Source organism: Alphaproteobacteria bacterium GM7ARS4 (genome assembly GCA_014332745.1).
In the GTDB taxonomy this organism is placed as follows: domain Bacteria; phylum Pseudomonadota; class Alphaproteobacteria; order GM7ARS4; family GM7ARS4; genus GM7ARS4.
The window spans coordinates 25,205-82,875 of record JACONL010000003.1; the positions used below are offsets into that span (position 1 = coordinate 25,205).

51 protein-coding genes, 4 tRNA genes and 1 CRISPR repeat array (1 of these 56 cut by a window edge) are annotated in these 57,671 nt (G+C 52.9%); of the genes, 29 read left to right on the plus strand and 26 right to left on the minus strand.

Annotation, left to right across the window (positions count from 1 at the left end; genetic code table 11):
* From GDA54_03640 to GDA54_03655, 4 genes are all read left to right on the plus strand, one after another.
* On the plus strand, positions 1–608 hold a 608-nt coding region (locus GDA54_03640), incomplete at its 5' end, for a hypothetical protein (protein ID MBC6497398.1).
* Positions 577–816: a hypothetical protein gene (locus GDA54_03645; GenBank protein MBC6497399.1), complete on the plus strand. Its 240-nt coding sequence runs from the start codon at positions 577–579 to the stop codon at positions 814–816. The genes GDA54_03640 and GDA54_03645, both read left to right, overlap by 32 nt.
* A gap of 21 nt (positions 817–837) precedes the next feature.
* The gene (locus tag GDA54_03650) at positions 838–1,077 is read left to right on the plus strand and encodes a hypothetical protein (protein MBC6497400.1); all 240 of its coding nucleotides are present in this window, start codon (positions 838–840) and stop codon (positions 1,075–1,077) included.
* A 54-nt stretch (positions 1,078–1,131) separates the two neighbouring features.
* Positions 1,132–4,107 (plus strand): hypothetical protein, encoded by a 2,976-nt coding sequence (locus GDA54_03655; protein ID MBC6497401.1) that lies wholly within the window; start codon positions 1,132–1,134, stop codon positions 4,105–4,107.
* A gap of 18 nt (positions 4,108–4,125) precedes the next feature.
* Here the strand turns inward: GDA54_03655 and lptC are convergent, their stop codons facing one another.
* Together lptC and GDA54_03665 are read right to left on the minus strand one after the other, a co-directional pair.
* Positions 4,126–4,773, minus strand: coding sequence for an LPS export ABC transporter periplasmic protein LptC (gene lptC, locus GDA54_03660; protein MBC6497402.1), 648 nt, complete (start codon positions 4,771–4,773; stop codon positions 4,126–4,128).
* A gap of 217 nt (positions 4,774–4,990) precedes the next feature.
* Positions 4,991–6,376 carry a PA0069 family radical SAM protein gene (locus GDA54_03665; GenBank protein MBC6497403.1) on the minus strand — a complete coding sequence of 462 codons (1,386 nt, stop codon included), beginning with the start codon at positions 6,374–6,376 and terminating at the stop codon, positions 4,991–4,993.
* A 71-nt stretch (positions 6,377–6,447) separates the two neighbouring features.
* On the opposite strand from GDA54_03665, the gene GDA54_03670 reads away from it, so the two are divergent.
* A complete protein-coding gene (locus GDA54_03670) occupies positions 6,448–6,867 on the plus strand; it encodes a VOC family protein (protein ID MBC6497404.1) in 420 nt (139 codons plus the stop codon).
* Here GDA54_03670 and GDA54_03675 read toward each other — a convergent pair whose 3' ends face one another.
* The 3 genes from GDA54_03675 to GDA54_03685 form a co-directional block, all read right to left on the minus strand.
* Complete coding sequence (locus GDA54_03675) at positions 6,868–7,425, minus strand: demethoxyubiquinone hydroxylase family protein (GenBank protein MBC6497405.1); 558 nt, start codon at positions 7,423–7,425, stop codon at positions 6,868–6,870.
* Positions 7,426–7,526: 101 nt separating this feature from the next.
* Entirely contained in the window at positions 7,527–8,042 is a 516-nt protein-coding gene (locus GDA54_03680) for a disulfide bond formation protein B (protein MBC6497406.1), read from the minus strand.
* A 25-nt stretch (positions 8,043–8,067) separates the two neighbouring features.
* Positions 8,068–8,676: a DedA family protein gene (locus GDA54_03685; protein ID MBC6497407.1), complete on the minus strand. Its 609-nt coding sequence runs from the start codon at positions 8,674–8,676 to the stop codon at positions 8,068–8,070.
* An 81-nt stretch (positions 8,677–8,757) separates the two neighbouring features.
* Between GDA54_03685 and GDA54_03690 the strand changes: the two genes are divergently transcribed.
* Positions 8,758–11,316: a hypothetical protein gene (locus GDA54_03690; protein MBC6497408.1), complete on the plus strand. Its 2,559-nt coding sequence runs from the start codon at positions 8,758–8,760 to the stop codon at positions 11,314–11,316.
* A gap of 76 nt (positions 11,317–11,392) precedes the next feature.
* A CRISPR array of direct repeats spans positions 11,393–11,758; the repeat unit is 36 nt; unit sequence GCTGAAGACGCCCTGTCTATGACGGGCATGTCAGCT.
* Positions 11,759–11,819: 61 nt separating this feature from the next.
* Here GDA54_03690 and GDA54_03695 read toward each other — a convergent pair.
* Entirely contained in the window at positions 11,820–17,666 is a 5,847-nt protein-coding gene (locus GDA54_03695) for a hypothetical protein (protein MBC6497409.1), read from the minus strand.
* Between the two features lie 47 nt (positions 17,667–17,713).
* On the opposite strand from GDA54_03695, the gene GDA54_03700 reads away from it, so the two are divergent.
* Positions 17,714–17,791 (plus strand) — tRNA-Pro (locus GDA54_03700).
* A 6-nt stretch (positions 17,792–17,797) separates the two neighbouring features.
* Positions 17,798–17,884 (plus strand) — tRNA-Ser (locus GDA54_03705).
* Positions 17,885–18,015: 131 nt separating this feature from the next.
* Here GDA54_03705 and GDA54_03710 read toward each other — a convergent pair.
* Genes GDA54_03710 through GDA54_03725 form a run of 4 tightly spaced genes read right to left on the minus strand, consistent with a single transcriptional unit; the run spans position 18,016 to position 22,986 of the window.
* Entirely contained in the window at positions 18,016–20,172 is a 2,157-nt protein-coding gene (locus GDA54_03710; GenBank protein MBC6497410.1) for a DEAD/DEAH box helicase family protein, read from the minus strand.
* A gap of 1 nt (position 20,173) precedes the next feature.
* The gene (locus GDA54_03715; GenBank protein ID MBC6497411.1) at positions 20,174–20,707 is read right to left on the minus strand and encodes a hypothetical protein; all 534 of its coding nucleotides are present in this window, start codon (positions 20,705–20,707) and stop codon (positions 20,174–20,176) included.
* A gap of 14 nt (positions 20,708–20,721) precedes the next feature.
* Entirely contained in the window at positions 20,722–22,752 is a 2,031-nt protein-coding gene (locus GDA54_03720; protein MBC6497412.1) for an AAA family ATPase, read from the minus strand.
* A gap of 9 nt (positions 22,753–22,761) precedes the next feature.
* Complete coding sequence (locus GDA54_03725) at positions 22,762–22,986, minus strand: hypothetical protein (GenBank protein ID MBC6497413.1); 225 nt, start codon at positions 22,984–22,986, stop codon at positions 22,762–22,764.
* Positions 22,987–23,209: 223 nt separating this feature from the next.
* On the opposite strand from GDA54_03725, the gene GDA54_03730 reads away from it, so the two are divergent.
* A tRNA-Leu gene (locus tag GDA54_03730) sits at positions 23,210–23,296 on the plus strand.
* A 77-nt stretch (positions 23,297–23,373) separates the two neighbouring features.
* Positions 23,374–24,384 (plus strand): hypothetical protein, encoded by a 1,011-nt coding sequence (locus GDA54_03735; protein ID MBC6497414.1) that lies wholly within the window; start codon positions 23,374–23,376, stop codon positions 24,382–24,384.
* Here the strand turns inward: GDA54_03735 and gltS are convergent.
* Complete coding sequence (gltS, locus tag GDA54_03740) at positions 24,361–25,602, minus strand: sodium/glutamate symporter (GenBank protein ID MBC6497415.1); 1,242 nt, start codon at positions 25,600–25,602, stop codon at positions 24,361–24,363. The two genes, GDA54_03735 and gltS, sit on opposite strands and share 24 nt — an antisense overlap.
* Positions 25,603–25,686: 84 nt before the next feature.
* On the opposite strand from gltS, the gene GDA54_03745 reads away from it, so the two are divergent.
* The gene (locus GDA54_03745; GenBank protein MBC6497416.1) at positions 25,687–26,970 is read left to right on the plus strand and encodes a CoA transferase; all 1,284 of its coding nucleotides are present in this window, start codon (positions 25,687–25,689) and stop codon (positions 26,968–26,970) included.
* A 198-nt stretch (positions 26,971–27,168) separates the two neighbouring features.
* Here the strand turns inward: GDA54_03745 and GDA54_03750 are convergent, their stop codons facing one another.
* Genes GDA54_03750 through rpmH form a run of 7 tightly spaced genes read right to left on the minus strand, consistent with a single transcriptional unit; the run spans position 27,169 to position 32,326 of the window.
* A complete protein-coding gene (locus GDA54_03750; GenBank protein ID MBC6497417.1) occupies positions 27,169–28,053 on the minus strand; it encodes a 2,3,4,5-tetrahydropyridine-2,6-dicarboxylate N-succinyltransferase in 885 nt (294 codons plus the stop codon).
* A gap of 29 nt (positions 28,054–28,082) precedes the next feature.
* A complete protein-coding gene (gene argB, locus GDA54_03755; GenBank protein ID MBC6497418.1) occupies positions 28,083–28,997 on the minus strand; it encodes an acetylglutamate kinase in 915 nt (304 codons plus the stop codon).
* Positions 28,998–29,006: 9 nt separating this feature from the next.
* Entirely contained in the window at positions 29,007–29,744 is a 738-nt protein-coding gene (ysxC, locus tag GDA54_03760; GenBank protein MBC6497419.1) for a ribosome biogenesis GTP-binding protein YsxC, read from the minus strand.
* Entirely contained in the window at positions 29,741–31,453 is a 1,713-nt protein-coding gene (gene yidC / locus GDA54_03765) for a membrane protein insertase YidC (protein MBC6497420.1), read from the minus strand. Before yidC ends, ysxC begins: the two co-directional genes overlap by 4 nt.
* A 20-nt stretch (positions 31,454–31,473) precedes the next feature.
* Positions 31,474–31,737 carry a membrane protein insertion efficiency factor YidD gene (gene yidD, locus GDA54_03770; GenBank protein ID MBC6497421.1) on the minus strand — a complete coding sequence of 88 codons (264 nt, stop codon included), beginning with the start codon at positions 31,735–31,737 and terminating at the stop codon, positions 31,474–31,476.
* 4 nt (positions 31,738–31,741) lie between these two features.
* Positions 31,742–32,188 (minus strand): ribonuclease P protein component, encoded by a 447-nt coding sequence (rnpA, locus tag GDA54_03775; GenBank protein ID MBC6497422.1) that lies wholly within the window; start codon positions 32,186–32,188, stop codon positions 31,742–31,744.
* A 3-nt stretch (positions 32,189–32,191) separates the two neighbouring features.
* Positions 32,192–32,326 carry a 50S ribosomal protein L34 gene (gene rpmH / locus GDA54_03780; protein MBC6497423.1) on the minus strand — a complete coding sequence of 45 codons (135 nt, stop codon included), beginning with the start codon at positions 32,324–32,326 and terminating at the stop codon, positions 32,192–32,194.
* Between the two features lie 129 nt (positions 32,327–32,455).
* Between rpmH and GDA54_03785 the strand changes: the two genes are divergently transcribed.
* The 10 genes from GDA54_03785 to GDA54_03830 all read left to right on the plus strand — a co-directional run bounded on the left by GDA54_03785 (position 32,456) and on the right by GDA54_03830 (position 42,770).
* Entirely contained in the window at positions 32,456–33,892 is a 1,437-nt protein-coding gene (locus GDA54_03785) for a pentapeptide repeat-containing protein (GenBank protein ID MBC6497424.1), read from the plus strand.
* On the plus strand, positions 33,874–35,328 hold the full coding sequence (locus GDA54_03790) for a pentapeptide repeat-containing protein (GenBank protein MBC6497425.1): 1,455 nt from the start codon (positions 33,874–33,876) through the stop codon (positions 35,326–35,328). Before GDA54_03785 ends, GDA54_03790 begins: the two co-directional genes overlap by 19 nt.
* Before the next feature lie 48 nt (positions 35,329–35,376).
* Positions 35,377–35,754, plus strand: a complete 378-nt coding sequence (locus GDA54_03795) for a hypothetical protein (protein ID MBC6497426.1) — start codon at positions 35,377–35,379, stop codon at positions 35,752–35,754.
* Positions 35,751–36,683 (plus strand): hypothetical protein, encoded by a 933-nt coding sequence (locus tag GDA54_03800; GenBank protein MBC6497427.1) that lies wholly within the window; start codon positions 35,751–35,753, stop codon positions 36,681–36,683. The genes GDA54_03795 and GDA54_03800 overlap by 4 nt, the downstream gene beginning before the upstream one ends.
* A gap of 8 nt (positions 36,684–36,691) precedes the next feature.
* The gene (locus GDA54_03805) at positions 36,692–37,585 is read left to right on the plus strand and encodes an RNA polymerase factor sigma-32 (protein ID MBC6497428.1); all 894 of its coding nucleotides are present in this window, start codon (positions 36,692–36,694) and stop codon (positions 37,583–37,585) included.
* A 46-nt stretch (positions 37,586–37,631) separates the two neighbouring features.
* A complete protein-coding gene (locus tag GDA54_03810) occupies positions 37,632–38,018 on the plus strand; it encodes a ribosome-binding factor A (protein MBC6497429.1) in 387 nt (128 codons plus the stop codon).
* 23 nt (positions 38,019–38,041) lie between these two features.
* Complete coding sequence (truB, locus tag GDA54_03815) at positions 38,042–38,782, plus strand: tRNA pseudouridine(55) synthase TruB (protein MBC6497430.1); 741 nt, start codon at positions 38,042–38,044, stop codon at positions 38,780–38,782.
* A gap of 74 nt (positions 38,783–38,856) precedes the next feature.
* The gene (gene rpsO, locus GDA54_03820) at positions 38,857–39,120 is read left to right on the plus strand and encodes a 30S ribosomal protein S15 (GenBank protein ID MBC6497431.1); all 264 of its coding nucleotides are present in this window, start codon (positions 38,857–38,859) and stop codon (positions 39,118–39,120) included.
* Positions 39,121–39,184: 64 nt separating this feature from the next.
* Complete coding sequence (gene pnp / locus GDA54_03825; GenBank protein MBC6497432.1) at positions 39,185–41,290, plus strand: polyribonucleotide nucleotidyltransferase; 2,106 nt, start codon at positions 39,185–39,187, stop codon at positions 41,288–41,290.
* A gap of 79 nt (positions 41,291–41,369) precedes the next feature.
* Entirely contained in the window at positions 41,370–42,770 is a 1,401-nt protein-coding gene (locus tag GDA54_03830; protein MBC6497433.1) for a nitronate monooxygenase, read from the plus strand.
* A 43-nt stretch (positions 42,771–42,813) separates the two neighbouring features.
* Here the strand turns inward: GDA54_03830 and GDA54_03835 are convergent, their stop codons facing one another.
* Positions 42,814–43,185 carry a cytochrome c family protein gene (locus GDA54_03835; protein MBC6497434.1) on the minus strand — a complete coding sequence of 124 codons (372 nt, stop codon included), beginning with the start codon at positions 43,183–43,185 and terminating at the stop codon, positions 42,814–42,816.
* Positions 43,186–43,310: 125 nt separating this feature from the next.
* Here GDA54_03835 and GDA54_03840 point away from each other — a divergent pair, with 125 nt between their 5' ends.
* Genes GDA54_03840 through GDA54_03860 form a run of 5 tightly spaced genes read left to right on the plus strand, consistent with a single transcriptional unit; the run spans position 43,311 to position 49,213 of the window.
* Positions 43,311–44,561, plus strand: coding sequence for an FAD-dependent monooxygenase (locus GDA54_03840; GenBank protein ID MBC6497435.1), 1,251 nt, complete (start codon positions 43,311–43,313; stop codon positions 44,559–44,561).
* A complete protein-coding gene (locus GDA54_03845) occupies positions 44,555–46,924 on the plus strand; it encodes a DNA translocase FtsK 4TM domain-containing protein (GenBank protein ID MBC6497436.1) in 2,370 nt (789 codons plus the stop codon). Before GDA54_03840 ends, GDA54_03845 begins: the two co-directional genes overlap by 7 nt.
* A gap of 23 nt (positions 46,925–46,947) precedes the next feature.
* A complete protein-coding gene (locus tag GDA54_03850) occupies positions 46,948–47,652 on the plus strand; it encodes an outer membrane lipoprotein carrier protein LolA (protein MBC6497437.1) in 705 nt (234 codons plus the stop codon).
* A complete protein-coding gene (locus tag GDA54_03855; protein MBC6497438.1) occupies positions 47,649–48,395 on the plus strand; it encodes a fumarylacetoacetate hydrolase family protein in 747 nt (248 codons plus the stop codon). Before GDA54_03850 ends, GDA54_03855 begins: the two co-directional genes overlap by 4 nt.
* Positions 48,395–49,213 carry an endonuclease/exonuclease/phosphatase family protein gene (locus GDA54_03860; protein MBC6497439.1) on the plus strand — a complete coding sequence of 273 codons (819 nt, stop codon included), beginning with the start codon at positions 48,395–48,397 and terminating at the stop codon, positions 49,211–49,213. The genes GDA54_03855 and GDA54_03860 overlap by 1 nt, the downstream gene beginning before the upstream one ends.
* Here GDA54_03860 and tgt read toward each other — a convergent pair.
* Positions 49,210–50,319, minus strand: a complete 1,110-nt coding sequence (gene tgt, locus GDA54_03865) for a tRNA guanosine(34) transglycosylase Tgt (GenBank protein MBC6497440.1) — start codon at positions 50,317–50,319, stop codon at positions 49,210–49,212. The two genes, GDA54_03860 and tgt, sit on opposite strands and share 4 nt — an antisense overlap.
* Positions 50,313–51,443 (minus strand): tRNA preQ1(34) S-adenosylmethionine ribosyltransferase-isomerase QueA, encoded by a 1,131-nt coding sequence (gene queA / locus GDA54_03870; GenBank protein MBC6497441.1) that lies wholly within the window; start codon positions 51,441–51,443, stop codon positions 50,313–50,315. Before queA ends, tgt begins: the two co-directional genes overlap by 7 nt.
* Before the next feature lie 124 nt (positions 51,444–51,567).
* Between queA and GDA54_03875 the strand changes: the two genes are divergently transcribed.
* A complete protein-coding gene (locus GDA54_03875; protein ID MBC6497442.1) occupies positions 51,568–53,331 on the plus strand; it encodes an AsmA family protein in 1,764 nt (587 codons plus the stop codon).
* 53 nt (positions 53,332–53,384) lie between these two features.
* On the opposite strand, the gene gatB is transcribed toward GDA54_03875, so the two are convergent.
* The 3 genes from gatB to rlmB all read right to left on the minus strand — a co-directional run bounded on the left by gatB (position 53,385) and on the right by rlmB (position 55,967).
* Positions 53,385–54,848, minus strand: a complete 1,464-nt coding sequence (gene gatB / locus GDA54_03880; protein MBC6497443.1) for an Asp-tRNA(Asn)/Glu-tRNA(Gln) amidotransferase subunit GatB — start codon at positions 54,846–54,848, stop codon at positions 53,385–53,387.
* 162 nt (positions 54,849–55,010) lie between these two features.
* Positions 55,011–55,084 (minus strand) — tRNA-Pro (locus tag GDA54_03885).
* 73 nt (positions 55,085–55,157) lie between these two features.
* Positions 55,158–55,967, minus strand: coding sequence for a 23S rRNA (guanosine(2251)-2'-O)-methyltransferase RlmB (gene rlmB / locus GDA54_03890; protein MBC6497444.1), 810 nt, complete (start codon positions 55,965–55,967; stop codon positions 55,158–55,160).
* On the opposite strand from rlmB, the gene raiA reads away from it, so the two are divergent.
* Positions 55,940–56,362 (plus strand): ribosome-associated translation inhibitor RaiA, encoded by a 423-nt coding sequence (gene raiA, locus GDA54_03895; protein MBC6497445.1) that lies wholly within the window; start codon positions 55,940–55,942, stop codon positions 56,360–56,362. The genes rlmB and raiA overlap by 28 nt on opposite strands.
* Positions 56,363–56,364: 2 nt before the next feature.
* Positions 56,365–56,811 (plus strand): PTS sugar transporter subunit IIA, encoded by a 447-nt coding sequence (locus GDA54_03900; protein MBC6497446.1) that lies wholly within the window; start codon positions 56,365–56,367, stop codon positions 56,809–56,811.
* Here the strand turns inward: GDA54_03900 and GDA54_03905 are convergent.
* Positions 56,758–57,000, minus strand: coding sequence for a hypothetical protein (locus tag GDA54_03905; protein ID MBC6497447.1), 243 nt, complete (start codon positions 56,998–57,000; stop codon positions 56,758–56,760). The genes GDA54_03900 and GDA54_03905 overlap by 54 nt on opposite strands.
* A gap of 230 nt (positions 57,001–57,230) precedes the next feature.
* Positions 57,231–57,671, minus strand: partial view of an Hsp20 family protein gene (locus tag GDA54_03910; protein MBC6497448.1) — the 3' portion only. It continues 84 nt past the right edge of the window; 441 of the gene's 525 nt are visible here — the last part of the coding sequence; its start codon lies off the right edge, out of view; it ends in the stop codon at positions 57,231–57,233.

Here is a 57,671-nt window from a genome sequence, read left to right on the forward strand (position 1 = left end):
AGAGTCGAGGATTTCACAATATCGGCATTGAGGACAATGGCGATGGCACGTTTGTCGTCACGGGGCTTTTGGCGTCGACGAAGATGTTTCACCGCGCCTTGCTTGAGATAACGTCATCTCTCCCGCGCCTCAAGCATATTGATGACAATGTGGTGACCATCGATGACGTGATACGTGTCATTCACGAAAAGACCCATGCGCAAGGCCTGTCCGTTTCTGTGCGTCATGTGGATGACGATGAACAGCATGAGGGCACGATAGAAGTCAAAGGGCTTGTCAATGCTGAGGACTATGACACGTGGACATCCATTGCGTCGTTCATCAGCGAGCGTTATGCCCCGTGGCTCTTCCTTGATGACCATGTCGTCAATATACGTGGGTTTCACTTGGATGTGGTGAGTTCTATCAGCGGTCCTCATTCTTTCATCATCATTAGGGAACAAAAGAGCGGGAAAGGACACTATTATACGAAGGGTTCTCTGCTTCCCAATGGGTTTCGTCTACAAGAGATTATGACTGACCATTTGGTGCTGTCGTGGCAAGGCAGAGACTATACGTATGTCTTAGGAGATGACCATGACACAAGAACAACCAACTTACATCCTTGAGTTAGAAGAGAAGATCGCGAAAGATAGCGATGGGACGTTGGTGAAGACCATCAGGAACACTCTCGATGCGGAGAAGGATTGCGTGAGTCATGACATTCGCCAAGGGCGCGCCTCAGAGGACTTCAAGCGCCTCAACGTGTTACTTGGCGGTTTAGAGGCGGCGCGAGCCGTCATCGACTCCTATTGGGCATCACAGCATAGCACTTAAGGCAAAGAGGAGGATAAGAAGATGACAGAAGGAGCAGGCGGAGTCAGTATCCAGAATACTGTGAGCAGTTTTGACCCTGTGCTTCAGGCGTCAGAGACAGACTTGGCGAGAGCGCAAGAAGCGGCGCAATCGGGTCGGACAGGCGACATTATGAATCTGGAGGCGCAACTTCATCAGTGGACTCTGACGTTACAGGTGAAAGCCAACGTCTTGAAGGCGATCAAAGATGCGTTCCAGAATATCATCAGGAACTATAATTAACGGCACATGGTGAGCGTGGGGGTGCTGTGAAGGGATAGGGCGAGGCATGGAGGCATGGGAGGAGCACACTCTTTCGAGGGCGCGACGCCTTCCCATATGGTGGAGGACCATTCTTCGTCCCGCGCCCTTATCGCCTTTCGTCAAGAGATCGATAAGCGGGACAAGGCGCTACGTCTTGTCTCGATATGGGCTGTGGCAAGCCTCTTCATTGCTCTCTTATGGGCGGGTCTCTTTATATGGGATGGCGTGAGACGCCATGAGCGCATGCGTGCGCTCAGCGAGGCGGTGGCGGAGTCGCTTCCGCGTCATGAATCCACCTATCAGTCTCTTATACAACATGCGGTGCGCGCCTCGATGCTGGCCGAGCATATTGATGGTTTGACAACGTCATCCTATCGATTCGTTGAGCTCTTTTTGCGTGAGGACGAGCATGACAAGGCACATCACCTTCGCATACATCTTGCGCGAGTCGTCATGGAGGAATCTATGGCGCGGCTACGCCATGAACGAGAGCGTATGGTTATCTCAAGGCAGCGAGACAAGGTGCGAGAGGGCGTATCGTATGACATGCTCCTCAGGGTGTGGTCTCGACATTATCGGGAAAAGCAAGAATGGTTTCATCACCATCACGCCATTGAGACTTTACAGCAAGGCAGAACAGCGCTTTTTGCCGAGAAAAAGGCGCAACATTATGGTTTTCCTCTCTCTTTAGAGCATCACCGCCCCTTTTCGCGTATTCTTGTGCTAGAGGCACAGCGTCACAAGGACGTCATCGAGGACATGGTGCTTGCGGGGGTGCATGCGGGCTTCGATGGAGAGACATCCATAGCGCTCTATGAAAACCGCCTTCATCGCCTTGTAGCACAGGGCTGGTTTCGTCGCTCATCTCTCCAGCACGCCTTGGCAGCTGTCTCCTCAGCCGTAGAGCGTCTCAAGACATGGCCTAACGGGCCTGACGCCGCATCAACGCATGCGCCGCATGGTGAAGCGTTCGTGGCATTGCGCAAGGCGCTGAGCGCCTTGAAGGCGCAATTGGCACAAGAGGACAGCCATATACGGGACGTGCATCCCGTCCTCTTGTCCCATATTGCCGACTATGTCATCCAACAAAGCGCGCAAGGCGGTGTCACATGGCTTCAAGGACGGGACCCACAAGCATTCGAGAAACACCATGAAGGGGGGACATCGTCCCGCCCATGGGCGTTCACGCTCAGTCAGCAAGCCCGCGCCCTCTTTGACGCGCTCTCTCTCATAGAGGATGTGAAGGGGGGTGATGCGCAGGGATGGGATAGGTTCATGGCATCCTCACCCTCACGTGAGTCTATCCTTGCCTATGCTGTGGCACAAGATAAGGCGTGGGGAGAGACGATGGAGGCGCACAAGCCTCATGCGCCTCGATGGTTAGGTGATAGAGTCGACGCTGTGTTACGACATTATCGCGCTCACCATGCCAAACGCGCCATCGAGACAGCATGGCATGCCCATCAGCGCTATGATGGCATCATGCATGGGGAGGCAGAAACAGGGGACGAGGCATTACGTGTTGCGCATGCTCTACGCTATATACGTCTTCTTCTTGAGGAGGGAGACGCCCAGCATGTTCCCATTCGTCTATGGGCACAGCGTCAGTTAGACGCCCTTGCTTTAGCGATGGCGCATGGGGACTCGAGGGGAGATTCGGAGGGGGACTCGAGGGGGGATTCGGGGTATAAAGTGTTTGAGGCAGAGACGCCTCCCTTTTTCCTTCCGCCTTCATCACGCGCCGCCCTAAACCATCTATGGCGTGATGAACAACGCCGCGCCGTGCGTCATTGGCTCACCAGAGCAGCGCCCTTCCTTGTGCTGATACCAGAAGGCACAAGCCATATGATACGTCATCCCACCGCCACACAGCATAGCGATAAGGCGCATATTTTTTGGCATAAGTTGCAAGAATTGCATGGGCTCTTAGCCCACGACATCCATAGGGAGGATGAAGAGGGGAAGACAGCATGGATGGCGGCGCTTTCCCGTTGGTTTGGCGTTGAGCGAGGATATGGTGCTCTCTGTGGCATTGGTGATATCGAGGCGACATCGTCGGCTTTTTCCCATCCCTTCATGATGTTGAGGCGTCGCCAATGGTTTTCTCTTCTCACCATGCGTGAATTGACATCTGTCTGTCGGGCGTATGCGTCCGTGTATCATACAGTGGGTTTATTGGAACAGAGGTTCGCCCGTTACGTACAAGGACGCTATCCCTTTTCGTCTCTCGAGGCAAAAGACGTGTCCCTTTCTCAATATCATCGGTTTTTTCGTTTTTTCCAAGGGCGCGTGCAGACCATACAGGATGCCATCGACATCATCACGCCAGACGACGATGGCTTTTTACGCCATGTCCGTGACGTCCTCTCCTCTATGGAAGAGGTGCGCGCTCTTTTAGGCATGTTGACTCATAAGCCCTTGTTGGTGATGATGGATAGCGGTCGTGTGGAGGATTTTTCCCATATGGGGCGTATACGTGCCGTCACCTTTCACGATGGACAAGGGCAACGCGCGCAGCAAGAACAAGAGAGAGGACAGGTGCGTTTCCATTGGCAGGCGGGACAAGCCGTTGCTTTGACGCTCCATTGGCACGAGGAGTCGCCATGGATTCCGGTGCGGGGGGCGTCTCAGGGCCACAGGGTGTCTTTCCAAGAGGAAGGGGGCTGGGCGCTTTTGCGCTTTTACGAGCGCTATGCTATGGAGCAAGAGACGGCGATGACGTTTGACCATCATAGGACATTGTTACGTTTTCCTCTCACGCTGGGGCATAATCGCGCTGTTCCGCGTTATGATACCGAGCATGGCGATGCGCACCATCCGTTGTTTCCGCGCTTTGTTGATTTTATGGTGCAGCTAGAGACACACGCCATGCCTTTAGGGCGACTCCTCGCCGCATGTCGTCAGTTAGCAGAGGCCTTTAGCCACATGAAGGCGACATGGTATGACGAACGAGACGCCGATACAGACACCCATGATGTGTTTCTAGAGCGCCCCTCTCCTCTCCTGTGAGTCCTTATCACTCAGCCTTTAGAAGGTTTCTCGACGTGCCTCTTTCGTCACGTTTTTTGGGAACATCGTCATTAGCGTTTCTCCCTTGAAGAGCACCCGTTTTCCTTGGTGAGAGATGTCGACTCCTTGAGCCGTGATCGTGCCGAGAGAGGAACGTCCATAGACCATGTGATCGCTATAGATACGTTTTTGGTCTATACGGATAATCAATGTATCGGTCTGGAAGTGATAACGCGCTTGGCTGATAAGATGGATATCATCACGCAAGGTTAATGTTTTATCCTTATTATTGAAGATACCATGGTCGGCTTCGAGGGTTATTTTTTCGCCGCTGAGGGCGTCCGTGAGCGAGGTTGCCAATGCTGTCAGGTTGATATGTCCCGTTTTTTTATCGGCCATCGTCGCTGTTTTGGCATGGATTGTATAGAGGTCGCCTTTCTCGTTATACCCGGTATAGACGGGATTTTTTGCCATGATGTCGGGCATGTGATGGAGAGGCGTATGGGTAGCGTTGGTATGAAGGAGGGCGGGAATGTTATAGGCGTGGGGCCAAAGAAAAACAGCAGAAAGAGCGAGACAGAAGATGATACCCCATGTGATACGAAAACGATGGGAACGTTTGACGTAAGATTGCGTTGTGGACACTGCTATGGCGTCTTCTGTCATGTGTTGAGGGGAGGGAGAGGATGCCATAAGAGTCATGGAGAGTTACATAGAGGGAAAAAGCCGACGCCACTCATTATGTCACATGTTAGCTTTTTTTGCAACAGATTTTTACGCCTATGATGGTGTCTTATGGTATGGTGTGGGTGTTTGGTCTGTGGGAGAGGAGTCATGCGTATATGGGGAAGGGGACATATCGTCCTCAAGTCTGTGGTTGTCCTCATGTTTGTGGCAATTCTTTCTTTGACGGCGTTTTTGGTGGTGTCTCTTGTGCGTGGCGTATCGGAGACGGCGCGTCATGGGTCGTCTTTTGAGGAGCATGTCTCCTTTTCGTTGAAGCCTGGCGAGAGGATTGCGTCCCTTGCTGTTTCAGGCGACTATCTTGTGTTATTGATAGAGGGTCTGGAGGGTGGCAGTAGCCTTGTGCTGATGGAGCGAGACTCGATGTCTTTTGTGCGGCGTCTTGACATTCCTGTTGAGGGCGGGCCTGTTGAGGGTGGGCCTGTTGAGGATGGGTCTTTTGAGGATAGGTAAAGGGGAGCATGGCATTGTGCTGTTCGGGATGTATGGGTTTTGGCGGTTTGATGAAGAGGGTTGTGACGAGGGGTGGTGCTTTGTTATCGAGGCGATAGCGTTTTTTAGCGATGGCGAATCGTTTGGCGAGCATGGATGCGTATGGTCCTGTGCCGCGCATGCGCGTATGGAATCGTGAGTCGTTGATATGCCCTTCTCTCATGGAGGCGAGGATATGCATCACTTTTTTTGCTTTGAGGGGATAATGGGTTTCGAGCCATTCTTGCCAGAGCGCGCCGACGCCTTGAGGGAGGCGAAGCAAGACATAATAGGCTTGTTGTGCGCCGGCGTGTGCGGCTTGTTTGAGGATGGACTCCATCTCTTCGTCATTGAGGGCGGGGATAAGGGGGGCGAGCATAAGGGTCACGTGGATGTCGTGGCGCACCAGTTGGGCGATGGTTTGTAGGCGTTTTTCTGGCGTTGGTGCGCGTGGTTCTATGATGCGTGCGAGCTCTGTATCTGTGGTTGTGAGCGAGATAAAGACGCGCACCAATTGCTTTTGGGCGAGGGCTTGGAGGACGTCTCTATCTCTGAGGATAAGGTGAGATTTTGTCGTGATGGTGAGCGGTTGACGCCATGTGTGGCATGTTTCGAGGATATGGCGGGTCGTGAGGAGTCTTTTTTCGATGGGTTGATAGGGGTCTGTATTACTTCCCAGAGCGATGGGGGTGCATTGATATTGTTGGTGGCTGAGTTCCTTTTGCAAGAGGTAAGGGGCGTGCTGTTTGACGAAGAGGATACGTTCGAAGTCGCGTCCTGCTGACAGGCCAAGATATTCGTGGGAGGGGCGTGCGTAGCAGTAAATACAGCCATGTTCACACCCACGATAGGGGTTGAGGGAATAGTCAAAGGGAATGTCGGGCGAGCGTTGGCGGTTGAGGATTGTTTTTGCTTTTTCATAGAGGAGTTGTTGTCCTTCGTCCCTCTCGCTGTTCTGTTGTTGGGTAGGGATGCGTTCATGCTGGTCGTAGCGGCTGGTGGGGTTGCTCAAGGCGCCACGGGAGGGATATTTTTTCGGGAGGGAGGAAGACATGGTGACAAAGTGATGGGATTGTTCGTATAATGTTACGGGGTGGCCCATAGGATAGAGGAGTGTGAGAGAGGATGCGGTATCTTCATACGATGGTGCGTGTGCGTGACTTAGAGATAAGCCTTGATTTTTATTGCAACAAGCTCGGTTTGAGGGAGGTGAGGCGTCGCGACCATCCTCAGGGGCGTTTTACGTTGGTTTTTTTGGCAGCGCCATCCAGCCCAGACGCTCAGTTGGAGCTCACGCACAATTGGGATGATGAGCCTCTCTCGTCAGGTCGAAACTTTGGCCATGTGGCGTTTGAGGTTGATGATATTTATGCGACATGCCAAGCCCTCAAGGACAAGGGTGTTGTCATTAATCGTCCGCCTCGGGACGGCTATATGGCGTTTGTTCGTTCTCCCGACAACATTTCCATCGAGTTATTGCAGAAAGGCGAGGCTCTGCCACAGCGTGAGCCTTGGGCGTCTATGGGCAATGAAGGCGTATGGTAGCTAGAAACGAGAAGACAGCCAGATGGCGCATTTCGAGCCGATGGTGATGGCGCGATTGATGATGGGGTAGAAGGGGGCTTTTTCCGCTTGGCGTTGGAGCGCAATATCGCGATGGGCGATTTCTTCGGCGCGAAATTGGCGTATTTTTTCTTTGAGTGCTTTTTCATCGTCGCCGAGGGCGCGTTCTTGTTCGGCATAATGTTCGTCAATGACATTTTCTACGGCGACGGTGCAGGCGTAAGCTGTTTGGACGCCCATGAGGGCGGTGGCGGCGCCGAGGGCATACCCCATGACATGCCACAGAGGTTGAAAAATCGTCGGTTGGACGTTGCGTTCTTGCATGAGAGCATCGAAGGTAGCGAGATGTTCTTTTTCATGACTGAGCATATCGCGTAAGGTGTCAGCTTCGAGGGTATCGCCCAGAATATCCAATTGCGCCTGATAGATACGCACCGCCCCATATTCTCCCGCATGGTCGACGCGCAAGAGCGATGCAATATCCGTTTGGGATGGATGTGTCTTTGCCTGTGCGTGATGTGTGGGAAGGGACGTGGACATGCGACTGGACATAAGGTTGGAAGGGGGGTTGGACGGGTGACAACGTCATGAGGGAGGCGTGGCCTCTATTGTGCCATAGGTGATGGCATCACACAAGGGATTTATGCGTGGCGTTGCGGGCGCATCCCATTGAGGATGATAAGGATAGCGAGGACAAGGGATAGAATGGCGTTATAGCCGGCCATGGAGATGCCGAAGAGCGCCCATGTAATGTCATCGCACCGCACGATGTCTTGCTGATAGAGAAAGGCGCGCAAGGCCTCTAAATCATCGAAGGTGCTTTGAGGGTCGCCGGCGCATGTATCAGGTCCTTGCCACCAGCGATATTCGATTCCCGCATGGTAGAGAGCAACAGAAAAGCTGGCGAGGAGCAGAACGCTCACCCCAACCCGTAGGGGCTTTTTGGGGATGGCGAAGGCGAGGAGGGCGGCAGGGATGATGGCAAACCACACATAGCGTTGATACCAGCAGAGGGGACATGGGGCATAGCCGAGGACATGTTCGCTGAAAAACACATAGGCGAGGAGCATGCATGCAAAGAGGGCAAGAACGACCATGTCTTGGGGTGGTTCAAGTAAACGTGCGTGGAAGGGGTGGCGGGCTTTATGACGTGACATGGCGCATGGTCTGTGGTTTTTCTCTTCATAGAGTCATCATAAGGGCGATGATAAGGAATACAAGGGCGATGGCAAGGAAGAAGAGCGTATCGAGGTGGCGTTCGATGAAGGGGCGTAGGCGCGGTGAGGCGTACGCTGTGAGGAGGGCGACAAGGAAGAATCGAGCGCCACGGGACAGGAGCGAGGCAACGACAAAGCTAGGCAAGGGAAACAGCGCCGCCCCAGCGCTGAGGGTGATGATTTTATAGGGGAGGATGGTAAAGCCGCCGATGACAATGATGGCGATACCATAGGTGGCATAATACTCCTGAAAGGTGGCAAGCCCGTCATGGAGTCCATAGAACGTCATGAGGGGGAGAGCCAGTTCTGTATAAAAGAGGAGTCCTATGACATAGCCGAGGACGCCGCCGATGGTGGAGGTGAGGGTTGCTATCATGGCGTAGAGCATGGCTTTTTTCGGTTGGGCGAGGCACATAGGCACGAGCATCACATCGGGTGGGATGGGAAAAAAGATACTCTCAGTGGCAGAGACAACACCCAGCCAGTAAGGCGCATGGGGGGATGATGACAAGGCCATGACGCCCTCATAATGTCGATGCAAGGCCTTGTGTAGTCTGTGGAGGAGGGATACCATACCCCATCCTATAGTCTGTCTGTTCCCTGTTGTCTATGCTTGTGTTTGACAAGCAAGCGACCTCACCTTACCATAGGTGGCATGAACCATGATGTAGCGCACTCTCATATCAAGGATGACGTGACCTTGAGGCAAGCGGCGGCGTTCACCCTTGCCTCTAATTGGGCGCACCAGCAACATAAGGGCGTCTTAGCCTCAGTCCATGGGGAGTCCCTCTATCGTTATGCGTTGCCTGTCGACGAAGAGACCATCGCGGCGTATCGCAACCATTTTGCCCACCTTCATCGTCCCCACATGCCCCGCCTGTGGCAAGAGCCTGATGTCAAAGACCGCCTCCATACCCTTGTGAAGGAAGCAGCCCGCATGATGACCATGCGGGAGGGAAAGATATGGGATGATGACGAGAAACAGCATAACGCCATTCATACAATCCTGTTACGCATAGAGAATGACCCCGCCTATGGCTTCGACCTTGATAGGCCTCAGCAGGCATGGCTGTCTATCACCTTGATTCTTGCGCCCTTTTTGCAAAAAGGGCAGATGGCGTTTTTATGGGATAAGATGGTTGAGAAACGAGGAGACGCCGACGAGGCGCTGGACAAGGCGCGTTTTCACCTCTTAAAATTCCTGTCCATTGCCGACTCGGCTCTTGCCATCACGCCACAACAAGAGGAAGAGCGCCTTTTTTCAGCGCAAACGGAACATGGCTTGGCGTTGCTTGTGCGCCTCAAAGAGTCGCTCGACAAGATAACACAAGACGAGTCATCACAGGCCACCCATGCCTTTCCTCAAGGGGGGTATGTCATGCGTCAGCTCATTTTGTTTTTGGAGAGGACGAACGCCTTGCCTTCTGTGATGTTTGCCCGCACGCGCACACACCTAGAGGGAGAGCGTGATGGCAAGCCCCTTCTTCGCCAAGAGCGGATTTTTGTCCGTGAGCGAGACGCCCAGACCCATGATGGCATGCCTCTTCCGCCTCTGAAGATTCAGGCAAACACGATACGTGTGCAGATACAAGAGCCCAAGACAGACAAACAATGGCAAGGCATGCTGGGGATTCATACCCTCAGTGTTCTTGTCTGTGCCTTTCTTCTTGGCAAGGATGTGGATAGGTTGGTGCTGTCGTGGTATCGAGAGCATGGCGACAAGAATGATTGGCGACAAGGCAAAGAGGCAAAAAGCCCGACCCCTGAGCGCATAGGCAAACGTATTGATTGGCATAGAGAACGTATGGAAGGGGCGACAACATTATACCAAAAGATACGTATGCTGGCCGACCTCATGCACGAGTCCTACCGCGAAAAGCACGGGGTTGCCATGTCCACGTCCGATTATCGGGACTTGCTGTATCATATGCGCCATTACCGCCTTCACACGCTCAAGGCGATGGCGCGCCAAGACTATGGCATAGAGACAATGAACGTGCCGATGACAGGGAAACCATGGAGCTTTCTTCTTAAAAAACAGGACTTAGACGCCCAATATGACGACATTGTTGCGTATCGTTGTCGCTGGCTTTCTGATGTGAAGGAACGTTGTCACAGGATGGACGACAAAGAGCGCATGACCCTTGCGCGCGCATTGGGGGTGCGTGATGTTTCCCCTAAGGATGTGAATGCCAGAGGGAAAAATCGCGTTGCCCTTCTGCCAGCGGGCATGCCGGTGGATGCCGTGCGCGACGCCTTTCCCGAATTTCGTGCGGGACATCCCGATGATAAACATGCGAAGAAAAGGCACTTTATCGATGTCATGCGCGATAACAAGACATTGAAACAAGGGGGCGGGATTCCCACACAACCCTTTGGCTTCACATGGGATACAGACAAGGCGAATAAAGACAAGGCGGACAAGGATAAGACGTGCGCTGGCGGTTGGCGCGCTATGACGAAGAGGCGTTCCCAATGGGCCCATGCCAGCCTCTTGCACATGATGGCGCGCCATTTGTTGCAGGGCGACTATGCTGTGGAGACGCCACATGACAAGAAAGGGAAGGCGACATCCCATGAGAGCAACAAGAAAAAACAGGTTGCTTTGGGAGAGATGCCCTTTGCGAGCGTGAAACCCTCCGCTTTGGGGATGACGTTAGAGGTCGAGCAAGGTAAAAAAGTACTCTGTAGCCTCACGCAAGGATGGCGTTATTACGCCCGCCTTGATAAGAAGACGATCAAAAACCTTGTGACAGCATACACAAAGGCAGGGAAGGGACGGACATGGACACTCCCTCTTTTACGCGCTTCTGCGGGGGACAAGGAGGAATCGGTAGAGCAGGCGGTGACCGAGATGCGGCGGCAACGTTTCATAGCCGCCCAAGCCATTTTGCAGTGGGAGTATGACGTGCTGAAGGGAAAGGATATTGATAAGGATAAGCGCCTCGATTTCCCTGCCATCCTCACCTATGCGGGACTCCATGACGACAGCATACGTAAAAAGCTCACACACTATAGGGATTACGTGTTCCATGATAACGTTTTGGAACATCCTTTCCGCGACGCCCCTGACATTTTGCGAGAATGCTATAAGAAGATTGAGGCGGAGGAGAAAAAACGCCGCCAGCAAAAAAGGCGTCAACATATCCATCAACGTCCTGTCCAGCACTCAGGGAAGGGAAAGGGGAGCAAAAAACACAAAAAAACGAGATAAAGGATGTTGACAATGTCATTTTTTATTCCTACAATGGCGATGAAGCTGTTGCTCGTCACAGGGTTCGAAGCCATGCGCTGAAGACGCCCTGTCTATGACGGGCATGTCAGCTCACATCCCGTTGAATGACCGAAGTCTCAAAGGCTGAAGACGCCCTGTCTATGACGGGCATGTCAGCTAAAAGGCTTTGTATCCTTCGCACTTGCCTTGCTGAAGACGCCCTGTCTATGACGGGCATGTCAGCTTGATAGACTTGGGCATAAGCGGGGCATTGCGCTGAAGACGCCCTGTCTATGACGGGCATGTCAGCTGGAGAAATGCCCATAGCCGATAGCGACACAGCTGAAGACGCCCTGTCTATGACGGGCATGTCAGCTGGGTTTCGGCATCAAAAGGCTTCATAGCCGCTGAAGACGCCCTGTCTATGACGGGCATGTCAGCTTTAAAGGAAAAGCCCTTCCCCTCATGGCGAGGGAAAGGGCTGAGGCGCTATGGTGTGATGTTTAGAAGCGATAGTCTAGGGAGATGACGCCATGCCATTGGTCGTCTTGTGTGCGATGATGGGATGGCATCATGACATAGTCGACGCCGACCTTGAGGGATGTCTGCTGTTCTTTGCCCCATGCTCTGCCATAGCGTATCCCCAGCGTCAATTCCCTTCCCTGTGGGGTGATGTCATAGCGGTTGCTCTGTTGTGTCGTCTGTCTGAGGCTATTGCGCATGGGCACATAGGAAATCTCAGCCTGTCCCTTTTCCACCCGCATGTCTTGTCCTATGTGGACGAGGATGTTATCGTCCTCTGTGAGCACATCTTGTCCCCATATGCCTACAGCAAACGATGTCGTCACGGCCTCTAAGCGCGATAACACCATAGGATTATGCCGAGTCACACTATGTCCCCCATAGATGCTGACCCATAATTGCCATGTGCGTCCCATGAACTCCTCCATGAACGTTATGGGATGTCTTCCTTGTAGGCCCATAAAGAGTGTTTGGCTTGTCCCCAGTTGCCACACGCCTGAGCCATAGGACGACAGAAAACGTCCTTGTTCTGCCATATAGCCTCCTTGCCACCGCCACTGCCCCTGCTCTTGTTTCTGCCCCTGTCCCTGTGATGATGACGTCACATAGTCCACCATGGACAGCTGTGCCGCTCGTCTATTCCGTGCTGTCATAACGCCAATATGGCCGCCTTGTGCCAAAGGATAGACGAGGCCGACGCCTACGACGCCTATGCCATCCCCCATCATGTCTAAATAGGGATTGGTGAAGGCGTCAGTCTGTCCCCATGCGTCATGCGCGTCATGGCTCGTGCTGTCTGTCCATAGGGAATCTGTCCCCATGCCCCACCCATAGGAGAGAGGCATGGCATAAGAGGCCCTCACCCCTACCATCTTGCCAAAGGTGAGGTCGACCATCATGCGCGCGCTCATAGGCGTGTTCTTGTCATCAAGGGACAGACGTCCGTGCTGTGGGAAGGGCTGTGTCTTGAGAGGGATGTATCCCATGTCCCATCGATAGCCCACCATGTCGTGCGCCATCTGTCCGTTGATACGTTCATAGGCGATGTTGTCGGCATGGAGGGAGGCAACCATCGCCTCAAGGGCGCGCCCTTCATGAGCCATGACAGAGACCATAGAGCGCATATCGAGGGCTTCTTTATGGATATTAAAGGGGTTATGTTCTGTCCATGCCACATCTGTTGAGTCGAAAAATGACAATGTATCGTCAAGGGACGCCATGCCATCGCCAAAGGCGGTATGGAGATGCAAGCGGCCAAGGGCATCGAACAGCATGGTACCATCTTTGTCAGCGATTCGTTGATAATGGGAAGAACAGAGTCCGCCGCCTATAATGATACGAAGACCTTCGATGTTACAGAAGGCGCTTCCTAAGACTCTTTCACCGATAGCCTCAGAGAGCTTTTGCTGGCCATCGTCATTGTTCTCTTGTGGCGCTGGTGGGCCACGTCCGCTACTATCTCTATCTCGCGGCGGCGTTGGATTGAGCATAGCGCATGCGACATGGGTTGAGCGGTCATTGCCGATAATAGTGCCTGATGCCGGCATCTGCCCACTAAAGAGGGGCATACGTGTAAAGGGGCGTGATGCGCATGCTAAATCCAGCAATCCATGCCCATGCCGACGCATGGCGTAGTCGTTCCTGCGGTCGCCATCGAGATCAAAGCGTTTGTCGGCCGTGAGGAGAATGCGTTCCACCAATTCGCGAGACTCTATTTGCACGCTTTCGGCGTTAAAGGCATCTTGTAGAATGGCAATGCCTCCCGCCACCAACGCGGCGGCGGCATTGGCGGAGACAATGCTTTCACTGGAGAGACGATGTTCATAGCCTTGTGCGCCTTTCACGCGGTAGCGGTAGCGTCCGGGGGCGGCGATACAGAATCCCTTTGCCACCGTGCCACAAGACGTCTGTCCGTCCTCTACGGCCACGACAGTGAGTGAGAGTGGGCGTATGGCCTCAGAGAAGGCGGGAAGCCCTGCCATCAGCCCCACATCACTGGGCGCGCTTCCTCCTACCAATTGGTGAGGGTCTGATGCGGCGAAGACATAAATATCGTGTGTCGTGGCGCGCCGGGCGCCAGCATGCGCATCATCTGTCAATCCCGCCTCTAATGCCTCGAGGATGTTATGCCTCCCGTGTCCATAGAGGGCATGCACAGCGTCCAAGCCTTCGTCTTCATCGCGCATAAACAAAGCGTGGTAATGGGCAAGATTGTTTTGCCTCTCATGGCGTATTGTATTCTCTAGGAGGACAATGTTGCGGGTCAGGTCTGGGAGACGTCTTGCGGTATCGATGCCTCGCGCCCGATAGATAAGGTCTATGGCATTAAAGGCGTCATTCCCTATGCGCGGTGTGGACAAGAAACGCATCGATGCGCTCGGGGCGACGCCATGGATATTTGCTGCCAGCCTGTCATTGTCAGTGCTTCGGTGGGGGTCCATCAAGCCATTGACAAGGGCCAGCATGCCCATATGTTGAGGCGTTGCCGCCTTGAGTGTTTGTGGTGCCAGCAATGCTGTGCTATCCCCTCTGTCATTCTGTCCTTGTAGGCTTGTGTCCGTATTCGTGACGATTTGGTAGGACTCGATATTGCCTTGTCCTTGTCCGTAGACTCTTCCTATGACATGGTAGGAAGAGGCGTCATCACCATGGGTGAGAAAAATACGTCCTTGTGCCCGATATTCCCTTTGTCCTATGGTGGTGATATCCATCACCTCTCTTAGGATATTGAGGGATATATCGGACGTGTCACTGCCACTGAGACGTTGGTAAAAGGCATCGAGAAAGGCTTGTCGCCTACGTCCAGCCACAGAAGCCACGTCGCCGCCAAGGAGGTCTTGCCTTGCCAATTGGTCTAGGGGCATGGATGTGTCCTCTGTGCCGTCTGTATGGCGGAGGGCGAGGTTTATGGGGAGAGAGAAAAATCCTTGCGAGATAGCATCGGTGATGAATCCATCGTTATAAAAGACGACATGGTCCATGTGGTCGCCTGCGAACATGGTCTCTAGCAATTGAGACGCTGTTCTCTCTTGGTCGAGACGCACCATAAAGCGCGCTAATGTCTGGTAATCATCGGTATGGGCGCTACTGAATTCGGGGTGGGTCGGGTCAAAGAGATGGTTGCTGATAACGCTGATAGAGGCGCCTTTTCCTGTGTTGAATTGGAGCGCATCAATGGTCTCGCCAGTGACGCGGTCTGGATGGGCGCGCACATAGGCTTGGGCAACGCCAATTCTGGCGAAAGAGGGTGTATTTTGGTATTCCACGCGCAATTTTTCTTGTAGACTGCTTGTTGCTGTCGTCATGCCTGTGGCGCCTGTGAAAAATTCTGTCCTTGTGGTGTCTTCGCTTGAAGACAACGTTCCTTGTGCCGATGACGTGCGTGTGACGGGAAGACAACGGCGCTCTCCTCCCTCATCATCATAGGTCAGCCCTGCCTCAAGGCATTGCTGTCTCGTTATGCATTGTCCATGGGCGCGCTCACCGATGTTTTGGCCGCTACGATTGAGGGTTATCTCATCCCCCAGAGAGGTGCAGTCGCGCGCTGTGCCGCTTATGCCTCCTAACACACAGACGTCGCCAAAGGCTTTTCCCCTCGGTGCTGTCGATGCGATACCGTTATCTTGGAAACAGACGTCTCTATCGATGCATTGATATGTGGATGCCGTATTGAGGGCAATTTTTCCCGCTCCACAGGCGCTCGTGCTGTCGTTCTCGTCACTGACGATACAACGGGGCATATCACCTGTCTCATAGACTCGCGCCACACCATCAGAGGCGCAATGGCGCGCATCAGGCGTGAGACATCGGTTATTGGCGACAATCTCCCTATCACCACATGCGAGCACACAGGAAGAGCCTTGGCTGTCGAGCAATTGTCCTCCATCGTCATGACACGCCGCTGCGCGCTCATCGACAGTGTTTTCCTCATGCAAGACACATGCGCCAGCGACAACGGCGCGCCGTGACGTGGGAACGAGGCAATCAGCAATGGAGATACAATTGCCATGTGGGCGCGCGCCAATGGCTGAGCCTGTGGCGTTATAGACATACAAGCCCACCCCATCACGTCTGTCCCTCGTTCCCGCGCATGTTGTGGCAGAGGCAGACACGCACCCTCTGTTCTCGACGCCATGGCCCGCGTCGACACAACGCTCGATAGGCACACACACATTGTCATGTGTCCCTAAAATCCCACTACGGATATACCCAGCGGCACACGCCATGGCATCGGCAACACAGCGGGCATGGCCAATGCGCTCTTCAAACACTTGTCCGCCCCGATAGGCGCAGCTCGATGGTGACGCATCAGAACATCGCAAGAGCCTCCCATCATCGAGACTCAAGGGAGAAATCCCCTCACCAACGGCACAAGAAGCAACGCAACCATCGCCAGCTCTGTTCAAAAAATAATTGTCAGGGCATGCCGCAAGACGCGCTGCCGTCGATGTGTGTTGAGTCATATGGAGACAACGGGCATCCTCAATGATAAAACCCGCCATGGTCTCACATGACAGACGTGTTTGGCAGCGGGACGCGCTATGGTCTAAGAGGCGCTTTAGCATGCCACATTGCTGTTCCGTAGGCGCGTCAGAACATAGCCTCCTATCGGCATCATAGCCTTGAGCAACGGGACAGAGGAAGGCACTGACACAGCGATTATCGATGAGGGCATCGCCCATAGAGCATGCGCTGGCGAGACGTCTCTCTTCACATGCCGTCCCGCGCACCAAGAAGCCCGCCATGTCCGTGCATGCTGTTTGTGTGATACATTGTGGCATAGCGCTTTCCTCAAAACCCACCACATAGTCGGCATTGGTGCATGCAGAGCTCAGCACGCATTGCCCATCATCCCTATCGCCGAGACGCTCGCCAGTGCCATTATAAATTCCTCCCGTGCCAACGCATGATGTGGGCGATGCGGAGACACATTGACGCGATGCACGATCTACACCACGTCCCGCTATGGTGCGACAGGATTCTTGAGGCAAGCACACATGGGCAAGGTCGGCAAAATCGCCAACGCCAAGTCCCGTGCCACGAACAGAAGAGGGAGGGCACTGGTCAATGGTCGCCACACACCGCCCGCCTTCCCCTTGTCGGTCTAGGAGGCGCATGATAGATGCACATTGGCGCGCTGTGGGTGTTGAGACGCATGTTTTTGTGGCCTCATCATAGCCATAGGGATTGGGGCAATGTGTGGCGGCGTCTCGGCATTGCCCATCAAAGACAGCCTCGCTATCCCCGCATGCGGTAGCAGTGGCGACACATGATGTCCCGTTTTTATGGAGAATGCGTCCAATGGTGGTGCATTGTGTGGCGGTTGTGGGTGTTGAGACGCATGTTTTCGTGGCCTCATCATAGCCATAGGGGTTAGGGCAATGTGTAGCGGCGTCTCGGCATTGCCCGTCAAAGACAGCCTCGCCATGTCCACACTGAGTCCCGTGGGCGACACATGCTGTGCCTAGGTGATTGAGAATCCTGTGGATGGCGACACATTCATCAGTCGTCGGGCTTGCGGTGCAAAGCCGTGTTTCTTGCTGATACCCTTGGGCGGCGGGGCAGCGCGTTGCCTCTTGACATCGTCCTTCCATGAAGGCGTCGCCTTCCGCGCATGGGACATCGTTGCCTATCTCAACCTGTTCGCCCATATGCATCATCATCATGCTGACATTGTCGGAGCATGCCACACAGAGCAGGAGGGGCATATAAAGAGACAAGCGCGTCAGCCTCTGGTGTCTTCTGGGGGCGGCTGTTCTTGTGGATTTTTTCGTGAGTCTTGCTATGGTGAGGCGGTGGACATGGGGAAGAAAAAGACGTTGCAACATGGTCGTAATTCTATAGTCTGTTCGTCTGAGATAGAGGCGTCGATAAACGGGGCGTAGCGCAGCCTGGTGAGCGCGTCCGTCTGGGGGACGGGAGGTCGGAGGTTCAAATCCTCTCGCCCCGACCAAAGCTGGGAGAGGTGGCAGAGTGGTCGAATGCGCTGGTCTCGAAAACCGGTATGGGGGCAACCCCATCGAGGGTTCGAATCCCTCCCTCTCCGCACGAGACACACGCATGATGCATGCGCCCCCTCCGCACCCATTTAGTGACGACTGCACCCCCTGTATGTCATAAAAAGACGAAGCGCGATGTTCTCGCTTGTCCTATCCCTCGTGCCAAGGGCGACACTGACTACATGAGGTGATGTAGGCGGTATTTTTCTAGGTAAGGCTTCAGAGTGAAATAGGTCTCGCTATAATTCTCTGAGAGCTTGGCGAATTCAGCGATTCGCCTTAGTTCTGCCTCTGCCAATTTTTTTCCATCACGGGAGGCATACCCGTCTCTTTCCTTCAGCATGACGCAAAAGTCATAGATGATGGCCTTTTCCTTATGCGGGCTTTTCCTGAGGATTCGTCCCCGTCTTTGGATGAATTGGCGGGAATTTCTCGTACTGGCGAGAATAAACGCTGTCTTACATGCGGGGATATCGACACCTTCATCTAAACATTTCATGGCCACCAAGGCATGGATGTCGCCATCCTTAAAATCATCCAAAATGCCCTCCCTTTCCTTTTTGTTTTGCGCCGCCGTGAATTGACTGGTTCGCCATCCATGCCTATGCGCTATCTTCTGTATGGCGCTAATGTGCTTGACATCGTCCTGTCCATCGTCCGCGCTCTCACCTTCTAACGTCCCTTCAGCACAATAAAACAGGGTGTATTTGATAGGTTTTTTTATGTCCCTGAGTATGTCTGCTAGTTTTGTTCTTTTGCTTTCTGCTCCATTGACGACCTGTGTTCGTTTCCTCAACAGCGTGTTGAGACGCATACGGGCCTGTTGACTGTTCCCCGTATCACCTGAATTTTCGAGGATGGCGTATAGACGGGCTATCTCTTTTGAGAGGGTTATATAGTCCTCTGTTTCGGCATGGTTGAGTTCTGTGAGCATAGGATAATAGTCATAGGGCGTGAGCACGCCATCATCGAGGGCATCTTTCAGGGAATATGTGGAGACGACTTTGCCATAATAGCGGTTGATACGATGGGCGCTTTCGTCCTCCTCATCTTGTTCCTCTCTCCGTGTCCCAGGGGTGGCGGACAATCCCATGCGAAATCGCGCCTTGGCGGGCAGAGATTGCGCTGTTCTGTCAGCGCCATGGTGATGGCACTCATCGCCAATGAACAAGAAGGGGATGTTCTCCTTGAGCCTCTGTAGCTGGCCTAGAAATGTGCCCTTTGGCGATGTCAATGTGGCATTGACGACGATGGCAACACAGAGGTCAATATGACCCCGATGGAGGGCTGATATGTTCCTGTCTAACCTGTCGCGCCATGTCTTTTCACCGCCATAGCACATGATGGGATGGAGCTTGAAGAGCCGCATATTCTCTGCCCATTGCTCGGCAAGGTTCTGGTAAGGGACGGACACAACCACGAACAAACGTTTTTTCTCTTCATAGAGTTCTACAGCGCCATAAATTGCGGTGATGGTTTTGCCAGAGCCTGTGGCATGCTCAAAGATCCCATGGTCATTGTTTCTTTTCCATGATTCCAAAGCGTCCCTTTGGTGCGGTCTTAGTTGGATACCCCCACGTCTCTTTTCTTGGTCTTGCGGGGGAGGGGGGGACTCGCCTGTATCATACCATGCCTGCCATAGAGCGATTTCGTCCTGTATGCTCGGGCGGTGAATGGATGATTGTGACAGCACGTTTTGCGCTATGGATGAAAAATCGATGACATGCGTGTCTTTCGCTCGGTTGTGCCATAGGTCATCGAAACTGGTGATATGTGGTTCATAGTGGTCTTTAAATTCATGACGCCAGCCCTTAAACACATTGATTGTTTCATAGTTGAACGGGAGTAAAGCACTGAGGGTTTCATTGGCAGAGCCCTGAAAGACGATAAAATCGTCATGTGTATCCCTAAAGATACCAATTTTCTGGTGGTGTATGCCATGTCGTCTCAGGGCGATCTTGACATCGAGGGCGCGTTCCCGCACCATCCATGTCAGCACATTGAGCTGATGTTTAAAGAGGTCTGAGTCGTCGCTTTGAACGATACGGCGAAAATCATGCTCTAGCCTCTCTTTGATGGGACGTACGTCATATCCCTTTTTGATGGCTTGGTATTCCTCCTCGCTGAGGGTGGCGCCACAGACAAGGCGCATGTACCCTCCGTTTTCGATAAAGACGGCAAGGCCACTGGCGGCGCTCGTCAGCATCTTGGCATCGAAATACCCAACGGCGCGGTCATAAGACACGGCATGGGAGAGGATGGGGATGTAAAAGTCGGTGAGGATATTATCCTGTTCCGAATTATAGACGGCCTTGAGGGTGACGTCTCTCAGCATCTTACGACTCTGCTGGTTTGTCGTCTGTGGACTCTGTGGGTTTATCGTCTGTGTCCGTGGCGGGTTCTTCTTGCTTGGACGTCTCAGACAGATACCCGTCTTCTTTCAATCCTTTGATGATGGCGTGGGCAAGGGTGTCTCCATACCCTTTTTTCACCCATGTCGCTAAAATGTTGAGCCCTCGATGGGCATACTCCTCAAAAATTTGCTCCATACCTTTGTTCCTCTCCTGAGAGGCTTTCCCCTCGTCTGACGTGTCGTCGAGAATGGAGATGTCTTGCGTATCAGCCAGAGCAGTGATGAAGATGTAGTCATGGAGATCATCAGCGGCAAAATCATACCACTGTATTCTATCCTTTCCAGAGGAGTCGGCAGGCAGGGAGTCTGGTGGTACGCCGTCCTGATAGCCGAGGAGGGCGGCATAGCAGAGCAGCTCTCTATATGACTGGAAAATGGCGACCTTGCTTCCTCCTTGCTTCCTCGTCAATCCCTGCATGAGGGGTAGGTGTTTTTTATCAAAGTATATTGGACGCATGACGGGCACTCTCTTTATCTGATTTTCTCAATGCGTGTCATGTTTCTTTCGCAACCATAAAGGGTTGTTTTAATGCGCTTGCCATCTGGCAATATAAGGATGTCATCGGGCTTATCGCCCTGTTCTCCTTTATTTTCAACAATGAGCGCATATTGAGCACCGATTCTTCCCTTGAGCGCGCCTAACACGTCCTCGTCGCCTTGGGAGCTAGAGACGAGGATGACGACCTGTTGGGCCATCTGAGGCAAAAATGTCGCCGTTGCCTTACGATAAGAAGGGTCGAGATTCCCAAAAGGCGAATCCAGGAAAAGGGGCGCCACCGTGCCGGGCTTGAGGAATGTGTCTGTATTGTCATGCCTATCCGCCGAGAATTTGACGAGGGCCGCCATGAATGCCAAACTGAGGAGTTGCTTCTCACCGCCACTCTTGCCGACTGGCGCGCCTGTGTCTTTTCTAAACATGCTCAATCTAAAGGACTCGTCTAGAGACGCCTCGTATTCTCGCCGCGCCGTCTCGTCAAGGATGGCATTGATGTCTTGGATGATGGTGTGACGTGATTCCTCACGATATGTCGTGAGTTCTGTGTTGAGGCGGGCGCATGCCGCCTCAATGAGGGCGACCCATGCGCATGCCATCACATACGCCCGGTCGTCCCTGCCTTTCCCCTTCTTTTTCGCCAGACTCTGGTTCGCGAAGGCTATATCCTTTTCAACATCGGCGCATTTCTGTTCCAACCTCCCAAGTTGTTTAAAGGTGCTTTTGATCCTGTCCTTGGTCTTCCGCAATTCATCTTCTTTTTTGGTAATCTCTTTATGACTCAAACCCCTTATCTTTTTGCCACATGCTTTAATTCCTCTTTCTATCTCGTCGATATCGCTGTCTAATAAGATCATTGCACCCGCTATCTTGTCATACGCAGATTGCGCTGACGAGCGTTTTTCTTTGAGCTCACCTGATCGCAGCTTTATTCGAAGCCAGCGGTCATTCATGGTTTTTGTCGCAGCATTCACGAGCAGTTCTCGAATTGCTTTCTCTTCATCTGAACCAGGCTCGAAGGGCCTGCCACAGATGCATACGCCCCGTTTAAGAATCTCTTTGACAAAAAATTCTGCAATGTCGCTCGGTAATTTCCCGTCGTCCTCGGCTTTCTTAGTGACTGTCTCGCACTCTTCCATAGCCCGTTGCGACAGCAAGGCAATGCTATAATCACTAATCCATGCAATTTCCTCACGCTCCTTGTGTGACCGTTCTTTTTTCTTGTCTTTCAGGTCCTTCTCAAGACGTTCTCTCTTTTCTTGGATGACTCTTACTTTATCGATGTCTTTCAGCTCCTGTTCGATGCTTTTTTGCTTATCTTCTTCAACCTTTAACTGTCCTTTCAAGCCAGCGATCTCTTCTGAAAGTTTCTTCCTCTGTTCCTTTAGGTCATTAATTTTTTTCTGGTCCTTTTTCGTTTTATCATCGTTCGCGTTGATTTCCGCAATCTCTCGCTCTTTCGTTTCAGCGATAGCCTTGAGGTTATCCTTGGCATGGTTGGCTTTATGACAGCCGAGCATGTGCTCGATGGCTTTCTTGACATGTTCTGTATTATCTTGACTAGAGAAATATTCAGCATGTTCGCCATCAAAAAAGAAGTGGTTAGCCATCTCATCTGGTATGACAGCGTCAACGAGTGGCTGGGGGTACGGCATAACGTTACCATTGCCATCAGCAATGTCCCACGCCTTTAGCGTCATCTCCCCGCTATGGTCTATACGCCTCTTTACATCATAGTCCTTGTCTTTATGCTCAAAAGACACGGTGACGGACGCATGCTCCGCCCCTTCCTCTCTCGCTTGGTCACAGATAATTCTCTCTTTGAATTCAGTGCGTGCCGTCATGCGCCCATGGAAGCACCAGAGTAGGGCATTGAGCAGGGCGGTCTTGCCAACGCCATTCTCGGCATGAATGAGGGTGACATTCCTCTCCTCATCTGTGGACAGGGTGAACTCCTGTTCCCCGTAGAATTGCCTGAAGTTTTCTAAAGAAATGGTCTCTAACCGCATGGTATAATCCTATTTGGACATCTCCTTATATGCCTGTGACACCACGAATTCGATCCGTTTTCTTATCTCCCTTAGTCTCACTGAGTCGCCAGTTCCGGGCTCATACGGCTCGTCCTCCAGCTTCATTATATGGGTCAGGAGGATTTCAACCCACCCCTTACTTGTGACGCGTTCTATAAGGGCATTGAGCATGGAATTCTCGGGGTCTTGTGGCAAAGGTAAATCTTGTGACATGGGCGCTCTCCCGTCTCTTGATGGTTGGCATGGCTGAGGCGCAATGCTCGCAAGGCACTCAACCTATGATAGCACAAGTGTAAAGAGGGGGTGACGTTGATTCAACCATTTTTTCATTGACCCTTTTGACCTTTTTGACCCATGAGCCCGCCTATTTTGATTTTGCTAAAATGCTGTCATGGCATTAGGATGGGGACACAAAGAGAGGGCGGGGCGTTATCATGCCTCCGTGGCGGAATTGGTAGACGCGACGGACTCAAAATCCGTTTCTCGCAAGAGAGTGCCCGTTCGAGTCGGGCCGGAGGTACCAAACATCATGCGCGCCACTTAGGCACACGCCAACCATAGAGACACCAACCAAAAATAGATAAGATACACAACATATATATGTCGTCCTTCCTTTCTCTCGTCATCGTCCAAGGGCTGTTCTTTGTCTATATGCTCAAGGGGGGTATACGCTTAGGCTATGCCTTGCTTCTACCCTTTACGAACATACACCTTGACCCTATTTATCCCGCCAGCACCAGCCTCTTCGAACAGCATAAAAAGGCCGATGAATTATGGCTTGTGCTTGCCTTTTTTGCTCTTCTCACCCTCAGTGACGCATGGCGTGGGCTTATGCCAATCCTCCAAGCTCCCCTCTTGTCGCTCCTCTTGTTTTTCTGTCTTCACTACGCCTTGTTATTGTTGGAAAGACAACAGAGAAAAACGACCCGTTTCCCCGTCATCGCCTGTTGTCTCGCCGCCAATGCCCTCGTCATCACATCCCTGCTGACATACATTGTCATCGTCGTGGCGGGATTAGAACGGGTGACAGATATTCCCGCCCATATCCTTGTCCTTGTGGCGCTTTTTCTCACGACACCATCCTTATGTATCATGCTCGCTGTCCAGAGATTGCCAAAATCGCCCTTCGTGGATCGCCTCTCCCTCGGCATTGTCTTGTTTCTCTGTATGCTCCTGCCTGTTATCAGCTTGCTCCCCATACAAAGCGCCGACACATTGTGGCATCAATTGCCTCTGGCTGTGCCTCTCGCCCTTATCCCTTTTTTCTTGTGCGTGAATGCTGTCGCCCTTGTGGCAAGCATCAAGGCAAGGCTCGCCCATCCACCCTATCCGACTCTGTGCGCCCCTCCTTTCCTCGCCTATAGTTTCTCGCTTCTCACCTTTATCGGTCTCGGTATCACGCTACAAACACCCCATCATCACGCCATCGACCAAGCCTCTCTTACGCCATCCTCAACCATATCCTTATGGGCGCTGCTGTTTATTATTGCCTCTGTCATCGTCCTCTTATGGTGGGAAGAGACATCGAGACGCATGCGCCTCCTGCGCGTCTTCCACAGACTAGGCCTCACATCGCCCTTCCGCTTCCTATGGAAAGAAGGGAAGAGATAAAAAGGACTGAATGACAGCGACATTAAGAATGTCGATAAAGAACGCGCCTACAAGAGGCACGATGAGAAAGGCTTGTTGAGACGCCCCGTAACGCTCGCTGAGCGCGCCCATGTTAGAGACGGCTGTGGGCGTCGCCCCTAAACCAAAGCCACAATGACCGCCAGCGACAACAGCCGCATCATAATGCGTCGCCATCACCCGCCCCATGACACGATAGGTGATGACCTGAGCATAGACCGCCATCATGACGACTTGTCCCGCTAAAATAACGAGCATGGGAAGGGCGAGATGCACCAATTCGCCTACATTTAGCGCCATAATGGCAGACGCCAGAAAAAGACCCAGAGAAACACGCGCAATAATATCGAGAATAGGAAGCTCAAGCACAGGGATATGGGCAATATCACAGCTGTTACGAATGATAATGCCCGCCATAATGACCCACACAAACGTTGGAATTGTCAGCGTGCTGTCCGTCCCCTCCATCCACGTATCCATCCACCCCGCAAAGAGAACACAGAGCAAAATAACAAACATATGCACTAAAAACCCTTGAATGCCCGGACTCGGCATCATCTCTCTGCTCGTAAAGAACATGGATGTCACGGACTGAGGTGAGTCGCGTGTGTCGCCTGTCTTCTCGGTCGTAGGCTTTAACCCGTGACGTTGGATGAGGCGTTGTGCCACAGGACCACCCAGCAAGCCTCCCGCCACCAAACCAAAGGTTGCCGCCGCTAGTGAGATTTCTTTTGCCCCTTGCAAACCATATGTCTCCTCGAAAAGCGCGCTCCACGCTAATCCCGTCCCATGACCTCCAGAGAGTGTCACCGAGCCACCAATGAGACCAACGGCTGGATGGACGTCCATGAGCCATGCGAGGACAATACCCACGCTATTTTGCATCACTAAAAGCCCCGTGGCGATGAGGAGAAAAAGAGGAATATGCGAACCGCCTTGAAGTAAGAGCTTATAACTTGCGCCTAAACCCACTGTAGCGAAAAAACTCAGCATCAAGACATCCTTGACGGATTCATCAAATGTTATCACCATGAGGCCCGACTGCACGAACGCACTCACCAAGAGAGATGCCATAAGACCGCCAGCAATGGCCGCGGGAATGTTGTTCTCCCTCAGCCAAGGTATGCGCGCGACCAAAACCCTCCCCAAGAATAAAACGGGGAAAGCGAGCGTCAAAGTCTCTATAAAGGTGAATGCCATAGACAAAGAGTGTAGAGGGGGAGCGTACAGGGTCAAGAGAACATCTAACCTATATAATCGTTTCCTTGAAGAGGCAAGGATATCATGGAAGAAAGCACGTCAACGGTCAAGACAACACGCCCCCATACAGGCGCATTGTCTGGTATGACCGTCCTTGACATGACACGCGTCCTCGCAGGACCTACATGCACGCAGATTCTTGGCGACCTTGGCGCTGACATTCTGAAAATAGAACGTCCCATCCATGGCGATGATTCTCGCGCCATGGGACCGCCCTATGCTGATGCCCATGCCGACAATCCCCAAGAGAGCGCCTATTTTATCAGCGTCAATCGCAATAAACGTTCCCTTGCGCTCAATCTTACCCAACCCCAAGGACAGGCGATCGCCCGCCAACTCATGGCGAAAAGCGATATTGTTGTCGAAAATTTCCGAAAAGGAGTCACCGAACGCTGGCAACTGGATTATAGCACGGCATGCCGTCATCACCCCCATATCATCTATTGTTCGCTCAGTGGCTTTGGACGCACAGGACCCTATGCAGACCGAGGTGGCTATGATTTCCTCATACAAGCAATGGGAGGACTCATGAGTATCACTGGCGACGTCCATGGAACACCCATGAAAGCCAGCGGCGGACTCATCGATGTGCTCACAGGACTCTACGCATCGACAGCGATCCTTGCGGCTCTTCACCACCGCCAACGCACAGGACAAGGGCAACATATCGATATGGCGCTCTTTGATACCCAAATAGCCTATCTAGGATATATCGCCCAATCCTATCTCATGTCGAAGGAGATGCCACAACGCTACGGCAATAGCCATCCCACCATTGTGCCATACCAACTCTTTCACGCTCAAGACGAACCCATCATCCTTGCCATCGGTAGCGACCTCCAATTCCAGCGATTCTGTCATTATGCGCAATGTGACGCCCTCGCCCAAGACAAGCGATTCGCAACGAATGCAACGCGTGTCCAACATAGGCAAGAATTGATAGGACAGCTCCAACATATCATAAAACAGCACAACGCCCAGTATTGGTGTGAAGGGCTCACACAATGCCACGTCCCATGCTCACATATACGGGCTATTCCCGATGTCCTCAAAGACCCGCAGGCACAGGCGCGCCATATGGTGCGCCATATGCCTTATCAACCATCGGGACATGCCAAACAAGAGACCTTGCCCTTTATCGCCTCGCCCATGACAATGGAGAAAACACCCATCCAATATCGACATCCTCCGCCCCGTTGTGGCGAACAGAGCAACGCCATCCTCAAAGAGTATCTTGGCATGACGGATAAGGACATCACGCGCCTCATAGAGGACGGGATCGTCTCCTCGCCTTCACAGAAGAGATAAAGACAACGATAGGAACGATTTTTCCAAATTTCTGTTGACAGCCTCTCTCTTAAACTCTATCTATAGGACACACGGGGATGTTGCCGTCCGCAGTCGTGTGGCGCATCATGTGTTCCCCGTCATTATGCTCTCCGGGCCCACCCTGCCCCCCCCAGGGTCCGGGGGGCACTTTTTTTAAAGGCAAGGGCGGGAGGGGCTTTACGACTCTCGTAACAAGGCATTGAGGGATGTTTTGCGTCGAGTCTGCGCATCTACCTTCTTGACGATCACAGCCACATTGAGAGAGGGCAAACGCACATCGTCTGTGGAGGCGTGTGGCGCTGGCAAACTGCCCGGAACGATCACCGAATAGGGAGGCACTTCGCCATAGGTGATGTCGCCTGTTGCCCTATCGACAATCTTCGTCGATGCGCCCAGATAGACACCCATGGCAAGAACACTTCCCTGCCCCACACGGACGCCTTCCGCTATCTCACAGCGCGCACCAATAAAACAATCATCTTCGATAATAACGGGAGTCGCCTGTAAAGGCTCTAACACGCCACCAATCCCTGCCCCCCCTGATATATGGCAATTATTGCCAATGTGCGCACAAGAGCCCACTGTCGCCCATGTGTCCACCATCGTTCCCGTTCCCACATAGGCGCCGATATTGATAAAACATGGCATAAGAACAGCCTGACGCCCGATATAGGCGCCACGGCGAATGATAGAGCCCGGCACAGCGCGAAATCCATGACGTCTCCATGTCGCCTCGTCCCAGCCACTTGTCTTGAGAGGCACTTTGTCGAACCACTGCCCTGCCACGCCACCGCCTCGAAGGTCATGGCCAAAGGACAGAACACGGCTCTCTTCTATGGTGAAAGAGAGGAGAATGGCTTTTTTCACCCATTGATGAACGCGCCAACCACCTTCCTCATGGGTTGCCACCCTGAGAACGCCTTCATCGAGGAGGTCAATGGTCTGACGCACCGCATCGACGGCGTCCTTGTCCAGCGAGGAAGAGGCATGGTCATAGGCGCGCTCTACCCGTCGTTGTATATCCCTATAGCGCTCACTCTTATGATGACTTGTGGCTGTCATGCTCCTGTCGTCATGGTATCGCTCGCCCCTTAGGGTGAGCATGGCGTGTGTTTGATAATGGTGCCCGCCCCATGTTCTGTGAAAATCTCCAATAAGAGGGCATGAGGCTTACGCCCATCCAAGATGACGGCAGCCTCTACCCCTTGTTCTACCGCACGGAGACACGTGTCGACTTTGGGAATCATCCCGCCATGGATTGTGCCATCTCGCATATAGGTTCGCGCCTGTTCGATATCGAGCGTTGGCATGATCGCCCCTCCTTTATCCTTGATTCCTTGCACATCTGTCAACAGCATAAAACGTTTTGCCCTCAAAGCAACGGCAATGGCGCCAGCCGCCGTGTCAGCATTGATATTATACGTAAGGCCATCATCGCCCGATGCAACGGGAGCAATGACGGGAATGACACCTTGTCCCCCCAATATCGTTAAAATATCAGGGTTGACATCGTGAGGCTCGCCCACAAAACCTAAATCCAAGACGTTCTCAATATGCGATTCATGGTCGCGCTTTTTATGTGTCACCTTTTTTGCTGTCATCAATCGCCCATCTTTGCCAGATATGCCTATGACGTTCCCCCCCGCATGGTGAATGAGAGAAACAATCTCTTTGTTGATAGTACCCGCTAAAACCATCTCGACAATGAGCGCTGTCTCCTTGTCCGTGATACGCAAGCCATCGATGAACGCGCTCTTGATTTTGAGACGCTCTAACATCGCACCGATCTGCGGCCCGCCCCCATGCACGATGAAAGGACAAATACCGATATGTTGGAGCAAAATAATGTCTGTGGCGAATGTATCCATGAGGTTCTTGTCGCCCATGACAGCACCCCCCAATTTGATGACAAAGTTCTTCCCTCGATGTAGACGCATGTAGGGAAGGGCTTTGGCAAGGATACGCGCCTCTTCATGGGGCGATACGGCTGACGGAGACGCTGGCATTGGCAGACCTCACATAGATAAAGCCCTTGGGGATGACGCCATCGGGGATGACGCCCTGATGGCAATCTGTCGCCTCAGAGTCGAGAGCCCCTCTTTGCTCTTCACACTGACGGCGCATATGGTCGTGAGGGGAGGCGCTGAGGAACGTATCGGGGACAGAGAGGAGCGCATCACATGCTGGTGTGTCTCGATAGACTTTTTGCATGTGTCAAGGTCCTTTGCCTTATCACATTTCGTCATGACAATATGATAAGGAACAGCGTGTTCACACAGCCATGCGACAATCCCTTGGTCTGTCTTGTGTATGCCATGACGCCCGTCCACAAGGAGAAAGAGACAGCATAATGTCTCACGCCTTAAGAGATAATGTTGCCCTAGCATGCTCAAGGCGCTGGCGTGTTTTTTCCCTATTCCTGCATACCCATAGCCCGGCATGTCCACGAGGCGCACATTCATGTGCGCATGCTCGTAAAAATGGAGAGCGCGGGTACATCCGGGCTTTGTCGATGTCGGCGCAAGAGTCTTCCTATAGAGCAACGCATTGAGCAAACTCGATTTTCCCACATTGGAACGCCCTAAAAAGGCTATTTCCCGATGACTGGGATGGGGTGCCATCGACATATGGGTCGCCCGTCTCACCATCGTCCATGCATCCTTAGCAAAGAGAGAACGCACCGTCATAGACGGCGACGTGGGGAGAGGGGGATGGCTTATGCGTATGGCATGCTGTTCCATCATGAGTCTCATGAGCTCTTTGTGACACGTCCCGCCATGGGTGTGTTCTTTTCGAGGCGACGATTCAACATATATTGCTGAAGAATCGAGAGGATATTCGTCCATGCCCAATAAATCACCAAGCCTGCGGGAAAAGATGCGGTGAAAATCGTCACGAGGGGAGGAAGAAGAGCAAAGACTTTTTGTTGGATAGGGTCGGCAGGTTGAGGATTCATTTTTTGCTGAAGATACATGGTCACGCCCATGATGATAGGCCAAAGCCCGATATGAAACCATGTGGGTGGCTGCCATGGCAAGAGCCCGAAGAGCGTAAAGATATTCGTGGGGTCGCGCGCTGAGAGGTCATGCACCCACCCAAAAAATGGTTGATGACGCATCTCGATAGAGACAAAAAGCACCTTGTAGAGGGCAAAAAAGATAGGCAACTGAACGAGCATAGGGAGACAGCCCGCTGCTGGTTGCAGTTGGCGTTTTTGGTACATGGCAACGAGCTCTTGATTCATCTTCACCTTGTCGGATGCGTAGCGTTCTCGAATTTTTTGGATCTCAGGTTGGGCAAGGCGCAAATCATGCATGGCGCGGAAGGATTTGTTTGCCAACGGATAGAGAAGAAGACGCAACAGCACCGTGAAAAAGAGAATGGCAAGTCCAAAATTGTTGAACCATGCGTGAAAGATATTAAGGAGGTGAAAGGTTGGCTTTGTGAGGAAATAAAACCAGCCAAAATCCACCGCTAAATCAAAGTGGGTAATGTGTAATCTTTTTTCCACAGACTCGATGATGTCCAATTCTTTGGCGCCAGCAAAGCCATAACTCTTATGGGAGACAGAGTCCCCCGGCGCCACCATGAGGGATGTGCCTACCATGTCGGCTTGATAACGTTGTGTCGGTTGGGGAAGGCTGAGAAAACGCGCATGGACTGTGTGGTCAGAAGCAGGAATCAAGGCGGTGAGCCAGTATTTATCTGTGAGTCCCATCCATCCCTGACGTCCTTCATAGGTGAGCGCCTGACGCTCGCGCATATCAGCATATCCCTCTTCGATGAGCTCACCATCGAGGTAGGCAACAGCGCCCTCATGGAGAATAAAGAAATCAAGGGTCGGCGGCGTCCCATGGCGCGATATAAGACTATAGGGAGCAACATGGAGAGGCTTGTCGCTTCTGTTATCAATCTTTTGCGTGATGGTAAAGAGGTAGTCGTCATCCACCTCGATGATGTGGGTATAGTGGATATTGTCGGGACTCGTCCATGTGAGGGTGATGGGTTGGCTGTCGGTGAGGGTCGTGTCGTTGCTCTGCCAGAGAGTCGTATTGTCTGGGGCGCTAGAGGCATGGTGCGTGAGCCATCCATGCTCCATGTAATAGGGGTTGCGACTCTCGAGGGGGTGGAGAAGGGTGATGGGCGCGCTGTCTGCGGCTAAGGATGTCCTGTGGTCTTTCAGTTGAACATGGTCGATGATACCGCCACAGAGGGACACCCCGCCTGAGATTTTCTCTGTCTCGATGGGGATACGTTGCTCTGGGCGACATGGTGTCTGTGAGGGTGTCTGTGCCTGTGTCTGTTGCGTAGAGTCTTGCCTTTGGTCTGCTTGTTGGCGGGGGAGGGACGGGGCATTGTCGAGAGAGGGTTGTGGCTCTGGCGGCGGCACAACATCTCTTTTCTGCTGATTATTGTAGATGTCAAAGGCGATCAAGATAAGGAAAGAGAGGATCGCTGCCAAAAGGAGGTTGGTTTGGTCGTTCATTGTCGTGCTTTGGTCTTTTGGCGTGGGGGAAGGGGATCATACTGGTATCCGCATGTCGACGTTGTGAAAGGATGGCAACGTAGCACACGCCTCATGATGAGCGTCAGGGCTTTCCATGGGCCATGATGGCGGATGGCGTCTTGCGCATAGTGAGAACATGACGGCACAAAACGACAATGAGAGCCTAAGAGAGGCGAGATAAAGCGTTGATACCACCCGATAATCCGTATCAAACAACGTGCAATGAAAGATGGCCGCATGGTGCTATGGCTGGCTGTCGGTTTTTGCCTGTTTTTGCCCGATAGGCCGCGCCCTATGACGCTGGCGGGGGTGCTGGCGGGACGTCTTATGGCGATGGGGTGTGTCTAGGAGGGTCGAGAGCGCCCTCTTGAAGTCGCGCTGCATATGATGAAAAGGGTGTGTGAGACAGGTTTTTCTGGCGATGAGGATAAGAGCGTAACGTTTTGTGGGTGCTCTATGATGGTGAAGTAAGGCGCGCAAACGTCTTTTTGCGCGGTTGCGTTGCACGGCGCCTCCTACCTTGCGGCTGGCAATGACCGCATAGTGGGCATAGGGGACGGGATAAGGCGGAGGAATCAGACAGAGTGCCACAAAAGCAGGCGTCACGTGATTGACGCCATGCTTTTTGACGAGCGCGAAATGGCGCTGTCTTGTGATATGAGGAAGAGCCGCCATGGCATGGGTTGACATCGCTCAGGCGCTGAGGCGTTTGCGTCCTTTCTTCCTTCGTCTGGCGAGGATTTTGCGCCCATTGGCGTCCGCCATTCGTTTGCGGAATCCGTGTCGCCTCTTACGGACGAGACGCGATGGTTGAAAAGTCCGTTTCATGATACAATCTATGCTATGCTGTCCGTCATATCGTCATATGCCGTGACGTTCGATTCACAATGTTGTTACGCTATAAATGGTAGGGAGTCAAGAGGATGATAGGCCGTGTTGTTGAGAGAGTCGTGAGTCATGCCCTTTGTCGATGATCATGGAGCGTATAGCCTAGCCTATGGTCTTGTGGGCGGTGCTGTTTTTCTTTGTGTCATTGTCTCCCTCTCTTTGTGGTGGCGTTCGCGGCGGTTTGTATTGCGTGCGTTAGCGTTGCAAGGCATTGATTTATCACACAGAGACCTCAGGCGCGTTGATTTATCCCATTCGAACGTATGCGGGAGTCGTTTTGATAAGGCAAATTTACGTCATGCGGCCTTGTGCCATGTAGATGCCCGTGGCTGCATGCTCACAGGGGTTGATTTACGTCATGCCGATGTGCGCGGTGGCTGTTTTGTTGCTGCTGATGTGCGTGGCGCGTCTCTTCGTTCCATGAAATGCCAAGGGGCGCGTTTTCACTGGGCGCACATGCACGAGCTCGACTTGAGACGGGTTGATGTTCGTGGCGCTACCTTCCACCATGCCCAATTGCATGGGGCGCACCTTCATCGCACATGTTGTGCTGGCGTCGACCTTTCTGACAGCAGAATGATCGGCTGTAATCTCAAACGCACGGATTTTCGCCAAGCCTGTTTGCATCGGTGTCATTTCCAGAGGGCAAATTTTAATAAGGCGATGCTCGATGGAGCAGATATGCGTGATGCGCAATGCGCTGATGCGCGCTTCCACAGACTCACGGGCAAGAAGATGAAAGCGCAACGAGCAGACTTCACACGCGCCGTCTTCACGGAAGTGTCTTTTGAGGAATGCGCTCTTCACGAAGCCGTCTTGGTTGATGCTGATATGCGTGGCATATGTCTACGTGATAGCACCTTACAGGCAGCGCACCTGCGCAATGTCGACCTACGACAAGCTGACCTACGTGGCGCTGACCTACGGGGCTGTACCATCGAGGACAGCAAACTCCATGGCGCTGATTTGCGCCATGCCGACTTGCGGGGATGCAGGATCTTCAGGAGTCAGTGTCATGGTGTGGATATGCGCATGGCGCAACTCGATATGAGCATGTGGCATGCCAGTGTTGTCGATATGGATGATGATATAGAGTTCGAATATGCTCTCATGCAGGGGCGTGTGAGTCGTCAAAAAATCAAGGAGATCATGGCGCTACGAGGAGGACGCGAAAGACTATGGTCTGTCCGCCCGTCGAGGATTTTCTGTGAAGAGGACTTCATGCCTTTACGCTACGCGTGCGCGCCCTTGACGCTTGTGGATGTCTCTGAGCGCGATGCCTTCTGGCGTCCCATATGGGAGGCGATGATCGATGAATGCCGCCGCGAAGAGCCGTCGCGCTTGCTCAGCGCTTCTGTGAAAGGATGGCTGGATATTCATGGACTCTATGGTCATGTGCCTTCTTGCGCTCGCGCCTTAGGCACCATCATCAAACAGCACTATCCCCTGTCCCTTCTCTCTCGTGAATTATCGCCACAACAGCGTTTATGGCTCAATGGTCCATGAGGGAGCGTTCATCGTCTATGGGATGGACAAGGGTTGTCTTATCTCGTTCATGGAGCGTGATGTGGGGTGTGGTGTGTTGTGCTTTATGGGCTTATGGCCTTTTTTTATCGGCATCCCCTTCCCTTGAGAGGATAGGATGGCCGTCCATTGTCGGCGGCGAAGGCGGTGGACTCTTTCTTATCCTCATGGGGAGTCTTCTGGCGTGCTGTGCCTATGGGGTGCGTCTGTTGGTCTCGAGACATGGATGGCGGCGTCTGCATGAACGTATGGGTGCTCTTTCGACTCGCCATGCCCATGCCCGCGCTGTCCCGTTTCTTGAGGAACGTCTTCGCCTCCTTGATGATGTCGCATGCTTAGCCTCCGTCTCCCGTCATGAGTCGGCGCGTCGCGCCATCCTCTCTTTACTCTGTCGTTATATCGGTGAGAATGCGCAGAAGACAGCGCAGAGTCACCCTGACCATGTGGAGAAACGCGCTTCTTGTGCGCCTGTGGGGGCGGATATCCATAGAGCCTTTGTTCTCCTGAAGGCGCTTTTTTCCCGCTGGTGCTGTCGTACAGAAACATTCTCTGGAACATTCTCTGGTCTTTCTCACGCTATGGCTATGCCGCGCCTTGCTCGAGAGGTTTGTTTCCTCCATGCTGATTTTCGCGTTCTTGACATGACATCCATTCCCTGGGTTGATGCGCCACGCCTCAGGTCTGCCCGTCTTCAGGGGGCGACTCTTTCCCATGCGCATCTTTCATCTGCCAATCTACAAGGGGCGCATCTACAGGGCGCATGTCTGTCCTATGCCAACCTCCAAGCCGCCAATCTGGCAGGGGCTGATTTACGAGGGGCCAATCTACAAGGGGCGACTCTACAAGCCGCCAATTTGCAAGGCGCAAATCTACAAGGGGCGAATATCGAGGGGACAAATCTCGACTATAGTCTCTGGTATGGTGCGCGCCTTGCCATCACCCCAGACGATGTGGCGTCATGGCATAGCGAATTGACAGCGATGGGACTAGCGGAGAGCCTCTGTCGACAGATCATCGATGACGCCTCTCAGCGTTGCCATATAGCACAAAAAAGAAACGCTTGGCTTCCCCACGCCTTATACCGCGACATACCGCTCTTTTTCCAGCGCAAAGGAGACGATGCCTTCGCCAAAGAGCGCAAGAAAAAACGCCGCGGGCGTCTTCGCTACCCCTTATCCCATCTCATCCCCCTTGATGTGACAGAAGAGCTGGCGCATTGGCGAGAGAGGTGGCAACAATTTTTCCATACGGCATGCGTGTCTCCCGCTTCTGCCTTGATGATGCTTGTCTTTCACGACCACGCCCATAGAGGCACGCCATGCGTCCATGCGTTGTGGCAGACGATGTGCGAGATGGCGGACGGCAAGGTGATAGAAAAGCACGTATCTCCCGAGATGCTGTCGAGGCTAAACCCGTAGCCATAGGCATAAGCCTATGGCATAATGGGTGCTTTATGGCGAGATAAGATGATGGCGACATATAAGAAAAAGATTGTAAAAATTCCTATCCCGATGACGTATCATGACGGCTCTCACCGCGCTCAGGTAGAGGGCGCGCTGAGGTTGATGATTAAAAATCCCCATTGGGTGATGGCGCACACCGTGCCTGTCAGCTTTAAGGGGTTAGCGCCATCGCAACGCGTGTCCGTCAAGGTCGAGCCGTATCTATGGGAGGGAGCAAAGAAGGCCATTGCCGAGATCGCGCCGATGGAGGCAGCGCGCTTAGGGTGTCGCGTTGCTGGCGTTTTGCAGTCCTTCCATCAAGTGGAGAGAGAGTGGCTCGACCATCGAGTCCCGACAGACCTTCCCCTTTTTCATTACGCCAAGCAACGTGAGGACAAGTGACATCCCATGAACCTTTCACAATCCTTTATCAGGATGACGACGTCATTGTCGTCCATAAGGAGGCAGGGATTGCCACCCACGGCGATGAACGCGCCACGCCCAACCCGCATGCCCCTTCATCGAGATGTCGCCATCGTCAAGAGCATCTCTCCTCCCTTCTTCATGCGCATTTTTCCTATCGTCTTCCCACAGAGGAGACGCGCTTAGAACGTCACGGCATCGTCCATCGTCTCGATAAGGGAAGCAGTGGCCTTCTTGTCGTTGCCCGCTCCATGCTTGCCCTCAAGGCGCTCAAAAAAGATTTTGCGCACCATCACGTCCTACGATATTACCACGCTATCGTCTATGGTGTGCCATCCGCCATGGCCGCCAGACTCAATGAGCCTCTTGGACAGGACAGGCATGACTTTCGCCGCCGTTGCGTGGACAGAGCCCATGGCAAGCCCGCCATCACCGACTATCGAGTCTTGCGTGTTTTGGGAAAAGAAAGCCTTGCGGCAAGCCTTGTGCTGTTGCGTTTGCACACGGGGAGGACGCACCAGATACGAGTCCACATGGCCCATCACCATCATCCCCTATGGAGCGACCCCCTCTATGCCTATCCCATGCCACAGGCAGGGACAAGGAGAGGGAGACGTCAAGGCGTTTCCCGTTATCATGCTGAGGCGTTGCGCAAGCTTAATAAGAGATTTCCTTATCAATTCAAGGCATTACAAGAAGAAGAGAAAAAAAGAGCAAAAAATCCCGCCTCTGCCACAGTTTTGCCACAAATCACCCCTAGAATGCAGCTAGGGAGGCAGGCACTTCATGCGTGTGTCTTAGGGTTTCACCATCCTGTGGATGGTCGGTTTTTGCGTTTTCATGCGCCCATGCCTGAGGACATGCGTCATCTTTTGCGTTTTTTTACGCGATTGGAGACAATACGCTAGGAGGTCTTATGTCATTTGCCCAAAGGAATATATCGGCTGAAGGTGAGTCGTGGCGTTTCTATGTGAGGTCGGCACGACGCTATCCTCTGCTTGATAGGGAGGAGGAACAGGCTCTTATTCGAGCATGGCAAGACCATGAGGATCAAGGGGCGCTCAATCGCCTTGTGGGGAGTCATATGCGCATGGCTGTGCGTCTTGCCTTGCAATATCGTGGTTATCACCTTCCTGTGGAGGATCTCATTGCTCAGAGCAATATGGGACTCGTCCAAGCCATCCAGCATTATGACGCCCGTTTTGGCTGTCGCCTCTCGACGTATGCCGTGTGGTGGATGAAGGCTGCCATTCAGGACTATGTCCTGAAGTCTTGGTCGATGGTGAGGATTGGGACGACAAGCAAGCAAAAACGTCTCTTCTTTAATTTACGCGGAGAGAAGGCGATGCGCTCCATGGGGTTGCATGGTGAGAGCATGACGCCTCAGGATGCTCAGACGATCGCCGACCATTTTTGCGTGTCCAGCGATGATATTATGATGATGGACGAGCGTCTCCATGCCCGTGATATGTCCCTCAATGCCCCTCGTCATGAGCAGAATGACGAAGAGTGGATCGACTCGTTGTTCGATGGTGATGAAGGGTATGAAGGGGCGCCAGAGAGGGACTATCAAGAAAAAGAAGAAAAACAATATCGCCTTCATCTCCTTCAGCGCGCCATGGGATGTTTGTCCCATAGGGAGAAGCATATCGTTCGCGCAAGGCTTTTATCATCACAGCACGTGACGTTAGAGACACTCGGGGCCGATTTAGGCTTATCCCGTGAACGTGTGCGACAAATCGAGAGCCACGCCATCCGCAAATTAAGGCGGTTTGTCCTCCAACGCCATAGGGAGCATGTCTATTCCTAAAGGATGACGTCCGTGTTATGGGATGTTTGCATGGGAGGGGCGCGTTATGGTATGGAAAGGCATGGATGATGTTTTACTTTCTCACTGGAAAAGGCCGCGGGCGTTACGTGTGGCATCAACGTTGAAACGTTGCCTGTCCGACTATATGGTGCGTGGCGCGTTTCTCGAGCGCCATCTCTGTGGCAGAGAGTGCACCATCACGCGCGTTGAACTCTCAAAGGATATGAGGAGAGCAACGATTTACGTCATTCCCTTCATGGAGGAGTCGGACGTCCCTGTGTCGCCGCGGGCGTTGGTCCATGCGCTTAATCAATTGGTGCCTATGGTGCGTCGCCATCTTGGGCGACAGCTCTCTCTCAAGCGTGTTCCTCTGTTGTTTTTCAAGCATGATGCCGCCTATGAACGCATGTGGCATGACACACATGTCGGTTGAGTCTTATCCCGACGATTGAGGGCATGATGGCAAGGGGACGTGTGGCGAAGGGGTGTGACATCGATGGGTGGATTGTTTTTGACAAGCCTGTCTCTATGCGTTCCATGCAGGCGACATCTTTTGTGCGGTCAGTGCTCAATGCGAGAAAGGCGGGGCATGCTGGTACACTAGACCCCCTTGCCTCTGGCGTCCTTCCCATTGCGTTAGGACGGGCAACGCGCGCCATCGCTCCCCTCATCGCTCAGAAAAAGACATATCGTTTTACCGTGCGTTGGGGCGTCATCACAGATACCTTGGATGCTGATGGGTGCGTGACGCATGTCATGGCACGCCGCCCCAGCATGGGCGCGATCAAGGCGATGATTCCTGAATTTGTTGGCGCGCTCATGCAAAGACCGCCTCTTTATTCGGCATTGCGTGTGCAAGGGAAGCGCGCCTATCAATGGGCGCGCGCCCATAAGCTGGTGGAATTGATGCCGCGCCCTGTCCATGTCTATTCTCTTCGTTTGGCGGCGCGCCTTTGTGAGGATGAAGCTGTTTTCGAGTGCTGTTGCGGGCAAGGCACATATGTGCGTTCATTGGCGCGTGACATGGCACAGCGTTTAGGGACATGCGGGCATATTTGCGCGTTGAGGCGCTTGAGTGTGGGGCCGTTCCTTGCCGACGACGCCGTCTCTTACGATGTCTTGCGGCGCGCATGTGAGGAAGGCAAAGGACGTTCTTTTCTCAAGCCTGTAGAGGTTAACACCGCCCTTCCACTATAAAATGCTTGCATGCATGAAAAAATAGTCTACACTGACGACTGACAAGGGATTATGGTGATGAAGGGTTATCAATGATGGAGATGCCTCCGAAACAAGATGTCATAAAGAAGTATGCCACGTCGAAAGGCGATACGGGCTCGGCCCATGTGCAGGTTGCTCTCTTGACGTCGAGAATCAACTGGCTCACGGAACATCTTAAAGTGCATAAGAAGGACCACCATTGTCGGCGTGGCTTGTTAAAGATGGTGGGGCGTCGTCGGCGTTTGTTGGATTATCTCAAGGCGCGTCGCGCTGAGGACTATGCCTCTTTGGTTAAATCTCTTGGTTTAAGGCGTTAGGGCGTTTCTGCGATGTTTTTCTCATTATGTGCCGTCATGCCTCCATGTTTCATCCATAAGGGCTATGTTTTCCATCAATAAAAAAGAGCTGACGTGGGGGGGTGTTCCATTGTCTTTTGAGACGGGGCGTATTGCGCGCCAAGCTGACGGGTCTGTCTTGGCGTTTCTAGGGGAGAGTTGTGTTCTTGCGACGGTTGTGGCGGACACAGAGCCCAAGTTGGATATTGATTTTGTGCCGCTATCGGTCAATTACATGGAGAAGGGGTATGCGGCGGGGAGGATTCCGGGTGGTTTTTTCAAGCGTGAGGGGCGTCCCAGCGAGCGTGAGACTCTTATCTCTCGTCTCATTGATAGGCCTATCCGCCCTTTATTCCCTTCTCATTATCGCTATGAAACGCAAGTCATATGCACGGTTATGAGCTTTGACCAAAAGCATGATACCGATGTGTTATCTATCAATGCGGCGTCCTGTGCCTTGACTCTCGCTGGCTTGTTGGCAAAGGAGCGTATCGTTGCCGCCTCGAAGGTCGGGTATATCGATAAGAAATTTGTGCTTAATCCGTCTCTCGAGCATATGGAGAATTCATCATTGGAGCTCGTTGTGGCGGGGACAAAGGATGGTGTTCTCATGGTCGAATCGGAAGCGTCTCAATTGTCCGAGCAGTTGATGTTGGATGCTGTGATGTTTGGCCATGAGCAGATGATTCCCGTTATTGATATGATAAGCACGATGGCCGCATCGAGCGGCGCGCCACAATGTGAGGCTGTGCCGCCAACGCCCGAGATGGAGGCGTTGCGCCTTGAGATAGAGTCTTATGAAACAGCTATGTTGGCACAAGCCTATCAAACGAAAGATAAACAAGAGAGGCGTGATAGCGTCGCTGCCTATCGCCAATCGGTTATCACCATGCTCCAAGAGAAACATCCCGACATGGCGTCGGAGACGCGTTGGCTTTCATCTGTCAAATCCCTCTTGAAAGAGAAGGAACGGCATGTCGTAAGGGAGCAAATTCTCAAAAAAGGGGAGCGCATTGATGGGCGTCAGCGCAATGACGTGCGTCCTATTGTCTGTGAGACAGGGATTTTCCCCCGCACGCATGGCTCGTCACTCTTCACGCGTGGTGAGACACAGGCGATCGCCGTCACGACTCTTGGTTCGGGGACGGACGAACAAATCATTGACGGGATGACAGGGGGGACGCGTGAATCCTTCATGATGCACTATAACTTCCCGCCTTATTCTGTGGGTGAAACGGGGCGTGTCGGATTCACGGGACGGAGGGAGGTCGGTCATGGCAAATTGGCATGGCGAGCGCTCCATCCTGTGATGCCGTCGAAGGAGGATTTTCCCTACACATTGCGTATCGTGTCTGAGATTACAGAGTCCAATGGCTCGAGCTCTATGGCGACGGTGTGCGCGTCTTCTTTGTCGCTTATGGATGCTGGCGTCCCGCTTGCCCATCCTGTCGCTGGTATTGCGATGGGGCTTATCAAGGAGGGCGATGATTTTGTCGTCTTGTCCGATATTCTTGGTGATGAAGACCATCTTGGCGACATGGATTTTAAAGTCGCTGGCACGGAACAAGGGATCACCTCTCTGCAAATGGATATTAAAGTGACGAGCATTCATCGGGATATTATGCAACAGGCGTTGGCACAAGCCCGCGAAGGCCGTCTACATATTCTCACCATTATGAACGATGTCCTCAGCCATGCGCGGAAAGAATTGAGTGTCCATGCTCCACAGATCCAGACGATGCAGATCGCCACCGACAAAATACGTGATGTCATTGGGAGTGGGGGTAAGGTTATCCGCGAGATATGCCAAGTGTCTGAGGCAAAAGTCGACATCAATGATGAGGGTGTCATCACCATTGCGGCTGTGGGCGCTGACTCTATGCGTAAGGCAAAGGATATGATCGAGAGCATCGTGGCTGACCCCGAAGTCGGGCGTATTTATCGGGGGAAGGTTGTCAAATGCCTCGATTTTGGGGCGTTCGTCAATTTCATGACGGGGCGTGATGGCCTTGTCCATATCAGCGAATTGGTGCCAAGGCGTGTTGAGAAGGTGACAGACATCGTGCGTGAAGGTGATGAGGTGAATGTGAAGGTGTTAGAGATAGATAATCGGGGCAAGATACGTTTGACGATGAAGGACATTCAGCAATAACGTCCTTCACGGCATGGTGTATGCGGGGGGGCGTATGCGGGGGGTGTGACATGCTGATGTCTTGGGAGAATGAAGTGTGATGCGTGCGATACGTCCCCTAATGTTATCTGGCAAGGAGGTTCTTCCTCTTATTGAGGGTGGTAAGGGCATCTCTATCAGTGATGGCTTGTCATGCGGCGCGTGGGCGCGTGCGGGCGGTGTGGGGACATTCTCTGGTGCTAATGCGTCAGATTATGATGAAGAGGGGCGCGTTATCCCTTATGTTTATCAAAGCAAGACGAGGCGTGAGCGTCACAGGGAGCTGGTGGAGCTATCGGTGCGTGGCGCTATTGCTCAAGCCCGTAAAGCCTATGATATTGCTGGCGGGCATGGACGTATACATATGAACATTTTGTGGGAGATGGGCGCTGCCGAAGAAGTGCTTCGCAAGACGCTAGAGGGGGCGCGTGGTCTTATTCATGGTGTGACATGTGGGGCGGGGATGCCGTATCGTTTGGCGGAGATATGTGCTCAATTTGGCGTTTTTTATTATCCCATCATTTCGTCGGCGCGCGCCTTTAGCGCGCTATGGCGGCGGGCATACCATAAGTTTCGCGATATGTTGGGGGCGGTTGTCTATGAGGACCCATGGTTGGCGGGCGGGCATAACGGCTTGTCCAATAAGGAGGACTATGACAAACCTGAACCGCCTCTTCCTCGTGTTGTAGCATTGCGCCAGATGATGAATGGGTTCGGTTTGCATGAGACGCCTATCGTCATGGCTGGAGGCGTATGGTATTTGCGCGAATGGGAAGAGTGGCTTGACAACCCTCAGCTGGCGCCGATGGCGTTTCAATTTGGCACGCGCCCTCTCTTGACAAAAGAAAGTCCTATCTCTGATGCGTGGAAGGCGTCATTGTTCAAGCTCAACAAGGGCGATGTTCTCCTCCACCGCTTTAGTCCTACGGGTTTTTACTCTTCTGCCGTGAGAAATCAATTCATACGGGATTTAGAGGAACGCTCGAAACGACAAATCCCCTACCGTCGCCATAGGGAAGAAGCGTTTGATACGGCTCTTGCCATCGGCACGCGCAAACGCAACGTTTATGTCCGTCAATGTGACATGCCGTCTATACAGGCTTGGCACAAGGAGGGGCAGAGTGAGGCATTACGCACCCCTGAGTCGACTCTCGTTTTCGTCACGCCAGAAAAGGCAGACACCATTCACAGAGACCAAGTGGCGTGCATGGGATGTCTGTCCGCATGCCTGTTCAGCAACTGGTCGCAAGATGCCTCTGGCACAACGGGACGTAAGGTGGACCCGCGTTCCTTCTGTATCCAAAAGACATTGCAGACCATCATTCACCAAGGGGACGACATAGACAATGAACTTGTCTTTGCTGGCCATGGGGCATACCGCTTTGCCTATGACCCCTTTTACAAGAATGGTTTCATCCCCACCGTTCAGCAGCTGGTCGAGCGTATCCTCACGGGGGACTAGTCCCCCCGTTGTTTATGAGGAGGCGACGTCTAGGCTGTCTGTCCTAACGCAAGCTCTTGAGATAGGCGATGACGTCTTGGCGTTGCTCTTCCTTACGTAAGCCCACAAACAACATTTTGGTATCTTTGATGAGATCCTTTGGCTTTTTGAGCCATATGTCTAGGGTCGCATCGTCCCATGTGACGTTGGCATCGAGGAACGCTTTAGAGTATTTGTATCCCTCTTTCTGTCCTGCCGCCTTGCCGTAGGTATCCCACAGATTAGGGCCTATCTTGTGTTTTCCTCCTTCATCCACCGTGTGGCATGCGGAGCATTTTTTGAAGATGGATTTACCGGACTCTGGGTCGCCAGCAGCGTTGCTGGGTGACGCGTTGAGAACCAAGAAGGTAAGAATGACAGAGAAAACGTAAAGCATGTGTCTTTTCATGGTAGAATACCCTTATATATTTCTTGTGCGTTCGTGGCATGGTGTTTGTCATGATGTTTTTCATGATGTTTCTCAGGGACAACGATGCCGTCAGTGATAGGGTGTAAAGTAGTGTGGTTGTGCGTGATAATCAAGTATTGATTATAGGGGGTGGTTTGAGCGGTTTGAGTCTTGCGTCTGCTTTGGGCTGTCGTGGCGTCGGTGTGACGTTGATAGAGGCGGGTCGGTATGCGCCACAGGACACGGCGGGCGATACGGATTTGCGTCATACGGCTGTTTCTTATGGTTCACAGCGTCTTATGGAGAGGTGGGGCGTATGGGATGAGGTGAAGGCGTATGCGTCTCCTATCATGCATGTCTGTGTTGCCGATGGCGAGTCAGGGGCGTTTCAGGACAATAGGCTCACATTTTCGGCGTCCCATATGGCCGGCGTTGACAGGTTAGGCTCTATCATTGGCAATGATGTCTTGCGGCGGTGCATGTATTCTAGGGCGCGCTCTTATCAGTCTGTGTGCTGTGTTGAGGGCGTTGCTGTTGCGAGGCGTCGGGTGAGTCGTGATGGAGTCGTCCTTGACTTATCTGATGGCAGGGAGGTCAGGGGCATGGTGGTGGCGGTTGCCGATGGGCGTTTCTCTCGTTACGGACGGGAGTCTGGTATCGGGTATCGTCACTATGATTATGAGCAGAAGGCTGTTGTGGCTCTTCTTCGCCATGAGAGGCCCCATCATGGGGTTGCTGTGGAGTTTTTTTGGCAACAAGGGACGGTGGCGTTGTTACCGATGACGGATGACGAAGAGGGGCGTCCTCGCTCTTCCCTCGTTTGGAGTCTCAGTCAGAGGAGTGCTGAGGCGATGGTGTCGTGCGCGTCCTCTCTTTTTGCCTCCCATGTGGAACGTTATAGTCATCGTATCTTTGGCAAGATGACACTGATAAGTGAACGACAGGCGTGGCGTGTGTCCCTTGTGCGCGCCCAGAATTTTGTCGCCGAGCGTATGGCGTTGGTCGGTGATGCATGTCGCGCCCTTCATCCTTTAGCGGGACAGGGCATTAATTTAGGGTGGCGTGACGTGGAGGTGTTTGCGCAATTGGTGCAAGACTACCAAGCATGTGGTTTAGATTGTGGGAGTTCCACCTTATTGCGGACCTATGGGCAGAGGCGGGTGCGTGACTCCCAAGCCTTGATGATGGTAACCCATAGCCTTCAGCGTCTTTTCACGAGAGGACATCCCGCTCTTATTGCCATGAGGCGTCGTGGTTTGCGCATGGTGGAGTCGAGCCCGCGTGCGCGTCAATTTTTTATGCGCCATGCCATGGGTCTGGGGCTAGGGCTAGGGCGGGGTCTGTCGGTGGATGGCGCATGGTGAGGGAGCAGGTGACGTGGGATAGGGTGTGGGGCGTGTCATGGTGGGTGGGGACGATGGCGCTTGCCTGCGTGTTTTTTTCCTTTTCGCCAGACGATAGGTCGTTGAATGTGGCGGGGGATATGCCTGTTCAGCATGTGTTTGGTATTGTTGGTGCTTATGGCGCTGATATATTACGGCAGAGTTTTGGGTATGCTGTTGTGACGGCCATGCTTGTCTTTGCTCTATGGGGGGTAAAATATGCGGTGCATAGGCCGCCATGTTTTCTCAAGAGGCGTCTGTTTGCCCTTCTCTGTGCCTGTATTTTTGTGGCGAGCAGTTTGCATGCCATTGCGATGCTTCATACGGGCGTTCCCTCTTGGGCATTATGGGGAGGTATGATTGGCAAAGCCCTCTATCATGTGGCGGGTGCTACCTTTTCTTTTATCGGCATGACTGTACCGATTTTATTGGCGTTGAGTCTGGCGAGTCTTGCTGGTGTTGCCTCTATGCTCTATGCATGTGGTTTGACGTCAGAAGAGTGGCGGTGGCTGGCCATGCAGACGAGGCGCATGATGGGGGTCGCCATGCGCTTTCTTCTGACATGTATTGCGTTGCTAGGACAAGCTGCTCTCCAATTGTGGCATGGTATCAAGGGAGATTTGGATAAGCGCACGTCCTTTATGGCGTGGGGTCCCCGTCGCCGAGACTGGCATGACGTGGCGGTAGAGCGCCCCGACAAAAGCTATGACAAAAACGATATTGAAGGGACGAGGGAGACGCCGCTTGCGATTTCTAGTCCGCGCGCGTCCCTTCACCATGTGGCAGAATCCGCCCAAGCTCTTCCTTCAATCGATGTTTTGCACAAAGAGCGTGAGGCGCATGACCATGCTGGCGTTCGCTCGTCTCTTGAGGAGCAAGCTGCGCTTCTTGTATCGTCTCTACAAGATTTCGGTATCAAGGGGCGTGTTTTGCGTATTGAGCCCGGTCCTGTGGTGACGCTCTATGCCTTTGAGCCAGCAGCGGGTGTGAAGACATCGTCCATTATTGCTCTCAGCCATGACCTTGCCCGCGCCCTCAGCGCCTTATCGGTGCGTGTCGCCTTGATGCCGGGGCATAATGTCATAGGGATCGAAGTGCCTCGTTCGCGCCGTCGTCATGTGTTTTTACATAGCCTCCTATCATCCATCGGTGATAAGGCACAGCATGCCAGTCTTCCCCTTGCCCTTGGCACGACCATTGGTGGCGATGCTGTGATGGCTGACTTGAGCGCCATGCCACACCTTCTTGTGGCGGGGACGACAGGCTCTGGCAAATCGGTCGCGCTCAATGGGATGATCTTGACGTTGCTTTTCCATCTGCCAGCGTCTCTCTGTCGTTTTTTGATGATCGACCCGAAGCGTCTCGAATTGTCGGCCTATGATGGTATACCCCATCTTTTGACGCCCGTCATCACAGAGCCAGAACAAGCGCTCTCGGCCTTCAAGTGGCTGGTGAAAGAAATGGAAAGGCGTTATGGCGTCATGTCGGCCTTTGGCGTCCGTCACATTGATGGCTACAATAAAAAATGCTTACGTCTTGCCCAACAGAATCGCCATGATGTTTTATCTCCTTCCGCCGTTCTTCATGCTGGTGAAAGCCAAGCGCCCCATCTCATGCCGTTTATTGTGGCGATCGTGGATGAAGTGGCTGACCTCATGCTCGTTTCAGGACGCCATATCGAAGGCTCTATCCAGCGTCTGGCACAGATGGCGCGAGCCGCTGGCATACATATCATCCTGGCGACCCAACGCCCCTCTGTGGATGTCCTCACAGGCACGATCAAGGCGAATTTCCCGACACGTATCAGTTTCCAAGTGACGACAAAAATCGACTCCCGCACCATATTGGGTGAACAAGGGGCAGAGCAATTGTTAGGACAAGGCGACATGCTGTTGATGCAGCCGGGCAAGCCGTTGCAACGCCTTCACGCCCCTTTTGTCAGCGACGACGAGGTGGAGCATGTCGTCCAATTTCTCAAAGCGCGCCACCATGCTGTCCATGACGCATGTCATCCCGCCATGGATGGCGAGACGCCAGCGCATGCCTCCCATAGCGCCCATGCTTCTTCCCCCCATGCCTCCCATAACCATGTCCCCCATAGCCATGGTCCTGTGCGCGGGACAGCGCCTTTCGTTCTTGATGAAGAGGAAAGTGAGGACGATAAACTCTATGGTCATGCCGTGACGTTGGTGCGTGAACATGGGCGCGCCTCTATCAGTTTTATCCAGCGTCACTTACAAATTGGCTATAATAGGGCGGCGCGTCTCATGGAGCGGATGGAACAAGAGAGCATTGTCTCTCCAGCTGACCATGCGGGTAGACGCACCATCATACGTTCGCCCTGAGAGCACACGGACATCCCATGACCATGACGTCAAGACGATATTTAAGAGCATGGAGAGGGGCGATGGTGTCAGCGTCAGTGTTGTGTGCTGTCTGTTTTTTGATGGAGAGCGATGTCATGGCGGCTGATGCGCATCGTGAGTCTGAGCGTGCTGTTGTGCCGATGGAGAGTGGCGCTCATGTTTTGGTTTTGTCGCGGATACGTCATTATTTGAATAGCCTTCACCAATTCACAGCGCGTTTTTCCCAATTCACTGAGGATGGCGGATTTGCCAGAGGACGTATCTCTGTGTGGCGTCCGGGCAGGATGCGGGTTGACTATGACCCTCCCGTTTCTCTCGAGATTATTGCCGATGGGCGTCATGTCTTTTTTCATGACCGTGCACGCGACACGGTTAACAGCACATCCCTTGGCAATTTCCCTGCTGGTTTTCTCTTAGAGCGTTATATCGACTTTGGCGGACGTTTTGACGTTACCGCTGTCGAGGTGAGTCAGAATGACATTCTGGTCAATGTCCTCGACAAGGATCACAGAGATATTGGCGACATTGAGCTCTTGTTTCACGACCGCCCGCTACGTTTAGCGCAATGGGTTATCCGCGACATGCGTGGCGCATCGACACAGGTGCGTTTGAGCGACATACGCAAGGTGAATTCTTTTGACCGTGACACATTTCAATTTCGGCGTCCCGCGCAGAGTCCTTTTTCGCCTTCTAGGTCAAGGCGATGACGTTATCGTCTTCCATGCTTCCCCTTCGAGGAGCAGACACGTCCTTCATGGTGCGCGCTATTTATGGTGTGGGGCAGAACTACCATGCCCATGCCCAAGAGATGGGTATTGATAGTCATAAGGAGACACCTGTCTTTTTTATGAAAGACATTCATACGATGGTCACAACGGGCACATCCATTCCTTATCCCCCTTCGACCCGTCTGTTGCATTATGAGGTGGAGTGGGTCATTGCCGTTGGACGCCATACGGGCTATAGGGGGGATTCTCTTCACCATCAAGGGCGTGTCGTGGCGCCGCTTCCGATGCGCATGTCGAAGGAGGAAGCCACAGCGTCTATCGTTGGCTTTGGCATTGGCATCGACCTCACCCGCCGTGACATGCAGGAGGAGGCGCGCAAGAAAGGCATGCCATGGTTTTTAGCGAAGAATTTTCCGGGGGCGTGTCCATGCTCTCCGTTGATAGCAAGAGCGTTGGTAGAGGATGAAGACGCATGCCATATCATTCTCGAATGCGATGGCGCATGCGTTCAGCATGGGTATCTCTATAAGCGCTTGTGGAATTCTGTCGATATTCTGTGCGAGCTCTCGAAGCATATCGCCATTCCCGATGGGACGTTGATTTATACAGGCACGCCAGAGGGCGTCGGTGTCGTTGACTCTGGCCGTTCTGTGCGTCTCCATGCGTTCTGCCCGCAATATGATGCTATGGATCTTGTTCTCACGGTGGGACGAGAGGCGTGATGTCGCAGCGTTCTTTACGCGTTGTGACGTGGAATATCAATTCGGTGCGTTCGCGTGTTGATATGATGATGGGATGGCTTCGTCAGATGGACGCCGACATTGTGTGCTTGCAAGAGACAAAGGCGCGTCCGTGCGTTTTTCCCACACAGCTATGCGCCGCGCATGGCTATGCCTATCACCATATCGATGGAATCAAGCGCTATAATGGCGTTGCCATGGTATCTCGCCTTCCCCTTGTGGATAAGGCGAAACACATATGGTGTGGGCGTGATGATGCGCGCCATATTTCAGCATCTGTGCGTTGGCATGGGCGAGACCTTCTTATCCATAATCTCTATGTGCCGGCAGGGGGGGATGTGGCGGATGTGGCATGCAATCCGAAATTTGCCCATAAGTTAGCGTTCATTGAGGAAGCGGGAGCGTTTCTTGCGAAGACGTGCCAGACATATCCCCATGCTGTCGTTGTGGGTGACTTGAATATCGCGCCTCTCCCGTGTGACGTATGGTCGCACGAGCAATTGCTCCGTGTGGTGTCGCACACGCCTATAGAGACACGCAGCTTATGCCACATGCAAGAGAGAGGACGCTGGGTTGATGCGGTGCGCCATGTGTTTCCGCCGCCACAAAAACTTTATACATGGTGGAGCTATCGGGCGCGCCATGTGATGGCGAGCGACAGAGGGAGGCGTCTCGACCATATATGGGTATCACGCGCTCTCTGTCCCCATATCCGCACGGCGCGCATTTTTCGCCATGCGCGCACGGATGTTCGTCCCTCTGACCATGTGCCGGTGCTGTTAGAGCTTGCTCCTTCCTAACGGGGTGTTGTCATGCGTTGCCTTATCTGTTCATAGAGGCTATCGAAGCGTTTGTTGATGATACTTTGGCGTATTTTTGCCATAAGGCTTTGATAAAAGAAGAGGTTATGGAGGGTGAGGAGTGTGGCAGCGAGGATTTCTTTCTTTTTAAAGAGGTGATGTAGATAGCTCTTCGAGTAATGTGTGCAGAGGGGGCATGGGCATGTTGGGTCGAGAGGGGATGTGTCATATCGGTGGCATGCATTCATCATGTTGATTTCGCCATCCCATGTGAATGCTTTGGCTGTGCGTCCACAGCGTGTTGGCAGGACGCAATCGACCATGTCGATACCGCGTTTGACGGCATCGAGGATATCGAGGGGTCGTCCCACGCCCATGAGATAGCGAGGTTTCTCTTGGGGCATGAAGGCTATTGTCGCATCGAGGGTGCGATTGCGTTGTGTGGCATGTTCGCCCACTGAGAGTCCTCCTATGGCATAGCCATGGAAAGGAGAGGTCGCGAGGGTTTCGGCACAGCGGCGACGTAAGTTCTCATCGAGGCCGCCTTGGATGATGGCAAAAAGACCGTAGCCATGTCGTTGCTGATAATGTTCTAGGCTAGATGACGCCCAGCGGCATGTCCTGTGGACGCTTTGCTCTAAGAGAGCGGTATCACTATCCCATGGCACGCACATATCGAGGACCATGGAGATGGTGCTATTGAACAGATATTGCGCCTCGATGACGGATTGTGGTGTGAGGCGTCTCTTATGTCCGTCAATGGGCGAGCGGAAGGATGCTCCATGGTCATCCACGTCACACAAGCGAGCGAGAGACCATATTTGGAAGCCTCCCGAGTCCGTCAAGATGGGTTTATGCCATTGCATGAAGTTGTGTAGCCCGAGGTGGCGTTCTATAACGTCGCAACCGGGACGTTCTATAAGGTGATATGTATTGGCGAGGATGATGTGTGTGCCTGTGCTTGTGACGGATGTGCTCTCCACGCCTTTGATGGATGCATAGGTGCCGACGGGCATAAAGCATGGTGTGTCGATGGTGCCGTGGGCGGTTGTGATGTGTCCGCACCGCGCATGGCGGTCTTGGGCGAGGATGTGGAAGTCTACCATGGAGAAGGGCGTCTTGGCATGTGTGGGAGCAAGCATGCGTCGCCATAGGAATAAAATCGGTATCCGGTGCGGATGGCATGACGATAGAGCCTGTGCATCGTTGTGTAGCCACTAAAGGCGCAGACGAGCATAAAGAGGGTTGTGCGTGGTTGATGGAAGTTCGTCAAGAGATAGTCGGCACAGCGGAATCGGTATCGAGGCGTGATGAAGAGTTTTGTGATGCCTTGCCATGGGGTGATATATCCCTGTCGTGAGGCGCATGTTTCGAGCATGCGTAAGCTCGTTGTGCCGACGGCGATGATGCGTCCTCCTTGTTGCTTTGTGCGATTGATGAGTCGCGCTGTGGTGTTTGGCATGAGGCCATACTCGCCATGCATGGGATGCTGTTCGATATGGTCGTGGCGTATGGGCTGGAATGTGCCAGCGCCTACATAGAGCGTCAGGGGGGCAATAGAGATGGCATGGCGTTTGAGGGCATAGAGGATACGGGGCGTGAAATGGAGTCCAGCTGTAGGGCTAGCGATAGCGCTATGTGTCTGGTCTTGTGGTGCTCGATGTGCCTGTGTGGAGAAAATTGTCTGATAGTCTTGTTCGTCGCGTCTGTCGCTGGTTCGTTTTTTTTCGATATAAGGGGGAAGGGGCATGACACCAAAACGTTCGAGGGCATGGCGCAATTGTTCCCATGAACATGGGAAAGACACAATGGATGTGCCATCTTCGTGATGTTGTTCCACTGTGGCTGTCGGTATATCTTTGATGATAATGGATGTTTTTGGCGGGATTTTTTTTCGAGGTTTCACCATAGCGCGCCATGCGTGGCCTATACCATCTGGGGTGTGCTGTTCTTGTGGCAGAGGATGGCAGAGGAGGATGTCGCATGGCCGATTGTTATGGCGCGTGCGCCCTTTGAGGCGCGCTTTTATGACTTTGACGTTGTTGATGACGAGGGTATCGCCAGCTTTTAGGATAGCGGGGAGTTGGTCGATTCGTGCGTGCTGATGAGGCGTTTTATGGTGGAGGCGGGAGTCGTTGAGGATAAGGAGACGCGCTTTATCTCTTATGGGGTGTGGTCGCAAGGCGATGCGCACCCCATGGCAAGGATAGGTGAAAAGGGCTGTTTTCATGGTGTTTGTCTATAGAAATGTTTTCGATATGTCGATATGTATGGTATAGAGTATGTGTTCTTACGGGGCGTGTGGGGAGAATGATGGGATGATAGGCAGTGTGATAGGGAGGTGAGGGCGAGAGATGTCTTTTGAGCGTGATGAGTCGCGTGGTCGTCGGTCTGGACGTAAGAAGATAGGCTTATGGCGTGCGTTCATCGATTTCTGCTGGGCCTTATATGATTCGTGCGTGAGTCTTGTGCGCGTGACGGTTCAGAGGGTTATCCTGCCCCTTGCGCGTGGCAAATGGCGTGTTTTGCTGTGGTTATCGCGTCAATTATTCTATGCCAGCAAGCATGGTCTTATCATGGTGTGGGCGGTTGTTTGGCGTTATCCTATCAGTTTGCTCGTTGTGCCGGGGGTTGTGCTGTTGAGTGTGTATTCTATCCCTAAGATGATTGATTGGTCGTCACTTTATGGTGAGCGTATACAGCGCTATGTGGAACAGAGCGTTGAGCGTTCTTTTTCTTTTCAGGACATAGCGTTTGCGATTTTACCGACGCCGCGTCTTGTTTTGTATGATGTTGTGTTGAGGAATATCAAGGGTGGCGGGTTTGACGATAGTCTGTATGCGCGGCGTCTCAGCATGACGTTCAAATGGTGGAGTTTGTTGCGTGGGTCGTTTGATGTGCAAAACATTGATATGCATCAGGGGGTTCTCTATCTAGAGACATTGCAGAAGGGCGTTCATAATTGGGACTTTGCCGAATTGGAGCATCAGGGGCGCGAGGCGTCGCGTCGTCAGACGAAGAAGGGGGATGGCCGTCCTGCTGTGGCGGAGGCGTCTGTGGCTGAGGAGGAGAGCGTTCCCTTCCATGCCCTTGGGGTGTCTGAGTCGGTGATTGTGTGGCGGCGTGCCCACAGGCCGTGTTACGAGGGGATGGAAGACGTTTTTCGGGATACGGTCGTTTCTCTCCATCCGTCTTTTGTCGTGAAGAAGGGTTTATGCGCCCATGTCGTGTCAGTGGTGCGTGACGTGGATATTTATATCGATAGGCACGGAGACGATAAGCGCGGTGTGGCTGTCGCGGGTGATGACGTAGACTTTTCCTTCCTCTATCGCCATGAGCTCCATGTGGAGGGTCGTGTCGAGAGCATCATATGGCAAGGCTGGTCGTTAAGTGATGGGTATGTGGATTTTTCTATGGGGGATGGGGAATTGGTCTTGGATGACATGTCTGGTGGTATCAACGACGGGTTTATTGATGCGCGTGGCTTTATCGAGCATACCCATGGGGATGGTGGGAATTCGTCTTTATCCTATGGCTTGGACTTAGCGTGCGAGGGGGTTGCCTTTCCAGATGGTGAATGGCTTACGGATTGGAATCATAACGTTGTGCGCGGCCATTCATCCATTGACATTGAGGTGGAAGGCGATGTGCCGAGCATGTCAATGGATGACATCAAGGCGTCGCTACAGGGGGAGGCGCGTTTTCTTCTCAAGGAAGCGTATGTGCGTGGTCCTTATGCGCGTGGCATTATGCAGTTGCTAGAAGCCCGTCACGGGACGGGATTTTTAGGTGTGTTGGCGGAGGCTGTGCTTGGTAGTTCATTAGCGCCTATTTCGTCGGGGCGTTTTGATGTCGCCATACGTGATGGCGTCATTAAGAGCGATAATATCCAGCTCAATGTGGGTCACTTCGCGCCTGCGTCTCAAGAAGAGCTGGAGGAGTCGAGACGTTCGACTCAGTTGCGTGGTTGGCTCGAGGCGAGTATTCCTCGCAATTTCATTGAGTCGCGCCTCAATATCTATACGCCAGACGGAGGCTTATTCGCTGATGTCGGGTTGGACATCATGGGGAGTCTTGATGCGCCGACTGTGTCCCTTCATGGCATTGGTGGTTTCTAGGGCGTGAGGGGTGTGTGGCGTGACGTAGGGCGGGGTGGGGGTATGGGCGCTATTTATGGCGCTTTTTTGAGTTTTTCTTGTAAGAGGGCATTGACTTTTTGTGGGTGCGCCTTTCCTTTCGTTTCGCGCATGATTTCGCCGACGAAGAAGCCGAGCAGTCGCGTTTTTCCTTGTTGGTATGCTGTTACTTTATCGGGGTGTGCTTGGAGGAGGGCGTGAATTTTTGCGTTGAGGACGTTATCGTCGCTTATTTGTGCGAGATTTTCTTGTTGGATGATGTCCCGTGCGGTTTTTCCGCTTGTAGCCATGGTGATAAGGACATCTTTTGCTGTGCGCTCTGAGAGAGTTCCGTCCTCGACAGCGTCAATGAGGGCGCTGAGGCGTTGGGGGCTAATGGGTGAGTCTTGTATGGGGGTTTGGCGTTTATTGAGGAGGGCGAAGAGGGGGCCTATGACCCAGCGGGCGGCTTGGACGGGGTTCGTTGTGCGCGCCGTTTCTTCGAAGAATTGCGCGATGTCGCGCTCGGCAACGAGGAGGGCGACATCGTCTTTTTTGAGGCCATAGTCTTTGAGGAAACGTTGATATTTTTCTCTTGGGCGTTCGGGCAATTGCTCTTTGAGTTTTTGTATGCGCGCTGGGTCAAGGACGAGGGGCGGCAGGTCTGGGTCGGGGAAATAGCGGTAATCATGGGCTTCTTCCTTCGAGCGCATGGCATAGGTGCGTTGGGTGTTGGTATTGAAGAGGCGTGTTTGTTGGGTGATGGTCTGTCCTTTTTCTCTGAGGCTGATGTGGCGTTGCGCTTCATAGTCGATGGCTTGTTGGATGAATCGCATGGAGTTGAGATTTTTGATTTCACAGCGTGTGCCAAGGGGTTCATGGGGTTGGCGCACTGAGACATTGACGTCGGCGCGTAGGTTGCCTGCTTCCATGTTGCCGTCGCATGTGCCGAGATAGCGTAAGAGTTGGCGTATGGCGTGCATGAGGGAGACAGCTTCGCCGCTAGAGCGCAAGCTGGGTTCGAAGACGATCTCCATGAGTCCGACACCGCTACGGTTGAGGTCAATGGCGGTGGCGTGGGGGAAGAGGTCGTGGAGACTTTTACCGGCGTCTTGTTCGATATGGAGGCGGGTGAGGGGAATATCTTTAGGCTGTCCCTTATCGTCATCGATGGTGATATGTCCGCCTAAGGCGATGGGCTTGTGATATTGGGAGATTTGGTAGCCTTGAGGCAAGTCGGGATAAAAATAATGTTTGCGGTCGAAGAGGGAGACATGTTGGATGTCGGCATCGAAGGCGAGGGCGGTGGTGATAGCTTGGTCGATGCACTTTTGGTTGGGTATGGGGAGCATGCCGGGCATGGCGGCATCGATGAGGCTCACAGAGCTATTGGCGTCGGCAAAGGGCTGGGTGCTGGTGCGCGAGAAGAGTTTTGATGTGCTGGCAATTTGGGCATGGACTTCTAACCCGATAACGATGTCCCATGACGTTGATGGGGCGGATGATGGGGTGCGAGGCATAGGGCGTGTCCTACGATGGTCTTGACGAGGGGCTCAGCACCCCATACTATAGGCTTTCATCCCCCATGTCTATCTTATGGCGTAGGTTTCCTCATGCCATCCATTCGAGCCTTGTTTCTCACGAGAGTTTGTCCTCTTAAGGAAAGGGTATTCATGGCCATGTCGGAGTGAGAGGATTTGAACCTCCGACCCCTACGTCCCGAACGTAGTGCTCTACCAAGCTGAGCTACACTCCGTCTTTCCCTTATAGCCTAAAAAGGGCGGGTTGCCATCGCCTACGTTCGTGCCTGTCATGCATAATATATGTCATCATGCTTGACGCGCCGTCATGGCATACAAGGCAATGCCAGCGCTGACAGAGACATTGAGGGATGTCTCTGGCAAACAAGCGTCTCTCTCTCCATCTTTCCCCGCACCCGCATATGTCTCTCCACGGGCATACGGAATAGAGACGAGGTTATCACAATGGGCGCGGGTGAGGTGACGCAACCCTCTTCCCTCCTGTCCCATGACGAGCACGCGCTGTGACGGCATGGAACAAGCGCACACGGCAGGCAACGTTGTCTTGCCATGGGCATCGAGGCCAAAAATATGAAAGCCTTGTGTCTTAAGGAAGAGGAGAGCGTGATGGACGTTGCTGATAGGGAGAAGCGGGACATGCTCTATGCCGCCGCATGCGGTTTTGGCGATGACACCATTGAGAGGCGGGCTATGGCGCGCCGTTGTCAGCACGCCATCGACTCCAAACACCCATGCCGAGCGGATGATAGCGCCGATATTATGCGGGTCTTGTATGTGATCCAGTATGACGAGCATGGTTTTATCGCGACAATACGTCTTCCATGGAGGACAAGCGAGGGGCGAGACATGCGCTGCCACGCCTTGGTGGACGGCATGGGGTGGCAAGACCGACTCCAATTGTCGTTGGGGGACGATATGGAGATGCCCCTCTTGTTGTCCTTGTCTGTGGGCTTGGGCGATGGCGTAGAGAGGATGATGTGCGCCATCTTTGCGTTCTTGTATCCATATCCTATGGACGTGTCTGTGGCGATTGAGAAGCGCCTCCCGCACAGCATGGATGCCATAGAGCCATGGATGTTTGTCGATATTTTTTTTCATGGATTCTTGAAGATGCCCGTGGTTTTCATATTACGATCACAGGAAAGCAGATGGATGTGGGAGAGAGTTTACGCCGCTATACCCAAGAGCATATGGAACATATGGCGTCTAAGTATTTTGACCATCCCATTGAGGGCACAGTGCATTTCTATCACGAGCGCAATCGCTTTGGCTGTGAGATGTCCATCCATGTGGGACAGCATATCCATTGTGAGAGTCATGCCGAATCGCATGACCCTTATCGTTCAGCGCGTCAATCTTTAGACCGTATCGAGAAGCAGTTACGCCGTTCTAAAAGAAAATTGCGCGACCACCATCAGAAAGAGCGTGTTGCCTTTCGCTGGCGGGAGGCGTTCTCTCCCCTGTTCAGCTGGCGCAAGAAAAAAAGGCTCTAGGCATGGCATTGGCGTCCCTTATTCCAGCAGAACAGGTTTTCTCTCAGGTGAGGGTGGCGAGTAAAAAGCAGCTCTTCGATGAAGTCGCTTTGAGGATGGCGTCTTATATGGGATGTGCGGAGCAGACCATTCTCGATGTTCTTCTTGAAAGGGAGAGGCTTGGTTCTACCAGTGTCGGCAATGGCATGGCCATTCCCCATGGGAAAATTGACGGGATAGAACGTATCTATGGGTTATTAATGACGCTAGAGCATGCCATTGATTTCGATGCCCATGACGGACAGCATGTGGATATTGTCTGTGCGCTCATTGCTCCCGCCGACGAGGGAGGCGACCATCTCAGGGCGCTCTCTGTCGTCTCGAGGTTTTTGCGTGATAAAAACACGAGCATGCACCTACGCAACGCTAAGAGCCACCATGATATTATCGCTCTTCTTGGGTCCTCTTAAAGGAAAGAATTGGTTATATCGGTAGGTGCGTAAAAATTCCACAGCGCGTTCTGTGTTGCACTCTGTGCAGATGTAATTCGAGTCGGCGTCATAGATTTCACAACGATGGTCTTTGTCTTCTGAAAGAATAAGAATCCACGCAAACGGGGATGGCGGGAGTTTTCCTTGATAAAAGGGTGGTGCTGTCATGCTGTTCTCCTGTCGAGGTGTTCATGCTCTTGTCTCCCCATATGGCGACGCCCATATCCGCTGGGCGCTTGTGGCGTGTGGTTGGTGCGAGTCGAGAGATGTCGCAACCCCATTGCACGTTTTACTACGTGTGCAGCACAGCACTTTTGTGTGATAATTCTTTTTGCAGAACATGGTGTGCGCCCCCCCCATGCCCCCCCTTATGCCCCACACGGCACGCGCCTGTGACGTTAGGCGTCTACTTTTTGTGCCGTTTTATCGCCTTTGGTGGCGATGAGGGTTGGCGCTTCGCCATGCCTGACGGCAATATGCTGGGCGCGTTTCTCGAGGGATGGACGCACCACGTCGATGGACAAAAGCCCCTCACGCATGGATGCATCACGCACCTCCATGCCTTCCGCCAGAGCAAAGACACGCTTAAAGGCGCGGTTGGCAATGCCCTTATGGATGAAGGCACAGGACGTGTTCTCCTCTGTGTCCGTGGCGTCATCGGATGACACCATGTCGTGATGGTTGCCTTCCACGTGCAATTGGTTGTCGTGGACCCACACCTTGACATTCTCGGGAGAGAAGCCAGCGACAGCGAGGGTAATGCGGAACGCATCATCCTTGTCATCGGTCTTGACTCGCTCGATGTTGAAGGGAGGATAACCAACACCCGAGCCCCCCAT

What these genes read in the sequence shown, in the direction of transcription:
- GDA54_03645 (MBC6497399.1), top strand. Translation starts at nt 577, where the DNA reads ATGACACAAGAACAACCAACTTACATCCTTGAGTTAGAAGAGAAGATC.
- GDA54_03650 (MBC6497400.1), top strand. Translation starts at nt 838, where the DNA reads ATGACAGAAGGAGCAGGCGGAGTCAGTATCCAGAATACTGTGAGCAGT.
- GDA54_03655 (MBC6497401.1), top strand. Translation starts at nt 1,132, where the DNA reads ATGGGAGGAGCACACTCTTTCGAGGGCGCGACGCCTTCCCATATGGTG.
- lptC (MBC6497402.1), bottom strand. Translation starts at nt 4,773, where the DNA reads ATGACAGAAGACGCCATAGCAGTGTCCACAACGCAATCTTACGTCAAA.
- GDA54_03665 (MBC6497403.1), bottom strand. Translation starts at nt 6,376, where the DNA reads ATGTCTTCCTCCCTCCCGAAAAAATATCCCTCCCGTGGCGCCTTGAGC.
- GDA54_03670 (MBC6497404.1), top strand. Translation starts at nt 6,448, where the DNA reads ATGCGGTATCTTCATACGATGGTGCGTGTGCGTGACTTAGAGATAAGC.
- GDA54_03675 (MBC6497405.1), bottom strand. Translation starts at nt 7,425, where the DNA reads ATGTCCACGTCCCTTCCCACACATCACGCACAGGCAAAGACACATCCA.
- GDA54_03680 (MBC6497406.1), bottom strand. Translation starts at nt 8,042, where the DNA reads ATGTCACGTCATAAAGCCCGCCACCCCTTCCACGCACGTTTACTTGAA.
- GDA54_03685 (MBC6497407.1), bottom strand. Translation starts at nt 8,676, where the DNA reads ATGGTATCCCTCCTCCACAGACTACACAAGGCCTTGCATCGACATTAT.
- GDA54_03690 (MBC6497408.1), top strand. Translation starts at nt 8,758, where the DNA reads ATGAACCATGATGTAGCGCACTCTCATATCAAGGATGACGTGACCTTG.
- GDA54_03695 (MBC6497409.1), bottom strand. Translation starts at nt 17,666, where the DNA reads ATGTTGCAACGTCTTTTTCTTCCCCATGTCCACCGCCTCACCATAGCA.
- GDA54_03710 (MBC6497410.1), bottom strand. Translation starts at nt 20,172, where the DNA reads ATGCTGAGAGACGTCACCCTCAAGGCCGTCTATAATTCGGAACAGGAT.
- GDA54_03715 (MBC6497411.1), bottom strand. Translation starts at nt 20,707, where the DNA reads ATGCGTCCAATATACTTTGATAAAAAACACCTACCCCTCATGCAGGGA.
- GDA54_03720 (MBC6497412.1), bottom strand. Translation starts at nt 22,752, where the DNA reads ATGCGGTTAGAGACCATTTCTTTAGAAAACTTCAGGCAATTCTACGGG.
- GDA54_03725 (MBC6497413.1), bottom strand. Translation starts at nt 22,986, where the DNA reads ATGTCACAAGATTTACCTTTGCCACAAGACCCCGAGAATTCCATGCTC.
- GDA54_03735 (MBC6497414.1), top strand. Translation starts at nt 23,374, where the DNA reads ATGTCGTCCTTCCTTTCTCTCGTCATCGTCCAAGGGCTGTTCTTTGTC.
- gltS (MBC6497415.1), bottom strand. Translation starts at nt 25,602, where the DNA reads ATGGCATTCACCTTTATAGAGACTTTGACGCTCGCTTTCCCCGTTTTA.
- GDA54_03745 (MBC6497416.1), top strand. Translation starts at nt 25,687, where the DNA reads ATGGAAGAAAGCACGTCAACGGTCAAGACAACACGCCCCCATACAGGC.
- GDA54_03750 (MBC6497417.1), bottom strand. Translation starts at nt 28,053, where the DNA reads ATGACAGCCACAAGTCATCATAAGAGTGAGCGCTATAGGGATATACAA.
- argB (MBC6497418.1), bottom strand. Translation starts at nt 28,997, where the DNA reads ATGCCAGCGTCTCCGTCAGCCGTATCGCCCCATGAAGAGGCGCGTATC.
- ysxC (MBC6497419.1), bottom strand. Translation starts at nt 29,744, where the DNA reads ATGAGACTCATGATGGAACAGCATGCCATACGCATAAGCCATCCCCCT.
- yidD (MBC6497421.1), bottom strand. Translation starts at nt 31,737, where the DNA reads ATGCGGCCATCTTTCATTGCACGTTGTTTGATACGGATTATCGGGTGG.
- rnpA (MBC6497422.1), bottom strand. Translation starts at nt 32,188, where the DNA reads ATGTCAACCCATGCCATGGCGGCTCTTCCTCATATCACAAGACAGCGC.
- rpmH (MBC6497423.1), bottom strand. Translation starts at nt 32,326, where the DNA reads ATGAAACGGACTTTTCAACCATCGCGTCTCGTCCGTAAGAGGCGACAC.
- GDA54_03785 (MBC6497424.1), top strand. Translation starts at nt 32,456, where the DNA reads ATGCCCTTTGTCGATGATCATGGAGCGTATAGCCTAGCCTATGGTCTT.
- GDA54_03790 (MBC6497425.1), top strand. Translation starts at nt 33,874, where the DNA reads ATGGCTCAATGGTCCATGAGGGAGCGTTCATCGTCTATGGGATGGACA.
- GDA54_03795 (MBC6497426.1), top strand. Translation starts at nt 35,377, where the DNA reads ATGATGGCGACATATAAGAAAAAGATTGTAAAAATTCCTATCCCGATG.
- GDA54_03805 (MBC6497428.1), top strand. Translation starts at nt 36,692, where the DNA reads ATGTCATTTGCCCAAAGGAATATATCGGCTGAAGGTGAGTCGTGGCGT.
- GDA54_03810 (MBC6497429.1), top strand. Translation starts at nt 37,632, where the DNA reads ATGGTATGGAAAGGCATGGATGATGTTTTACTTTCTCACTGGAAAAGG.
- truB (MBC6497430.1), top strand. Translation starts at nt 38,042, where the DNA reads ATGATGGCAAGGGGACGTGTGGCGAAGGGGTGTGACATCGATGGGTGG.
- rpsO (MBC6497431.1), top strand. Translation starts at nt 38,857, where the DNA reads ATGGAGATGCCTCCGAAACAAGATGTCATAAAGAAGTATGCCACGTCG.
- pnp (MBC6497432.1), top strand. Translation starts at nt 39,185, where the DNA reads ATGTTTTCCATCAATAAAAAAGAGCTGACGTGGGGGGGTGTTCCATTG.
- GDA54_03830 (MBC6497433.1), top strand. Translation starts at nt 41,370, where the DNA reads ATGCGTGCGATACGTCCCCTAATGTTATCTGGCAAGGAGGTTCTTCCT.
- GDA54_03835 (MBC6497434.1), bottom strand. Translation starts at nt 43,185, where the DNA reads ATGCTTTACGTTTTCTCTGTCATTCTTACCTTCTTGGTTCTCAACGCG.
- GDA54_03845 (MBC6497436.1), top strand. Translation starts at nt 44,555, where the DNA reads ATGGTGAGGGAGCAGGTGACGTGGGATAGGGTGTGGGGCGTGTCATGG.
- GDA54_03850 (MBC6497437.1), top strand. Translation starts at nt 46,948, where the DNA reads ATGACGTCAAGACGATATTTAAGAGCATGGAGAGGGGCGATGGTGTCA.
- GDA54_03855 (MBC6497438.1), top strand. Translation starts at nt 47,649, where the DNA reads ATGACGTTATCGTCTTCCATGCTTCCCCTTCGAGGAGCAGACACGTCC.
- GDA54_03860 (MBC6497439.1), top strand. Translation starts at nt 48,395, where the DNA reads ATGTCGCAGCGTTCTTTACGCGTTGTGACGTGGAATATCAATTCGGTG.
- tgt (MBC6497440.1), bottom strand. Translation starts at nt 50,319, where the DNA reads ATGGTAGACTTCCACATCCTCGCCCAAGACCGCCATGCGCGGTGCGGA.
- queA (MBC6497441.1), bottom strand. Translation starts at nt 51,443, where the DNA reads ATGAAAACAGCCCTTTTCACCTATCCTTGCCATGGGGTGCGCATCGCC.
- GDA54_03875 (MBC6497442.1), top strand. Translation starts at nt 51,568, where the DNA reads ATGTCTTTTGAGCGTGATGAGTCGCGTGGTCGTCGGTCTGGACGTAAG.
- gatB (MBC6497443.1), bottom strand. Translation starts at nt 54,848, where the DNA reads ATGCCTCGCACCCCATCATCCGCCCCATCAACGTCATGGGACATCGTT.
- raiA (MBC6497445.1), top strand. Translation starts at nt 55,940, where the DNA reads ATGGATGTTTGTCGATATTTTTTTTCATGGATTCTTGAAGATGCCCGT.
- rlmB (MBC6497444.1), bottom strand. Translation starts at nt 55,967, where the DNA reads ATGAAAAAAAATATCGACAAACATCCATGGCTCTATGGCATCCATGCT.
- GDA54_03900 (MBC6497446.1), top strand. Translation starts at nt 56,365, where the DNA reads ATGGCATTGGCGTCCCTTATTCCAGCAGAACAGGTTTTCTCTCAGGTG.
- GDA54_03905 (MBC6497447.1), bottom strand. Translation starts at nt 57,000, where the DNA reads ATGACAGCACCACCCTTTTATCAAGGAAAACTCCCGCCATCCCCGTTT.